At 54.0% G+C, this 48991-nt stretch carries 45 protein-coding genes and 4 pseudogenes; 40 read left to right on the forward strand and 9 right to left on the reverse strand.

Annotation, left to right across the window (positions count from 1 at the left end):
- Positions 1-296 precede the first annotated feature (296 nt).
- The 9 genes and pseudogenes from ACI7RC_RS23930 (at position 297) to xylB (ending at position 8464) form a co-directional block, all read left to right on the forward strand.
- Positions 297-755, forward strand: a complete 459-nt coding sequence (locus ACI7RC_RS23930; RefSeq protein WP_019123052.1) for an RrF2 family transcriptional regulator — start codon at positions 297-299, stop codon at positions 753-755.
- Entirely contained in the window at positions 730-930 is a 201-nt protein-coding gene (locus ACI7RC_RS23935) for a YezD family protein (protein WP_019123051.1), read from the forward strand. Before ACI7RC_RS23930 ends, ACI7RC_RS23935 begins: the two co-directional genes overlap by 26 nt.
- Before the next feature lie 97 nt (positions 931-1027).
- On the forward strand, positions 1028-2092 hold the full coding sequence (locus ACI7RC_RS23940) for a sulfate ABC transporter substrate-binding protein (protein ID WP_408110705.1): 1065 nt from the start codon (positions 1028-1030) through the stop codon (positions 2090-2092).
- Between the two features lie 62 nt (positions 2093-2154).
- Entirely contained in the window at positions 2155-2991 is an 837-nt protein-coding gene (gene cysT / locus ACI7RC_RS23945; protein ID WP_019123049.1) for a sulfate ABC transporter permease subunit CysT, read from the forward strand.
- 18 nt (positions 2992-3009) lie between these two features.
- Positions 3010-3894 carry a sulfate ABC transporter permease subunit CysW gene (gene cysW, locus ACI7RC_RS23950; RefSeq protein ID WP_408110706.1) on the forward strand — a complete coding sequence of 295 codons (885 nt, stop codon included), beginning with the start codon at positions 3010-3012 and terminating at the stop codon, positions 3892-3894.
- A gap of 6 nt (positions 3895-3900) precedes the next feature.
- Entirely contained in the window at positions 3901-4959 is a 1059-nt protein-coding gene (locus ACI7RC_RS23955; RefSeq protein ID WP_408110707.1) for a sulfate/molybdate ABC transporter ATP-binding protein, read from the forward strand.
- A gap of 202 nt (positions 4960-5161) precedes the next feature.
- Positions 5162-5910: pseudogene (locus ACI7RC_RS23960) on the forward strand (SDR family NAD(P)-dependent oxidoreductase).
- The gene (locus ACI7RC_RS23965) at positions 5907-6548 is read left to right on the forward strand and encodes an aspartate/glutamate racemase family protein (RefSeq protein WP_408110708.1); all 642 of its coding nucleotides are present in this window, start codon (positions 5907-5909) and stop codon (positions 6546-6548) included. Before ACI7RC_RS23960 ends, ACI7RC_RS23965 begins: the two are co-directional and overlap by 4 nt.
- 377 nt (positions 6549-6925) lie before the next feature.
- Positions 6926-8464: a xylulokinase gene (xylB, locus tag ACI7RC_RS23970; RefSeq protein WP_408110709.1), complete on the forward strand. Its 1539-nt coding sequence runs from the start codon at positions 6926-6928 to the stop codon at positions 8462-8464.
- A gap of 52 nt (positions 8465-8516) precedes the next feature.
- On the opposite strand, the gene ACI7RC_RS23975 is transcribed toward xylB, so the two are convergent.
- Both ACI7RC_RS23975 and ACI7RC_RS23980 read right to left on the reverse strand, forming a co-directional pair.
- The gene (locus ACI7RC_RS23975) at positions 8517-9683 is read right to left on the reverse strand and encodes a CapA family protein (RefSeq protein ID WP_408110710.1); all 1167 of its coding nucleotides are present in this window, start codon (positions 9681-9683) and stop codon (positions 8517-8519) included.
- 148 nt (positions 9684-9831) lie between these two features.
- Positions 9832-10701, reverse strand: coding sequence for a helix-turn-helix domain-containing protein (locus ACI7RC_RS23980; protein WP_019123042.1), 870 nt, complete (start codon positions 10699-10701; stop codon positions 9832-9834).
- A 154-nt stretch (positions 10702-10855) separates the two neighbouring features.
- Between ACI7RC_RS23980 and def the strand changes: the two genes are divergently transcribed.
- Together def and lhpI are read left to right on the forward strand one after the other, a co-directional pair.
- Positions 10856-11380, forward strand: coding sequence for a peptide deformylase (gene def, locus ACI7RC_RS23985; protein WP_019123041.1), 525 nt, complete (start codon positions 10856-10858; stop codon positions 11378-11380).
- A 97-nt stretch (positions 11381-11477) separates the two neighbouring features.
- The gene (gene lhpI / locus ACI7RC_RS23990) at positions 11478-13211 is read left to right on the forward strand and encodes a cis-3-hydroxy-L-proline dehydratase (RefSeq protein ID WP_408110711.1); all 1734 of its coding nucleotides are present in this window, start codon (positions 11478-11480) and stop codon (positions 13209-13211) included.
- Positions 13212-13282: 71 nt separating this feature from the next.
- Here lhpI and ACI7RC_RS23995 read toward each other — a convergent pair.
- Together ACI7RC_RS23995 and ACI7RC_RS24000 are read right to left on the reverse strand one after the other, a co-directional pair.
- Positions 13283-14044, reverse strand: a pseudogene (locus ACI7RC_RS23995) (arginase family protein).
- A gap of 131 nt (positions 14045-14175) precedes the next feature.
- Positions 14176-15408, reverse strand: a complete 1233-nt coding sequence (locus ACI7RC_RS24000; protein WP_408110712.1) for a hypothetical protein — start codon at positions 15406-15408, stop codon at positions 14176-14178.
- 231 nt (positions 15409-15639) lie between these two features.
- On the opposite strand from ACI7RC_RS24000, the gene ACI7RC_RS24005 reads away from it, so the two are divergent.
- The 6 genes and pseudogenes from ACI7RC_RS24005 (at position 15640) to ACI7RC_RS24030 (ending at position 18940) form a co-directional block, all read left to right on the forward strand.
- Positions 15640-15807, forward strand: a complete 168-nt coding sequence (locus ACI7RC_RS24005) for a helix-turn-helix domain-containing protein (RefSeq protein WP_408110739.1) — start codon at positions 15640-15642, stop codon at positions 15805-15807.
- Positions 15808-16176: pseudogene (locus ACI7RC_RS24010) on the forward strand (M20/M25/M40 family metallo-hydrolase); the annotation flags it as partial.
- Positions 16177-16300: 124 nt separating this feature from the next.
- Complete coding sequence (locus ACI7RC_RS24015) at positions 16301-17554, forward strand: MFS transporter (RefSeq protein ID WP_408110713.1); 1254 nt, start codon at positions 16301-16303, stop codon at positions 17552-17554.
- Between the two features lie 124 nt (positions 17555-17678).
- A complete protein-coding gene (locus tag ACI7RC_RS24020; RefSeq protein ID WP_035287618.1) occupies positions 17679-17963 on the forward strand; it encodes a metal-sensitive transcriptional regulator in 285 nt (94 codons plus the stop codon).
- A 33-nt stretch (positions 17964-17996) separates the two neighbouring features.
- Positions 17997-18383 carry a rhodanese-like domain-containing protein gene (locus tag ACI7RC_RS24025; protein ID WP_408110714.1) on the forward strand — a complete coding sequence of 129 codons (387 nt, stop codon included), beginning with the start codon at positions 17997-17999 and terminating at the stop codon, positions 18381-18383.
- The gene (locus tag ACI7RC_RS24030) at positions 18359-18940 is read left to right on the forward strand and encodes a Uma2 family endonuclease (protein ID WP_408110715.1); all 582 of its coding nucleotides are present in this window, start codon (positions 18359-18361) and stop codon (positions 18938-18940) included. The genes ACI7RC_RS24025 and ACI7RC_RS24030 overlap by 25 nt, the downstream gene beginning before the upstream one ends.
- Positions 18941-19068: 128 nt before the next feature.
- On the opposite strand, the gene ACI7RC_RS24035 is transcribed toward ACI7RC_RS24030, so the two are convergent.
- From ACI7RC_RS24035 to ACI7RC_RS24045, 3 genes are all read right to left on the reverse strand, one after another.
- Positions 19069-19398, reverse strand: a complete 330-nt coding sequence (locus ACI7RC_RS24035; RefSeq protein WP_408110716.1) for a DUF3870 domain-containing protein — start codon at positions 19396-19398, stop codon at positions 19069-19071.
- A gap of 73 nt (positions 19399-19471) precedes the next feature.
- A complete protein-coding gene (locus ACI7RC_RS24040) occupies positions 19472-20665 on the reverse strand; it encodes an acyl-CoA dehydrogenase family protein (RefSeq protein ID WP_026074567.1) in 1194 nt (397 codons plus the stop codon).
- A gap of 18 nt (positions 20666-20683) precedes the next feature.
- The gene (locus ACI7RC_RS24045; protein WP_408110717.1) at positions 20684-21871 is read right to left on the reverse strand and encodes a CaiB/BaiF CoA transferase family protein; all 1188 of its coding nucleotides are present in this window, start codon (positions 21869-21871) and stop codon (positions 20684-20686) included.
- A gap of 418 nt (positions 21872-22289) precedes the next feature.
- On the opposite strand from ACI7RC_RS24045, the gene ACI7RC_RS24050 reads away from it, so the two are divergent.
- From ACI7RC_RS24050 to ACI7RC_RS24145, 20 genes are all read left to right on the forward strand, one after another.
- Entirely contained in the window at positions 22290-22955 is a 666-nt protein-coding gene (locus ACI7RC_RS24050) for a GntR family transcriptional regulator (protein WP_019123029.1), read from the forward strand.
- Positions 22952-23992: a DctP family TRAP transporter solute-binding subunit gene (locus ACI7RC_RS24055; RefSeq protein WP_019123028.1), complete on the forward strand. Its 1041-nt coding sequence runs from the start codon at positions 22952-22954 to the stop codon at positions 23990-23992. The genes ACI7RC_RS24050 and ACI7RC_RS24055 overlap by 4 nt, the downstream gene beginning before the upstream one ends.
- Positions 23993-24087: 95 nt before the next feature.
- Positions 24088-24564, forward strand: coding sequence for a TRAP transporter small permease (locus tag ACI7RC_RS24060; RefSeq protein WP_019123027.1), 477 nt, complete (start codon positions 24088-24090; stop codon positions 24562-24564).
- 28 nt (positions 24565-24592) lie between these two features.
- The gene (locus tag ACI7RC_RS24065; RefSeq protein WP_408110718.1) at positions 24593-25879 is read left to right on the forward strand and encodes a TRAP transporter large permease; all 1287 of its coding nucleotides are present in this window, start codon (positions 24593-24595) and stop codon (positions 25877-25879) included.
- 10 nt (positions 25880-25889) lie between these two features.
- Positions 25890-26837 carry a D-2-hydroxyacid dehydrogenase gene (locus tag ACI7RC_RS24070; RefSeq protein WP_408110719.1) on the forward strand — a complete coding sequence of 316 codons (948 nt, stop codon included), beginning with the start codon at positions 25890-25892 and terminating at the stop codon, positions 26835-26837.
- A gap of 24 nt (positions 26838-26861) precedes the next feature.
- Positions 26862-28541 carry a M20/M25/M40 family metallo-hydrolase gene (locus tag ACI7RC_RS24075; protein ID WP_408110720.1) on the forward strand — a complete coding sequence of 560 codons (1680 nt, stop codon included), beginning with the start codon at positions 26862-26864 and terminating at the stop codon, positions 28539-28541.
- A 28-nt stretch (positions 28542-28569) separates the two neighbouring features.
- On the forward strand, positions 28570-29844 hold the full coding sequence (locus ACI7RC_RS24080) for an aspartate aminotransferase family protein (protein ID WP_408110721.1): 1275 nt from the start codon (positions 28570-28572) through the stop codon (positions 29842-29844).
- Positions 29845-29867: 23 nt separating this feature from the next.
- Positions 29868-31301 carry an NAD-dependent succinate-semialdehyde dehydrogenase gene (locus ACI7RC_RS24085; RefSeq protein ID WP_408110722.1) on the forward strand — a complete coding sequence of 478 codons (1434 nt, stop codon included), beginning with the start codon at positions 29868-29870 and terminating at the stop codon, positions 31299-31301.
- A 21-nt stretch (positions 31302-31322) separates the two neighbouring features.
- Entirely contained in the window at positions 31323-32747 is a 1425-nt protein-coding gene (locus tag ACI7RC_RS24090; protein WP_408110723.1) for an FAD-binding oxidoreductase, read from the forward strand.
- Between the two features lie 6 nt (positions 32748-32753).
- The gene (locus ACI7RC_RS24095) at positions 32754-34043 is read left to right on the forward strand and encodes a (Fe-S)-binding protein (RefSeq protein WP_408110724.1); all 1290 of its coding nucleotides are present in this window, start codon (positions 32754-32756) and stop codon (positions 34041-34043) included.
- Between the two features lie 148 nt (positions 34044-34191).
- Positions 34192-35148: an agmatinase gene (gene speB, locus ACI7RC_RS24100; RefSeq protein WP_408110725.1), complete on the forward strand. Its 957-nt coding sequence runs from the start codon at positions 34192-34194 to the stop codon at positions 35146-35148.
- A gap of 25 nt (positions 35149-35173) precedes the next feature.
- The gene (locus ACI7RC_RS24105; protein ID WP_408110726.1) at positions 35174-36271 is read left to right on the forward strand and encodes an ABC transporter ATP-binding protein; all 1098 of its coding nucleotides are present in this window, start codon (positions 35174-35176) and stop codon (positions 36269-36271) included.
- A gap of 37 nt (positions 36272-36308) precedes the next feature.
- Positions 36309-37406 (forward strand): ABC transporter substrate-binding protein, encoded by a 1098-nt coding sequence (locus tag ACI7RC_RS24110; protein WP_408110727.1) that lies wholly within the window; start codon positions 36309-36311, stop codon positions 37404-37406.
- A 17-nt stretch (positions 37407-37423) separates the two neighbouring features.
- Entirely contained in the window at positions 37424-38326 is a 903-nt protein-coding gene (locus ACI7RC_RS24115; RefSeq protein ID WP_408110728.1) for an ABC transporter permease, read from the forward strand.
- On the forward strand, positions 38323-39105 hold the full coding sequence (locus ACI7RC_RS24120; protein ID WP_408110729.1) for an ABC transporter permease: 783 nt from the start codon (positions 38323-38325) through the stop codon (positions 39103-39105). Before ACI7RC_RS24115 ends, ACI7RC_RS24120 begins: the two co-directional genes overlap by 4 nt.
- A 121-nt stretch (positions 39106-39226) precedes the next feature.
- Complete coding sequence (locus tag ACI7RC_RS24125) at positions 39227-40315, forward strand: iron-containing alcohol dehydrogenase family protein (protein ID WP_408110730.1); 1089 nt, start codon at positions 39227-39229, stop codon at positions 40313-40315.
- A gap of 26 nt (positions 40316-40341) precedes the next feature.
- Positions 40342-41448 carry a histidinol-phosphate transaminase gene (gene hisC, locus ACI7RC_RS24130; RefSeq protein WP_408110731.1) on the forward strand — a complete coding sequence of 369 codons (1107 nt, stop codon included), beginning with the start codon at positions 40342-40344 and terminating at the stop codon, positions 41446-41448.
- A 27-nt stretch (positions 41449-41475) separates the two neighbouring features.
- A complete protein-coding gene (locus tag ACI7RC_RS24135) occupies positions 41476-42489 on the forward strand; it encodes an ABC transporter substrate-binding protein (protein ID WP_408110732.1) in 1014 nt (337 codons plus the stop codon).
- Positions 42490-42566: 77 nt separating this feature from the next.
- A complete protein-coding gene (locus ACI7RC_RS24140; RefSeq protein WP_408110733.1) occupies positions 42567-43364 on the forward strand; it encodes an ABC transporter permease in 798 nt (265 codons plus the stop codon).
- 1 nt (position 43365) lies between these two features.
- A complete protein-coding gene (locus ACI7RC_RS24145) occupies positions 43366-44148 on the forward strand; it encodes an ABC transporter ATP-binding protein (RefSeq protein ID WP_408110734.1) in 783 nt (260 codons plus the stop codon).
- A 117-nt stretch (positions 44149-44265) separates the two neighbouring features.
- On the opposite strand, the gene ACI7RC_RS24150 is transcribed toward ACI7RC_RS24145, so the two are convergent.
- Together ACI7RC_RS24150 and ACI7RC_RS24155 are read right to left on the reverse strand one after the other, a co-directional pair.
- Positions 44266-45156, reverse strand: a complete 891-nt coding sequence (locus tag ACI7RC_RS24150; RefSeq protein WP_408110735.1) for a hypothetical protein — start codon at positions 45154-45156, stop codon at positions 44266-44268.
- Between the two features lie 81 nt (positions 45157-45237).
- Positions 45238-45333: pseudogene (locus tag ACI7RC_RS24155) on the reverse strand (hypothetical protein); the annotation flags it as partial.
- A gap of 190 nt (positions 45334-45523) precedes the next feature.
- Here ACI7RC_RS24155 and ACI7RC_RS24160 point away from each other — a divergent pair.
- The 3 genes from ACI7RC_RS24160 to ACI7RC_RS24170 all read left to right on the forward strand — a co-directional run bounded on the left by ACI7RC_RS24160 (position 45524) and on the right by ACI7RC_RS24170 (position 48521).
- Positions 45524-46975 carry a L,D-transpeptidase family protein gene (locus ACI7RC_RS24160; RefSeq protein WP_408110736.1) on the forward strand — a complete coding sequence of 484 codons (1452 nt, stop codon included), beginning with the start codon at positions 45524-45526 and terminating at the stop codon, positions 46973-46975.
- A 183-nt stretch (positions 46976-47158) separates the two neighbouring features.
- On the forward strand, positions 47159-47797 hold the full coding sequence (locus tag ACI7RC_RS24165) for a TetR/AcrR family transcriptional regulator (protein WP_408110737.1): 639 nt from the start codon (positions 47159-47161) through the stop codon (positions 47795-47797).
- Positions 47798-47816: 19 nt separating this feature from the next.
- Complete coding sequence (locus ACI7RC_RS24170) at positions 47817-48521, forward strand: YqeB family protein (RefSeq protein ID WP_408110738.1); 705 nt, start codon at positions 47817-47819, stop codon at positions 48519-48521.
- Positions 48522-48991 lie beyond the last annotated feature (470 nt).

The following is a 48991-nucleotide window of genomic DNA, read 5'->3' on the forward strand; positions in this document are numbered from 1 at the left end:
AGAGATTGGAAATCCTTGTTAGATAATTGGTCAGTCGTAGTTTTTAAACCGGCAGCAGGGGAAGAAAAGACAGCTCGGCAGCGGGAACAAAATTGGAGTGGTTGAATATCTTGGGGTTAGACCGGAGGGCAAATGCTGATGTTCCCGCAGAAGACACGCAAAGAGGCAAGTTTGGAAAATAGAAATAATTCATACTTGACACGTAGGAATAGTCGGCATTAAACTCATCCTTATAACACCTAACGTGCAAATGTCGACTAATACACTCAACATTATCGAGATTGGGGGGAGCTTGCGTGAAAGTGTCGAGCAGAGGCGAATACGCCTTGCGTGCTCTCTTGGTGTTGGGCCAAAGCGGCAGCAGAATCCTTTCTGTCGGGGAAGTGGCCGAGAAGACGCTCGTGCCGGTCAGTTACCTCGAACAAATCCTGCTCCAGCTCAAAGTACTCGGGTATGTGAAAAGCAAGCGGGGCGTTCAGGGCGGATATGCCCTGCTGCTGCCGCCGGAGCAAATCAACATCGGCGAAGTGATCCGCAAGCTGGAAGGGCCGTTGGCACCGATGAGCTGTGCCAGCGTCACCGCCTATGAACCCTGTCAGCTCGAGGCGGACTGTCTGTTAAAGCCGCTCTGGACGCTGGTGCGGGACACGGTTGCCCACGTGCTTGACCAGACCTCGTTGGCCGATTTGTTGGAGCAAAGAATCCGTTTGAAGGATGGAGGGGATTACTATGTCACAGTCCGATCAAACCCTTGATGAAGAGTCGCTCGGCCGGATTGTCCGCGCCCTTCAGGGACTGGAGTACGGGTCCGTCCAAATTGTCGTACACGACTCGAAAATCACGCAGATCGAGAGAACGGAAAAACATCGCTTTCCGCTGGAAAAAACCAGCTCCGTCTACAGTCACGACAGCAAGCCGAAAAGAAAATAACCAGCCGATCGGTCTACCGAAGGCCCCCCGCAAGTCCTGTCAAAACGAAAGCGGCAGGACAGGGGGCCTTTTATTATTTTCAAAGGAGAGAGGAACCATGTTGGTCAGAACATCTTGGCTGAAGCTTGCCCTGACAGGCGGATTGCTTGTAGGGCTTGCAGGCTGCCAAAACGCAGGGGGCCCGGCTCCGGGCGGCGAGCAGACGGCTTCCGCCCAAGGGGGGAAGGCAGCCGTTGAGATTTTGAACGTATCGTACGACCCGACACGCGAGCTGTATCAGGATGTGAACAACCGTTTTGCCGCTTACTGGGAGCAGAAGACGGGCCAACCTGTCACGGTGAAACAGTCGCACGGCGGGTCGGGCAAACAGGCCCGCTCTGTGATCGACGGGTTGGAGGCGGATGTGGTGACGCTGGCGCTCGCTTACGACATCGACGCCATCGCCGAAAAAGGGCTGCTTCCGCAGGATTGGCAGCAGCGCCTGGAATACAACAGCTCACCGTATACTTCGACGATTGTCTTTCTCGTGCGGAAAGGAAATCCCAAGGGCATCCGGGACTGGGATGACCTGATCAGACCGGGCGTGTCCGTCATCACCCCCAACCCCAAATCCTCCGGCGGGGCAAGGTGGAACTACCTGGCGGCCTGGGGATACGCCCTGGAGAAAAACGGCGGAGACGAGGCAAAGGCGAAAGAATTTGTAACCCAGCTGTACAAGAACGTGCCAGTGCTGGATTCGGGCGCGCGCGGCTCGACTACGACGTTTGTCGAAAGAGGCATCGGCGATGTGCTGATCGCCTGGGAAAACGAAGCGTTCCTGGCGGTAAACGAGCTTGGCCAAGACAAGTTTGAAATCGTCGCCCCGTCGCTCAGCATCCTGGCCGAACCGCCTGTCTCCGTCGTCGATACGTTCGCGGACAAACACGGTACGCGAGAGGTGGCCGAAGCTTATCTGAAGTTCCTGTACACGGAAGAAGGGCAGGAGCTGGCGGCGAAACACTACTACCGGCCGCGGTCGGAGACGGTGGCGAAGAAGTACGAAAGCCAGTTTCCGGCACTGAAGTTGTTTACGATCGACGAAGTGTTCGGTGGGTGGAAAAACGCTCACCAGGTCCACTTTGCCGACGGCGGCGTGTTTGACCAGATCTACCAGCCGCACTAGCCTGCTAGCGCAGTGCGATCCTTCCGGGCCGACTCTTGAAAGATGCGAAAGGAGTGTCCATCATGGCAAAGCGTATCAAGCCGCGCGGCATCCTGCCCGGCTTCGGATTGACGATGGGCTATACGCTTGTCTATCTCTGCTTGATCGTATTCATTCCCCTGTCCCTGCTGTTTCTCAAGGCCGCCAGCCTGAGCCCGGGCCAGTGGTGGGAGATCATCTCGAACCCTCGCGTACTTGCCGCTTTCCGCCTCAGCTTTGCCGCCGCCCTGCTGGCTGGCGTGATCAATACGGTGTTCGGCCTGCTGGTCGGCTGGGTGCTGACGCGTTATTCCTTTCCCGGGAAACGACTGGTAGACGGGTTGGTCGATCTGCCGTTTGCCCTGCCGACAGCGGTCGCCGGCATCGTCCTGACGGCGGTCTATGCACCGGGCGGCTGGATTGGCCGGTATCTTGAGGCGCTTGGGGTTCAGGTCGCGTTTGCCCCGATCGGGGTGGTCGTCGCCTTGACTTTTATCGGCATCCCGTTCGTCGTCAGGACTGTCCAACCGGTGCTGTTGGACCTGGAGAAGCAGGTCGAGGAAGTCTCCGCCACGCTTGGTGCCAACCGCTGGCAGACGTTTCGGCGGGTCATCTTTCCGCAGCTGCTGCCGGCGCTGATCACCGGCTTTGCGCTCGCTTTTGCCCGCGGCCTGGGGGAGTACGGCTCGGTGGTCTTCATCTCCGGAAATATGCCGATGAGCACGGAAATCGTGCCGCTTTTGATCATGACCAAGCTGGAACAGTACGACTACGCCGGGGCGACCGCGATCGCGGCGGTCATGCTGATCGCGTCGTTTCTCATGCTGCTGGTGATCAATTTCTTGCAGTGGCGAAGCAATAAATTACACAGGTTGGGCTAAAAGGAGGTGCCTCTTGTCATGTCGGATGATTACGCTGTCGTCCCGATCAGGCGGACTGCTTCCGCCACCGCCGAGCCTGCCGCGGTCAGATGGCTCCTGATTGGCGCTGCCATCGCGTTTCTCGCCCTGTTTTTATTCGTCCCGCTCATCGCCGTCTTCGCCGAAGCCTTCCAAAAAGGCTGGGCTTCCTACGTATCCGCCCTGCGGGAGCCGGATGCCTGGGCCGCGATCAAGCTGACGCTGCTCACTGCCGGGATCGCCGTTCCGCTGAATACCGCATTCGGAGTGGCCGCGGCCTGGGTCATCGCGAAGTACCGGTTTCGCGGCAAGAATCTGCTGATTACGCTGATCGACCTGCCGTTTGCCGTCTCTCCGGTGATTTCGGGACTTGTCTTCGTGCTGCTGTTTGGCTCCCAGGGGGTGCTCGGACCCTGGCTTGCGCAGTACGATTTCAAAATCATCTTTGCTGTACCGGGGATCGTGCTCGCCACCCTGTTCGTGACCTTTCCGTTTGTTGCCCGCGAGCTCATCCCGGTGATGCAGGCGCTGGGCAGCGAGGAGGAAGAAGCGGCCATGTCGCTGGGTGCAAGGGGCTGGCAGACCTTTTTCCGGGTGACACTGCCGAATGTCAAATGGGGCCTGCTCTACGGGATCATCTTGTGCAACGCCCGGGCGATGGGCGAGTTTGGCGCGGTGTCGGTCGTGTCCGGCCACATTCGCGGGTTGACGAATACGGTGCCGCTGCACGTGGAAATTCTCTACAACGAGTACAATTTTACCGCCGCCTTTGCCGCGGCGTCACTGCTGGCCGTGCTGGCGCTGGTCACCCTGGCCGCGAAAAGCCTGGTGGAGTGGAAAGCAGCCAGAAACGAATCAACTTACAATCCGGCGGGAGGAGAGTAACAGACGATGAGTATTCAGGTTTTCAACATCAGCAAGTCGTTCGCCAAAAACGCCATCCTGCACGACCTCACTTTGGAGATTCCGACCGGTGAGCTGGTCGCCCTGCTCGGGCCGTCCGGTTCCGGCAAAACTACGCTGCTGCGGCTGATCGCCGGCCTGGAAGCGGCGGACGCCGGGCGCATTGTGCTGGACGGCCAGGATGTGACCGGGCTTGGCGTCCGCGAACGGCAGATCGGTTTTGTGTTTCAACACTACGCGTTGTTTCGCCATATGAACGTCTACAACAACATCGCCTTTGGCCTGCAGGTCCGCCCGCGAAGGCAGCGCCTTGGCAAACGGGAAATCGGGCAAAGAGTAGAGGAGCTGCTCAGCCTTGTGCAGTTGGAGGGGCTGGCGGAGCGGTATCCGGCCCAGCTTTCGGGCGGACAGCGCCAGCGGGTCGCATTGGCGAGGGCGCTGGCGATCCAGCCGAAATTTTTGCTGCTGGACGAACCGTTCGGGGCGCTGGATGCCAAAGTCAGACAGGAGCTGCGCCGCTGGTTGAGGCAGCTGCACCACAACCTGGAGATCACCAGTCTGTTCGTAACCCACGACCAGGAGGAGGCGCTGGAGGTGGCAGACCGGATTGTGATCGTCAATGAGGGGCGGATCGAGCAAATCGGCACGCCCCGCGAAGTCTACCATTCTCCCTCCAATTCGTTTGTCTACCGCTTTCTCGGCCGGGCCAACCGCTTCGATGAACCGCTTGGCGGAGCGGGGCTGATCGATCCCGCAGAGCCAGGGGTCAGCTACATCCGGCCCCATGAACTGGAAGTGTCCCGGCAGCGAATCGGGGTGAACTGCCTGCAGGCGACTGTCCAGCACGTGTACGCAGTGGGGCCGATCGTCCGGCTCGACCTGAAAAAAACGGGTACAGATCTGTTTTTTGAAGTGGAATTGACGGACGAACGCTACCGGGAGCTGCAGGTACAGACGAATGAGACTGTATACGTCCGACCGCGGGAGGCGAAGGGATTCCCTGCGGAAAAAGCGCTGGTCAGCGCTGGTTCCCATATATCGGGATAATAGGTTTCGCGGCAGAGCCCTACGACGCAGAACGGAAATCGGGAGGGCGGCCGCAAAACGGATATTAAATTCAGACTATTGTAAATTATCTCTCCAAAATATACACTTTCATTAGGCAAAGGTCACGGTACCTGGCGAGAGCGGGTTGTTGCTGCCGCTTTAGCCATCGGGCTAAGTTGACAGGTGAAAGTGGGGATAGACTATGGAGATTCAAGCTGGGGACATATCTCTTGGGCTGCAAGGCCGCAGAGCTTTAGTCGTGGGGGCTGGGGGGATCGGCGAGGTTTGTGCCCGGGAATTGCTGCGCCAAGGAGCAAAGCTGGCCATCGCAGATATCAATCAAGACAGGTTGGATTCGCTTCCATTCAAGGAAGAAACATTTGCGTTGCAATGCGATATAACTGATCCCGCTAAATGTCGCCATCTGGTGGAAAAGGCGTACCACAAACTTGGAGGTCTCGATATCCTGATCCATCTGGCAGGCGCAAGCCGATCAGTGAATTTAGCGATGCCGAGTGGCAGGACATTATTGACGTCAATTTGTCCAGCGCATTTGCCCTTGGGCAAGCAGCCGGTGCATGGATGGGGAAACAAGGCTATGGCCGAATCGTTTTCTTTTCATCCGTCTCCGGAAATCTGGCCCACAAGCATCATGGACCATACGCAGCAAGCAAGGGGGGAATCAATCAGTTGATGAGAGTCATGGCGCATGAATGGGCCGACAGGGGGATTACCGTCAATGCCATCGCTCCTGGATATATCGAAACTCCTTTGACAAAGGATTACCTGGATCAGGCAAATACCCGCGAGAAGTTAAGTAAACTGGTTCCTTACGGCAGACTCGGGTCAGTTGAAGAGGTAGTCGGGCCTACCTTGTTCCTTTGTTCAGACTTGGCCAAATTTATTACCGGACATGTCCTTTATGTTGACGGAGGGAGAACGCTGGTATGAAAATCGCCTGCATTCACGCGACGACAACGGCGGTTGCGCCGATTGAGAATGCCTTCCGCGAAGCAGCGGCTGACGTCGAACTGCTTCATTTGATGGACACGGGATTGCTTGCTTTGATGGAGGAAAAGGGAGAGCTTACGCCGGATATCATTCGCCGGTTTTCCTTGCTGCTTAACTTGGCTGCAGAGTCGCGGGTGGATTGCATTCAGCTTACTTGTTCAGCTTTCAACAATGTGACGGCTGTCCTGCAACCACTTTACAGCGCGAAAATATTTCGTTCAGACGAGGCGATGCTCGATGAGGCGCTGTCTTATGAACGGATTGGTTTGGTCTCTACTGTGAGAGAAACTCCAATTGCCTTACTCAGCTACTTAAACGAAAAGAAACCTGATGTTCAGGTTGAATCGCTGGTGGAGCCGGGGCTGATTTACCTGCTCTTTCAGGGCAAGAAAGAAGAACATGACGAGCGGGTTCGCAAAATGGTTCATCAATTAGACGGGAAAGTGGATGTCATCGTCCTTTCTCAGTACAGTATGGAGCATCTCGCAGAGCAGCTTCAACCTTCTGTTCCCCTCTTAACGGCACCGAAAGCTTCAGTGAGAAGGTGCATGGCTTACTTGCAGCAACTGTCTAAATGAAATCTTGCATTTTTTAAAGGCAAGAGATATAATAATTTAATTGACTTAGCAAAATCTGTCCTTTTCACATATAAGCAATTCGTTTTTCATAGTTTTTGAGCCCAATTCACACTGGCGCGGTCTTCGGAGCCGCAAGGATGAAAGAGAGGCAGGGCTTTCATTGTTTTCGGTTTTCAAGAGCTTTATCGATTGTTTTAAAAGGCAATTTTGATTTTGTGCTAGATAGGTCATGCCAAAAGCGGGAGGAGCTGATCCTTCTGCTTTTTTAGTTGGTTGAAAAATCCCAATTACGTTCTCCACTTCCGTAGACCCAAGTGATATGATAGATGCATAAATTGCGAAAATTACGAAAACAAACGAGAGAGGTATGCAGACAGATGGGGTACTTATTGGGGATTGACGTCGGAACCTCCGGCGTGAAAACGTGTTTATTTCATCTCGACGGTCTGCTGGCTGCTGCAGCAAGTGCAGATTATCCACTGATGCAGCCGAAGCCGGGATGGGCGGAACAGCATCCGGATGACTGGTGGCAGGCAGTAAAGACTACCATCCAGGAGATCATGGGGAGAACGGGAATCCAGGCGACAGAAATTGCGGGAATCGGCCTCTCTGGTCAAATGCACGGTCTGGTGCTGCTTGATCAAGCGGGAAAAGTGCTGCGCCCTGCCATCATCTGGTGCGATCAGCGGACCCAACCGGAAGCAGAGTGGATGCGAAAAAAGCTGGGGCAAGAAGAGATCATTCGCTTGACAGCAAATCCGCCCCTGCCCAATTTTACGGCAACGAAATTGCTTTGGGTGAGGAAGCATGAGCCCCATCTCTATGAGAAGGTGGCAAAAGTACTGCTGCCCAAGGATTATATCCGCTACAAACTGACCGGAGAATTTGCCACCGAAGTCTCGGACGCTTCGGGAACGCTGTTGTTGGACGTTGCCGCCCGAAGGTGGTCCCGGGAAATGGCTCAATCCTTGGAGATCCGTCTGGAGTGGCTGCCCCGCGTTTACGAGTCGTATGAGATATCGGGCCGTATCAGCGGTATAGCGGCACAGGAGACAGGTTTGGCTGCAGGAATACCGGTTGCCGGCGGGGGCGGAGATCAGGCGGCGGGCGCCGTTGGCAATGGAATTGTCAAGAGCGGTATTGTCTCCGGTTCACTTGGCACATCAGGGGTGGTCTTCGCTTATACGGACGAGATTGTCACTGATGCGCAAGGGAGATTGCACAGTTTCTGCCATGCCGTTCCGGGCAAGTGGCATGTGATGGGGGTAACGCAAGCAGCGGGCGGCTCGCTTCAGTGGTTCCGCAACCAATTTGGCGCTTTGGAAACAAGCGTTGCGCCTTTTCTGCAGAAGGATCCCTACGAGTTCTTCTCCGAAGAGGCAAACCTTGCGCCGGCAGGAAGCGAAGGATTGCTGTTCCTTCCTTATTTAATGGGGGAACGTACGCCGCATTTGGATCCGGCTGCCAAAGGAGCCTTTGTCGGTATTACCGCACGCCATCAAAGGCAGCATTTTATTCGGGCGGTAATGGAAGGCGTAGCCTACAGTTTGCTGGACAGCATGGGATTGATGCGGGAACTCGGCATCGAGATTTCGCATCTGCGGGCGTCCGGGGGCGGTGCGCGCAGCCGGGTATGGCGACAAATTATGGCTGATATCTTTAACTGTGAAGTCCGAACGGTCGAAGCCAATGAAGGCCCCGCGTTCGGAGCGGCTCTGCTCGCAGGGGTCGGAACAGGTGTCTTCAACAGCGTAGAAGAAGCTTGCGCGGCTGCAATCCGCACGGCAGATCAACTGCACCCGGTCCCCGCCCACGTATCGGTCTACCAATACTACTACCCGGTCTACCGCAAGCTGTACGGCGATTTGAAAGAGAGTTTTGGACTTTTGCACGCACTTGTGGGGAAAGGCGAATAAACAAAACAGGGCCGATGCATTCACCGCATCTGCCCTGTTTTTTGCTGGCAGCTTACTGCTTCTCCCGCACGCTTCCGTCCGGCTCGATGCGGACGTTCGTCGATATCGATTCGATGCGCTGCAGCAGCGCGGCCCCATCCTGCTCGTTCATCGGCACCGCCCGGCCGAGCTCAGCGTAGTAGGGCAGCATCTTCAGCTCGCATGCTCCCGCATTCGTGCACTTCGCTTGCAGCACCATCGTCTCCCACGTCTTTGGCACCGTGGCGCGGGTGAAAATAAAATTGCCCAAACTGTACGCAATCCATTTATTCTTGTAAGATTCAAATCCTTGCAGTACATGCGGGTGTCCGCCGACGATGAGATCGGCGCCGGCATCGATATAGGCGCGGGCCAACTCCTTCTGATAATCGACCGGAAAATCGACCCGTTCCTTGCCCCAGTGCGCGATGACGATGACGAGGTCCGCCTGTTCTTTGGCCCCGCGAATCGCTTGTACGGCGCGCGCCGGGTCGTAAGTGGCAGCAACGCCGGGCTTGTTTTTGCCTGCGTACCAGCTGACCTCCGGAACGATGCGGCTGAACCCGAGGAAAGCCAGCTTGATGCCGCCTCGTTCCACGTATACGGGTGCGTACGCCCGGTCGATATCGGCACCGGCGCCGACGTATTCGATCTCGTTCTCTTGAAGCACGGCAAACGTGTCCAGCAAGCCTTCCACACCTTGGTCCATGGAGTGGTTGTTCGCCAGGTTGACGAGATCGACGCCCGCCGCTTTCAGGGCCGGGATCGCTTCCGGCGGCGATTTGTACACGAAATCCTTGTCTTGGGCGGGCACCCCGCGTTTGGTCACAGGTGTTTCCAGGTTGGCGACCGTATAGTCATCCTGCCCGAGCAGCGAGCTCACATGGGTATATGGATAGTCGTAGCCGTTTTCTTTCAGCATCCGTTCTACATGTCCGGAAAAGATCACGTCCCCGACGAAGGTCAAGTTGACTGCAGGATCTTCGCTGTCCGGTTCAGCTGTATGCTTTGCGGGCTGCCCGCTATCGTCCGGCTGAAATAGACGAGCAATGGCGGTAAACGCATCCTGAGCTTGGAGCAAAAAGCCCGCGGTCAAGAGAACCGCACCCAGCAGCATAATTTGCGGCAGCAGGTACGAACTCCGTCTGCGCCGCCTCCGTTTCCGCTCCAGTTTTACCCGTTCCGTTCTGGTCTGATTCATGGCTCTCCCCCATTTTGCTCTTGCTTCCATTTTACCAGAAAAGACGTCTGCCGGTTACCCGTTCATTCGGTTGAGGCGGGTACTATCGTCCGGACACTTGTTCATAAAATGTACGACAGGGCAGATGCCAAACGAGGCACCTGCCCTTTTAAAAGGTCAGCTGGTTGAGAAAAGCCTTTGGCGTGCAGCCGACGATCCGCTTAAAGTGGCGGGAAAAGTGGCTCTGGTCGGCAAACCCTGTCAGGGCCGCGATCTCGCTGAGCGAATGCTTGCCGCGGATTAGGTAATCCTTGGCCCGCTGGACTCTGAGGTGAATCAGATACTGGTGCGGGGAAAAACCCGTTGACCGCTTGAACAAACGAACGAGATGGGGCGGCGATACATTGGCGGCCTGCGCCAGCTCCGAGAGGGAGATATCCCGGTCCAGATGGGCGTTCATGTAGTCGAATACATCGGCAAACTGGAAATGGGTCAGATGCTCCGGCGCCAAAACCTGTTTGGGACTATTCTCCGCATAATGGCGCAGCAAATGAATCGCCAGGATGTTTGCAAGCGAATCTGCGAACTGTGCACCGCCCGGATTTCCGTGAAGTTCGTCTGCCAACCAGGAGCCTATCTGCAGCAGTTTGGGGTCGCGAAACCGGATTTCCTGGGAAAGCTTCTCGGAGCCGGCAGGAAAACTCCCGGATTGAGCGGCTGTCTGTCGCAAAAAATCAGGGGTGAGTTCCAACCACATAAAGGAAAAGGTGTCCTCCGGGCAAAAGGTAAACGCTGTTCCGGCTGGAAGCAGGTAGGTGTCCCCGGACTTGACCCAGCCCGTGCAGCGCTGACTGCCGTCCTGTTCCGTCACTCGCACCGGAGCGGGGCTTTTATGGATCAGAATGCGGTGCTTGCCGGCGGCCGGGCAGCAGAGCTTTTGCGGGGGGACGCCGTTGTATACGGAGAAATCGAGGTGGCTCCAGCCGAGATGTTTGCTGTTCATCACCATTTCTGCCTGACTGACCATCAAATCGCCCATCGTCTCTGCCTCCCTTGCGCTTTTATTTCCCATATCCGGCCAAAAAAGAGGCGCATTTTGTTCAAAAGGAAGCGCCGTTCGTTCAATCGATTGCTCCTCTCTGCATTATATACTCATACATGAAAGTGATGAAATACAAGAGGTGACCTATGCGATGGCAGAACGAACCATCCGTCAGCTGGGAGACCCGGTTCTCCGAAGGGTTTGCAAACCGATTTCCGAAATCACGCCCAACGTGAATAAATTGCTTGACGATCTGGTCGACACGCTGTATGCGGCACCGGATCGGGCCGGATTGGCAGCGCCGCAGGTGGGCATCCCCAAAAGGATAGCGGTGCTGGACGTGGGAGACGGGCTGATCGAGTTGATCAATCCGGTCATTGTGAAGCAGAAAGGCTCCCAAACCGGAGCGGAGGCCTGTCTCTCGATCCCCGGAGCTGCCGGGATCGTCAAAAGGGCAGAGTACGTTGCGGTCAAAACGCTGAACCGGGCAGGCGAGGAAATCATGATCGAAGGAAAAGGGTCTCTTGCCGTATGCCTGCAGCACGAGATCGACCATCTGGACGGGATTTTGTATATTGACCACGTCAAACCAGGAGATCTCTTCCATCAGCAGACAAGGCAGCCGATCGATGTCTTGAAGATGATCCAAATCTCCAGGTCTGGCCGGAATCCCTGACTCTGGCGAAAATCTGCCGTGCGGAAAAGGATTTTCCCGAAATACGTGGAAGTGTGATGCATGACAGAATTTTCAAAAACGGGGAGGGTGTGGAGCCGTGGAGCAGGCAAGCTTTGGCATCGCGGAAGAAACCTGTCGTGCACATCGAATTGTGGTCAGTGGCGAAGGGGAGGGAGCCGTACTGGCGACCACCGTGCCGCTAAGCTTTTGGGGAGGACTTAACCCGCATACAGGCGAGATCGTCGACGGCCACCACCCGCTATGCGGCTCCCATGTGTCCGGACGAGTGCTGGTCATGCCGCTCGGGCGCGGCTCCAGCAGTGCGAGCGGGGTTTTGCTGGAGGCGATTGTCAATGAGCGGGCTCCCAGTGCCATTCTGCTGTCGAAGGTGGATGAAATCATTGCCCTGGGGGCGATCGCAGCCCAAGAGATTTTTGCCAGGCACATCCCGCTGCTGGTCCTCGATGCCGATACCTTCGAAAAAGCTCTAAGGGCCGCGTATGCCAAGGTAAAAGCCGATGGCAGCGTGATCCTGCAGCAGCAATCCCTGTCTTCAGCGGATATGATGGGCGACTTGCAGCTGTCAGAGCGCGATCGAAGCTTGCTGGCCGGAGCTGAAGGCCCGGCGCGGCAAACAGCAATGCGAATCCTCGTCAGAATGGCCGAACTGCAAGGGGCGCCGTGTTTTCTTGACATCCAAAAGGCACATATCGACGGCTGCATCTACACCGGGGAAGCAAGCCTGCACTTTGCGGAATTACTGGCCGATCTTGGGGGGCAGGTATGCGTGCCGACGACGATGAATGCGATTTCCATCGATCAAAGGCGCTGGAGAGAGCTTGGCGTCGACCCGGACTGGGCGGCGATGGCCGATCGGCTGGCCCAGGCGTACGTCCGGATGGGGGCAAAACCGACATTTACCTGCGCTCCCTACCAACTGCCAGGCAGCCCCGTTTTTGGCGAACAGATCGCCTGGGCGGAATCCAATGCCGTGGTATTCGCCAACAGCGTTTTGGGTGCCAGAACCAATCGCTACGGGGATTTGATGGATATCTGCGCGGCACTGACCGGCCGGGTACCGTACGCCGGATACCATTTGGATGAAAATCGCCGGGGAACCGTCCTGGTAGAACTGCCCGACCTCGGCCCGGTCGATTCATCGTTTTATCCTGTACTCGGCTATCTCATCGGGGGCCGGGTCGATACGGGTGTGCCGGTCATCGCCGGGCTGACCGGCAAGCCTACCCCGGACGATCTGAAAATGCTCGGCGCGGCGGCCGCCACATCCGGGGCCGTCGCTCTGTTTCACGTCGTCGGAGTAACGCCAGAGGCTGCTTCGCTGGAAGAGGCGTTTGGCGGAGCTGAGCCGCAAGAGGTGTGGAAGGTCACCCGTGACGAGCTTGCCGATGCTTGGCGGCGATTATCGACCGCCCGCTCCGGGCAGATTGAGCTGGTCGCCCTGGGCAATCCGCATTTTTCCTCGGACGAGTTTCGCCAGTTGGCCGAACTGACGAAAAACAAGCGAAAACACAGCGATGTCGAAGTCCTGATCACGACGAGCCGACACGTCCATGAGGAAGCGATGAGGTCCAGTGCGGCAGAGGAGATTGAGCGCTTTGGCGCACGGGTGATTACCGACACCTGCTTCTGCATGCTTCAAGCGCCGGTCATTCCTGAACAGGCCCGGACGTTGATGACAAACTCCGCCAAATACGCCCATTATGCGCCGGGACTGGTAGGCCGCGATATTTACTTCGCAAGTTTGGCTGATTGCGTCCAGTCAGCCGTCGCCGGACAACCTGTCATCTCGCAGCCTTCCTGGCTGGCCTGAATTGACAAACAGCAAAGCTCCCTGTCGCGGTCGGACAGGGAGCTTTGCCTGCTTTCTGCTCGGCTCGGTTTTTAATAGGATCCCCGGATCTGTTTCTTTTTTCGCCAGTTGTGACCCCAGCACTCCGTCAAAATCTTTCTCGCTGCAAATACGGCGATATGCACGTGATCCAATTTGGGAGCTACTTCGACGACATCAAAGCCGATGACCGGAAGTTCAAACAACCCGTAGAGCAAATCCAGCAATTCCCGGCTGTCCAAGCCGCCAAATTGAGGCGTGCCTGTCCCCGGGGCGTAGGCGGGGTCGAGCGAGTCGATGTCAACCGTAATGTAGATGTGATCAAACTAGTCCATTTTTTCCTTGATGGCAGCCAGGGTTTTGGCGACGCCATTGCGGCGGACGTCCATAGCCCCGATGATGTTCATCTTATGCTGGCGGATAAACTCCAGCTCTTCCAATTCGGCCGAGCGGATGCCGACAAAAAAGATGCTTTCCGTGTCGCTGACGTGTTTGAGTTCCAGCGCCCTTCTTTCGGTAGAGCCGTGGGAGAGAGGATCGCCGCCCATCTCGTTACACAAATCGAAGCGGGCGTCGATGTGGATAATCCCGAACGGTTTTTCGACAGCCCGGTCGATCCCTTTTATATTTTCCCATCTTTCCGTTGTCGGGTGGATGGTATAGGTTATCTGGCGGATGGCCCGCGGTCCCTGCGCGGCTCCGGAGCGAAAGCTTACGCCTCCATCGTTAGGAATTCCGAATACAGCGACATCGGCATCTTCAAGCGCAATGCCGGGACGATTCAGGCCTGCCCAGATCGAACTCTCGCGGATCATATCTTCTACCCGTTTCACGTAAGCATCCCTCAGGTGAATGAATATTTCCTATTTACAGGCAGCTTCTGTCCGTGCTGCGTAAAACCCTTTTTTTGCGGGAGGATATGCATGCTTGCGGGATCCCGTTTTGCTTATTTTATATTTTTAAATACGCTGCGGATCACCTCAAGGGAGTCTTCAGCCCTGGTAAGCCGATAGGCCTTGCGTATCGCTTGATGGGCGGCTTGCAGCGTTTTTTCGCTTTTGCTTTTGCGATATTCCGTCACATAACCCTTGAAGCGCGGATCCTCGATCACATCTTCTTTCCAATTGTAGAGCCGGGGTTTCAGGAGCTCTGTTCTGACTTCACTGATCAGCGACAGTACATTCTTTTGCAAGAAAGCGATCAGTTCTTTTTCGGCCTTGTCTTTCGCCTGCAAAAATGCCTTGTCGCCAGTGTTAATGGAGGGGGAGTTGACCATTTTATAGTAAGGCTGACCGTTGATGCGCAGGAACCAGTTTACATCGGACTGGCTGTAGTCCGGCTTTTCGTGTAAATCAAACTGATAATATTGCCATCCTTCCCCGGTCCAGCGGCTGGGGAAGAAGAGGTAGAGGAAATCGAAGAGACTTGCCCTCTCTAAATCGACGAAGTTTTCGCCATAGGATAATACCCTCCCCTTTTCGTCCAACTGATACCCGGGCAGGCCTACCTCGACAGCCCAGCGCAAAGCGATATCATCCGTATTGGCAACCGCCTTTCGCTTCTGGTAAGGAACCTCGTTTTGAAACATGCGATACAGGACATGAGCGACCAGCGTCTTGGTCAGCTCCGCTTCCGGATCTTCCGCCTCCTCTTTTAAAACAAACCCCTGATCGATGAGTGCCTGGATCCGCGCTTCGGCTTCAATATCGATGCGCTTTCTCATCGCTTCTCTTTTCTTCCCTTCGTCGGCAATCGAAGCGATCTGTTCTTCGAGTCCTTTTGGATCATACCCTTCCGGGTAGTGCGGAGAAAGCACGCCGATAAAGTGGAAGAGTGCCAGGAAAAAGGAGCGTTTCGAGTTTTCGTGATAATAGACGACGGCAGGTCTCGTATAGACGCTTTCCCCATAAATATCTTCCAAATTGTATGTCAGCTGATTTTTTTGGAATTCCTCCGCCGGGATTGCATTTTTTGCTTTGATCGTCGCTTTTGTCGCCTGTGCCAGCCCGTACCATTGCAGGTAAACATACTCCTGGTAATCGTATCTGTCCGGTGCCTTGTAGGAAACTTTGCTGTTTATGCTGGCCGTTTTGGCAGAAGCGGGATATCCTTGCAGGACGGTCAAGGTGATCAGCAGGGACAATGCAAGGAGAACCATTTGGTAACCCGTTTTCTTCACCGCATTCCCTCCTCGTCTTTCTCTTATCATGGTAGACGTAGCCATTCGGAAAACGTTGCGGGTCAAAGTGGCCCCAACGTTTTTTTGTGCAGCCTGACCCCCTTAGGCGAGATTTGTATTGAAAAATAAGAATTGACTGAATATAATATAAATTAACATAAAGAAAGGTACATTGTACCGATTATAGGTACAATCTCGGTCTAGAGGTGATGCTTCCTGATTTTAAAAACTCTGGACAGCGCTCTTGAATTGCTGAAAAGCTTTACACGGGAAAATCCCGTATGGGGCGTTCGCGAACTTTCCAAAGAATTGGGGATGAGCCACTCTGTCGTTTACCGGATCCTTGCCACATTTGAAAAGCAGGGTTTCCTGGTTAAAGATGAGCAAACCAAGAAATAGCAAATCGTCCAAGGTGTGACGGCCGCTCACGGCGCCGGCTACGAGTTCAAGTACCGAAACGGCTATCGTCCCGTCTACAACGACGAAGAAATCACCCGGAAGCTGGAGGAGGTCGCGCGCGAGGAATTTGGCGACGAGGCCGTGGTCCACCTGAAACCAAGCATGGGCGGCGAGGATTTTTCCGCCTTTCTGCAGAAGGCGCCCGGCTCGTTCTTTAATATCGGGGCCGGGAATCGGGAAAAAGGGATCGTGTATCCCCACCACCATCCGCGTTTTGACCTGGATGAGGATTCGTTTGAAATTGCCGTCAGGATGTTCGTGAAATCAGCGTTGAAGCTGCTCGATGTTCGCGTGGACAACAGGCGGTAAACGGCAGGTCATGTGCCCTCTCAGATGTGAGAGGGTGCTTCTCTTTTTTCTGTGGTTCCGATGGGATTGTGCTATAATAAGTCAATCAATTAAGAATATTCAGCTGCAAGGGAGTAGAGAGACCATGAGATCCCGACGTATCGGAAAATGGTATTTTGGCTGGAATATTGTCGTTGTATCCTCGATTATTACGTTGTTGACGGTGGGGACGCGGCTGGGAATCGGGCCGTTTTTGAAGCCGATGGCAGAGGATTTGCAGATCAGCCGCACCATGCTGTCTGCCATTGTGGCTGTCAGCATGCTGGTATACGGGATCGGCATGCCTGTGGCGGGGAGGCTGCTCGAGTACTTCAGCACCCGCTCCGTGCTGCTGATGGGAGTGGGCATGGTGGCTGTATCGATTGTCTGGACCGTGGTGACGAATGATCCCGTCAACTTCCTGCTGGCTTACGGGATCCTGCTTTCACTGGGGCTATCCTTTACCAGCCCGGTCGTGTTGACGCCTGTTACCAGCCGTTGGTTTACGCGCCGGCGCGGCCAGGCGCTGTTCTATCTCGCGACCGGATCGATGGCCGGGATCGCGGTGATGACGCCGCTGTTTACCTTGATGATCCAGATGACAAATTGGCGGCAGACCCTTCTTTGGCTGGCAATCCTGTTCGTCGCGATGATCGTGCCTGCGGCGGTCTTTGTGATCCGCGATCAGCCGCCGGCGGGGACGGATGAAGGGACCGAGCAGGGGGAGCCTGGCCCGAGCCGGCCGCCGATGGCGGAAAGAGCACTTTACACCTGGACGGAAGCGTTAAAAACCCGCCCGTTTTGGCAGATTTGCATCGGGCTGTTTGCCTGCGGGTTCAGCATGAATTTATTGGGATCGCATGGCGTGCCGATGCTGACAGACCACGGTTTTGCGGAGGTTTCGGCCTCGTTTGGCATCGGGTTGATCGGGATCGTCGCCATGTTCAGCACCGTTTTGCTGGGCGTCATCTCCGACCGGATTCCCCGAAAAAACATGCTTTCCTTAATCTATCTGATTCGCGGACTGGGCTTCCTCTCGTTGGTGCTGGTCATGACCAATTGGCAGCTCTTTCTCGTCTCGGCGATTGGCGGATTCGTCTGGGCAGGCAGCACTGCACTCTCATCCGCCATCCTGGGCGATTTATACGGCGTCCGCCATTTGGGGGTATTATACGGCCTGGGGTACTTTGGCCACCAGATCGGCGGAGCGCTGGGCTCTTTTCTGGGCGGGTGGGGGTTTGAAACGTTTGGGACACACCTGTACGCCTTCGGGACGGCCGCGGCTGTACTGGTGCTGGCCAGCGTCGTTTCCTTCCGGCTGCCCCTGCGACTGGAATGGAAGCGGGCTGTCGAAGCCTGACTGACTCATCCGCTGAATAAAAACCGACGACAGGCTGTTGACGTATTCAGTCAACAGCCTGTTGGCTTGCAGCAGCTTGCCTGTTGCTGCCCCGGCGGATAAGGTATAATATACGTATACAGGTATGGTCACACAAGAGAGGTGTTGGGAAGTGTACACGGAGGAAGTCAAAAACCGCCTGAAGCGGCTGGAGGGCCAGGTACGAGGGATTCTCCGCATGATGGAGGAAGAAAAACACTGCAAAGAGGTCGTCAGCCAATTGGCTGCGGTCCGCAATGCGGCAGATCGAGCGATCGCGACGATTGTAGCGGCCAACCTGGAGAAATGCATCGTCGAAGAGCGAGATGCAGGCGGAGATACGAGCAAACTGGTAAAAGAAGCGATCGAGCTTTTGGTAAAAAGCAGATAAATACAGTTTATTGCGCAATGGAGGTGGGAACAGGTGGAACCGACAACGGTTGTCTACATGATCGTCTATGTATTTTTAGCCATCCTGCTGTTTCGGATTTTGGCGCCGATCAAGGGCTTGAAAAAACTGACCCCGGTCGAATTTATCCAGCAGACGAAAGCAAGTCCGAACAAAATGGTGATCGACGTCCGCGAGCCGCACGAGTACAAGAGCGGCCATCTTGAGGGAGCGGTCAATATTCCCGTCTCCAAGCTGAAGTCGCAGCTCGGCGGGGTTCCCAAGGAGACGCGCATTTTCCTGTACTGCCGCAGCGGCATGCGCAGCAGGACGGCGGGCCGCATCTTTCTCAAGAACGGCTTCGCCGAGGTTGCGCACCTGCATGGCGGGATCCTCGGATGGGAAGGCAAGATTGTGAAGTGAAGCGGCAGTATAGTTATCAGGATTATTTGCATTGGTCAAATGAAGAGCGCTTCGAACTCATTGATGGTGTACCGTATAATATGTCACCGTCCCCTTCGAGAAAACACCAGCAAATCTTGGGAGAGTTGGTAACTGAGTTTACCTCTTACCTGCGTGGGAAACCTTGCGGGGCGTATGTTGCGCCGTTTGATGTCAGGCTTTTCGCTGAGGGAAAGACAGACGACGAGATTCTGAATGTCGTACAGCCTGATATCAGTGTGATTTGCGATCCAAATAAACTGGATGACAAAGGATGTAAGGGGAGTCCCGACCTCATTATTGAAATTCTCTCACCATCGACAGGTAAAATAGATCGTTGGGTGAAATATAAGCTGTATGAACGGGCAGGAGTTAAAGAGTACTGGCTTGTTGAACCAACCAACAGTACAATTGAGGTTTTCATCTTGAATCAGGATGGGCATTTTGAATTGAACGGGGTTTTTGGAAAAGAGGACAAAGTAACAGTTGGCCTTTTTGATCACCTCATCATTGATTTGGAAATCATCTTCAAGGAATAAAAATGTTCGAATGAACCTTTTCATGCGCTTGGGAAGGTTTAGCAGGACTTTTTCGGATAAGATTCAAGTTTCCATAAGCAGCGTTAAAACAGGTGGGGCTAAAATCCCCACCTGTTTTCCTTAAACACTCATTTCGCTTTCGCCACATGAAGCTGTTCGTACTGCTGGTGCAAATCCTTCAGCGCCGCGGCCAGGGCGTTCGCCGCCTTTCCGCGGTAATGCACCTGCAGATGTCCAATCAGTTCATCCACCCCGTCTTGCAGGCAGAACCCCTTCAGGATCCTTCCGACGAAATCCCGGCCGTGTTCCGTCGCCAACGTGCATGAAGCATCGACAATAACGCCGTATTTCTTGTCAACTTCAACCGTGATCGTCAGGGAGTCAAAGATGCTTTTCGCCGCCATTCCCTGAGGAAGCCTGGCGTGGCCGGCGATGAAATACGTATTGAGAGACGCCATCGCGCTATCCCCCCTGCCATGGTTTGTTGACAAGAATATATCGAAGAACGGCTGATACGTCAATTCAAAATGTTCACTCTTCAAACGGCCAGGCGGGCAGCATCTTGCGCAGCGGTTTATCCACCCGGTAGCCGAGAGCGTATTCTCCTTGCATGATCGTGTGGATCTCCCGGGTGCCCTCGTAGATGACCGGCGCCTTGGCGTTGCGCAGGAAGCGTTCGACCGGGTACTCGTTGGAGTAGCCGTACGCGCCGTGGATTTGGACGGCGTCATTGGCCGCTTCGAAGGCGGCATCACAGGCGTACCACTTCGCCAGAGAGGTTTCCCTGGTGTTGCGCTTGCCCTGATTTTTCAGCCATCCGGCCCGGTAGACCAGCAGTCGGGAGATCTCCAGATTGGCCGTCATTTTGGCGATCATCTGCTGAACCAATTGGTGTTTGCCGATCTCCTTGCCAAACGTCTTCCGCTCGTGGCAGTACTTCAGGCTCGCCTCCAGGCTGGCGTTGATCAGGCCGCAAGCGCCCGCGCCGACGGTGAATCGGCCGTTGTCCAGCGCCGACATGGCGATTTTAAAACCTTCGCCCTCTTCGCCCAGCCGATTTTCTGCCGGTACACGGACGTCTTCGAGAAAGACCTCGCCGGTGTTTCCGGCGCGGATCCCCAGCTTGCCCTTGATCGCTTTGGTCGTAACGCCGGGGAAAGTGCGCTCCACGATAAAGCAGCTAATGCCGTGATGCCCCTTCTCTTTGTCTGTTTTGGCAAAGATCAGGAAGTTGTCGGCCACGTCGCACAGGGAGATCCAGGTCTTGGAGCCGTTCAGAATGTATTCGCTGCCTTCGCGCCTGGCTGTTGTCTGCATGGCGGCCACATCGGAACCGGCGTTCGGCTCGGTCAAGCCAAAAGCGGCCACTTTTTGCCCGCGCGCCTGGGGAACCAGGTACTTTTCCTTTTGAAATTCGTCTCCCCACTGCAGGATCGTCATGCTGTTCAATCCGGTATGAACGGACACCGCTGTGCGAAACGCCGTATCGCCCCTCTCCAGCTCTTCGCAGACGATGGCCAGCGTATTGTAGTCCATGCCGGAGCCGCCGTACTTTTCCGGAATGCATACGCCCATCAGGTCCAGCTCGGCCAGCCGTTTTAAAATCGACGTTTCAAAGTGGCCTTTGGCGTCCCACTCTTGAATATGCGGGTTGATTTCCCGGTCTACGAAGGTGCGGACCATCTTCCGGACGGCTTCTTGTTCTTCCGTCAGAGCAAAATTCATCATTGGAACATTCCTCCCTTATATCGCTTTTTCTTGTTTCATCGCTTCGATTTCTTGCCTGGAGTAACCCATCTCAGACAAAATCTCCTCGGTGTGCTCTCCGTAGAGCGGCGGATGCCGCCTCATGTCCACCGGGGTTCTGGACAGCTTGAGCGGGCTTCCGACCAACCTGATCGTGCCGGCGGTAGGATGGGCCATTTCGCGCACCATCTCGCGGGCGTGCACCTGCGGGTCGGCAAATACGGCTTCGAGGTCGTTGATCGGCCCGTTGGGGATGCCGGCCTCTTTGAACCGCTGCTGCCATTCGCTTGCCGGTCTGGTCCGCATCGCCTGGCAGATGATCTCCAGAAGCTCTTCCTTGTGTGTCAGGCGGCTCGGGTTGGTGGCGAATTTTTCGTCTGCGGCCAGTTCGGGCAATCCCAGCGCTGCTGCGAATTTTTCAAACTGCTTGTCGTTTCCGACGGCCACCACCATCTCCCGGTCCAGCGTGGGGAAGACTTGATAGGGCACGATGTTGGGATGCTGGTTGCCCAACCGCTGCGGGATGCTGCCGGAGACGAGGTAATTGCTGGCGACGTTGACCAGCGCGGAAATCTGGGAGTCAAACAAGGAGATGTCGATTTGCTGCCCCTCGCCGGAGCGGTCGCGTTCGTGCAGGGCGGCCAAAATTCCGATTGCCGTGTACAGACCGGTCAGGACGTCGGCGATGGCCACCCCGACTTTCAGCGGGCCGGACTGCTGATCGCCGGTGATGCTCATGAGCCCGCTCATCGCCTGGACGATGTAGTCGTATCCCGGTTCGTCCTTGTAAGGGCCGCTCAAGCCAAAGCCCGTGATCGAGGCGAGGATGATCCGGGGATTGCGTTCACGGAGCACATCATATCCCAGCCCCAGCTTATCCAGAGTGCCCGTCTTGAAGTTCTGCACGACGACGTCGGCACCGGCGGCCAGTTTTTTAAAAACCTCTTTTCCCTTGCCCGACTTCAGATTGAGCGTGATGGCCCGTTTGTTCCGGTTTGCGCAGAGGTAGTAGGCACTTTCGCCTCCTGCAAACGGAGGCCCCCATGCGCGGGTGTCATCCTTTGCCGCAGTGCTTTCCACTTTGATGACTTCCGCCCCCAGATCAGCCAAAATCATCGTGCAGAAAGGCCCAGCCAGCACCCTCGATACATCCAGGATCGTGATGCCCTGCAAAGCACCGGTCACAATATTCTCCCTCCTTTTTTGCCCGTGAACATAAAGAAGCCAGCCAAACCACAAAAAATCATTGCAGTTCAACTGGCTTTCGTTCGTGGAATGTCTTCCGGTAAGAAGATCAGACGAAGTGAAGGCAGTATCAGTATCAAGCTGTCGAGCAAAACCGGTTCAGAGTGGCAGAGAGGTTTTGTGCGGCTCTCTGTCCGTGAACCACCTATATTATTTCATTATTCAAAAAAGGTTGTCAATAGGGAGTGAAGGCTGTTTCTCAAGGACGCTTTTCGCCAAAGAAGAACATTTCGATAAAACTATTTTTAGTGAAAAAACAAGCTGTTTTTTTTCTTTACATTTATCTGACTGTTTCTTATACTATAGTAGTATACAGTACCTAGTATCCTGTATACAGGAAAAAGAGAGGGGGGATATGATGCTTAAAAAGCTGGCCCAGCCTGAGACATTGGCAGACCGAGCGTATAAAGAGATAAAAAAGGCGATCCTGCAGAGTCAGTTCTTGCCTGGGGACTTGCTGCCGGAAGAATCTATCGCTTCCATGCTCGGCATTAGTCGAACGCCGCTGCGCAAAGCGGTTACTCGACTGGCCTATGAGGGATTGGTAGAACTTGAGACCGGGAAGATCGCCAGAGTAGCGAGTTTTACATCCCAAGATATGGAGAATTTTCTCAGGCTGCGAGAACTGCTTGAAGGTTTCTCAGCAGAGCAAGCCGTGCCTTTTGTCACCGCTGAATTTATCGATGCGCTGAAACAGAATGCAGAGGCACAAAAGGTGGCGATTGAAAGCAAGGACTTTTACGCCTATATCGAACTGGATGCCCAGTTTCACGTCATGATCGCCGAAATGACGCAAAACGCAAAATTGAAGGACTTTATTGAGCAGATCAACAACCATCTTCACCGGTACCTCATCCTGTCCGGCACTCTGGAAAACAGTGCTGACAAGGCGCTGCTAGAACACCACGAGATCGTCAAGGCCCTTCAAGACCGCGACGTCAGCTTGGCAGGTGCAGCAATGAGAAAACACATAAGGAACGTCGAAATCAGAACAAAACAAGGTTCAGGGGGGAGTCATCCATGAAAAAGTTGTTAGCGATCTTGTGCGCTGCCACGATGATGCTGGTCACCGCCTGCGGCGGCAAGGGCGGCACGGAGGCAGGGGCATCCTCGGGTGCAGATGCAGGCAAATCAGACGGAAAAGAGTACACGCTGCGGATTGCCTATCTCGTTCCGGAAGAGCAATCCACACATATTGCAGCGGTAAAGTTTAAAGAGACGGTCGAAGAAAAATCCCAAGGAAGAATCAAGGTCCAGCTGTATCCGAACGGTTCGCTGTTCCCTTCCGACCGCGAGGCGATTGAGGCTGTCCAGCTCGGAAACGTCGAGATGACCATTCCTGCGGTCGCTCCGCTCGCCGGCTTCAACAAGCAGTTCATGGTGCTGGATTTGCCGTTTTTGTTCAAGACAAAAGAAGCCGCGTACAAAGCGCTTGACGGCGACGTAGGAAAGCAGCTCCTGACAGGTTTGGAGAAAAACGGTTTCAAAGGACTGGTCTTTGCCGAAAACGGCTTCCGCCACATGTCCAACAACAAAGGGCCGATCAACTCCCCAGCCGATCTGAAAGGGCAAAAATTCAGAACGCTGGAAAGCCCGGTTCACACCGCTGCCTTTAACGCATTTGGCGCAAACGCATCGCCATTCGCTTTTGGCGAGCTCTACACTGCTCTCCAGCAAAAGGTGTATGACGCCATGGAGTGCCCGATCTCGCTCTACTACACCAACAAGTTCTACGAGGTGCAAAAGTATCTGACCTTGAGCGGACACGTTTACCAGGCAACGGCTCTGCTGGCAAACCTCGACTGGTACAATTCGCTTCCGGACGATCTGAAAAAGGTCATCGACGACGCGAGCGTGGAGTACCGCGATTACCAAAGACAATTGGCCACCCAGCAAGACGATGAGTTCCTTGGCAAGCTGAAAGAAGCAGGCATGCAGGTCAACGAACTGACGTCAGAGCAGAAGGATGCGTTCATTGAAGCGTCCAAGAGCGTATACGATCAATTTGCCGGCGATATTGGCCAAGACTTGATCGACGCTGCCAGAAAAGCGAACGAATAGTAGCATAATTACAGCCATTCCTTATGTTCTGCCAGATTGATGGGCAGGACATAAGGAATCGATTTTCTACTGACTGGGAAAAGGAAGTGAAACGCGTGTCACTCAAAAAGCTGCTGGACGAAAGGCTGGAAGAAGTTTTTCTCGTTTTGACGATGGTCGCCATGGTCGTGCTGATTTTTGCGCAGGTCCTCTGTCGTTATGTCTTCGAATCCTCTTTATCCTGGTCAGAAGAATTGGCGAGGTACATTCACATTTGGCAGATCTGGATCGGAGCCAGTTTTGCCGTTCGCAAGCGCGAACACATCAAGGTAGAAGCGTTTAAAAATCTGTTTAACGAAACAGGTAGAAAATGTATCGATTTTATTGCCATTATCCTCTGGTTTTGTCTTGCTGTTTTCCTGGCGGTTGCCGGTACAAGCCTGGTGACGACGATCTTGTCAAAAGGTCAGAGTTCCCCCGCAATGCAGCTTCCGATGTGGTTGGTCTATTCTGCCATTCCGCTAGGCGGATTGCTGATGTCGATCAGGCTGATACAACAATTGTATTTCTTGTTTAAACCAGAAAAACAATAGCGTTTGATGGGAAAGGGGGAACCAAAACGTGACCGTTCTTACATTATTCGGAAGTCTGTTCCTGTTCATTATCTTGAATATTCCGGTTGCCATCGCCCTTGGGCTGGCCGCGCTGATAACGATTTTCTTTACGACTGACCTGCCTTTGGGCATAATCACGCAAAAAGCGTTCACCTCGCTTGACTCTTTTCCGCTCATGGCCATCCCGTTCTTCATGCTGGCCGGCATCCTGATGGGAAAAGGCGGCGTCTCCAAACGCCTGCTTGATCTCGCCACGGTGCTCGTCGGATGGATGGTCGGCGGGCTGGCGATGGTGACGGTCGTCTCCTGCATGTTCTTTGCAGCCATCTCCGGTTCGGGTCCGGCTACAGTAGCTGCGATTGGGTCGTTTATGATCCCGGAAATGCGTGGGAAGAACTACGGCTCCGGATTTGCGGCGGCATTGACGGCCGCGGCCGGTTCGATTGGCGTCATCATTCCGCCGAGCATTCCGTTCGTCCTCTACGGGGTCGTCGCCGGTGTATCCGTCGGCAGCATGTTCCTCGCAGGGGTCATCCCGGGGATCGTCATCGGGATCGGCCTGATGATCGTCTCCTATGCGATCGCCAAGAAGCGCAACTACGTAGCGGCTTCCACGGAAAAGGTTACATTTATGCGCGTTCTCAGAGCCATTTACGACTCCAAATGGGCGCTGATGATCCCCGTGATCATTCTCGGGGGGATCTACGGCGGGATTTTCTCCCCGACCGAAGCGGCGGTCGTCGCTGTTGTCTACGCGATTATCATCGGGGTGTTTGTGCACCGCGAGCTGACCTGGAAAGACATCTACGATAGCATCGTCGAATCCGTAGTGATCAACGCCTCCACGATGATCATCATCGGGCTGTCGATATCGTTTGCCTACATCATGACACTGGAGCAGATTCCGCAAGCGATCGCCGATTTCATCACTTCGCTGTCCGACAGCAAATACGTCATCCTGCTGGTAATCAACATCTTCCTGTTGATCGTCGGGATGTTTATCGATACGATCTCGGCCCTGGTCGTACTGGCCCCGATCCTGCTGCCGATCGTGACCAAAGTAGGGGTCGACCCGGTGCACTTTGGCGTCATTTTGGTGGCAAACCTGGCGATCGGCTTCATTACTCCGCCGCTTGGCGTCAACTTGTTTGTTGCCTCCAGTGTGAGCAGAACGCAGCTGGAAAAAATTGTTATGGCGATTATGCCGTTTCTGTTCATGATGATTTTCACCCTGTTGGTGATCACATACATCCCGGCAATGTCCACCTGGCTGCCTTCAATCCTGCAAAAATAGGGGGATAGCAATGATCGTCTCGACTACAGATGAACTTTTGCCAAGACACGTACAACTGATTGTCGAAAAGACCGGAGAAGAGCCAGCAGTCTTTGCAAGCATCGAAGAGATACCCGAAGAAATAGCGAAACATACAGAAATTTTGTTAACTTATGGAAACGACCTGACGCGCGACAATATTCGGCTGTTTCAAAACGTACAGTGGATTCAACTGTTTAGCGCCGGTCTCGAGGATCTGCCGCTTCAAGATCTGCATGAACGGAGGATTCGCCTGTCGAATGCAGCAGGAATCCACATCAGGCCGATGAGTGAGTACGTGATTATGTGCATGCTCCACTTTGAGAAAGACATGGATCGCTACAACACGCTAAAACGGCAAAAAGTATACGACCGGACAAAGCTGGTAGGCGAACTGCTGGGACGCGAGGTGCTGATTTACGGAACAGGCGTCATCGGCCAAGCAGTCGCCAATCTGCTCAGCGTGTTCGGGACGATGGTGTTCGGCGTCAATACGAGCGGCAGGCCGGTCGAGCCGTTTCTTCAGACCTTCCGCATCGGCGAAGAGCTGGACAAGCTGCAAAAGGCGGATTACGTCATCTCGATTTTGCCGTCTACCCCGCAGACCAGCGGCCTTTTTTCGCCGGAACGCCTGGAATTGCTCAAACCGGATGCCGTGTTTATCAGCATCGGACGCGGAGACGTCGTCGATGAACATTACGTGGCGAAAATGCTAGCCGCGGGCAGGTTGAAAGGGGCGGCCTTTGACGTGTTTCAGCAGGAGCCGCTCCCCGAATCCAGCCCGCTTTGGGAATGCGCCAATCTGATCCTGACGCCGCATATGTCGGCAAAGTCGATCTATTACGTCGATCGCTGTGTCGATATCTTTATCGAAAATTTGCTCTCGTACCGCAAAGATAGACCGATGAAGAACCTGGTAGAGGCGCTGAGAGGATACTAGAAATTACAGTCAGGAGGCAATACAGTGTATCTCGAAATAAAGGACTGCTCATTGTTTGAACAGGTGGAGAAGCTGACGACTGCTCTGGTTCAGACACTGAGTATCAACGGCACGAGCGGTGAAGTAGAGATCGCCGATAAAGTCGAAGCCATTTTGCGAACCTTTCCTTACTTTCAAAAGCATCCGGATCGGGTCTGGACGCAGTTCCTGCCGGACGACCAGCTGGGCCGGAAAAACGTGTTTGCCCGGGTAAAAGGCAGGGGAAATGCCAAGAAAACCGTTATTTTCCACAGCCATATCGATACGGTAGGGATCGAAGATTACGGTCAGCAGGAGAGCATCGCGAATCATCCCGAGGAGCTGCTGCATTTTTTTAAACAGTGGGATGGGAATAAAGAAGTCCGGGAGCACGCATTATCCGGCGACTGGATGTTTGGCCGCGGAGCCGTCGACATGAAGAGCGGGGTCGCCGTCCATCTGGTCAATGTCCTGTACTTCAGCGAACATCGCGATGAATGGGACGGCGAGATCATCTTTATGGCCAACCCGGTTGAGGAAAATCAGCATACAGGCGTGATTGCCTCTGTGGACGAGCTCTTGCGTCTGCGGCAGGAAGAGCAGCTGGAGTACGTCGTGGCCATCAACAATGACTACATTTCTCCGCTCTACCCGGGAGATCCCAGGAAGTACATCTATACCGGGGCTGGCGGCAAGCTGCTGCCGTGTTTTTACGTCTACGGCAGAGAAACGCACGTGGGACAGACGCTGTTCGGGCTGGATCCGACACTCGTCACCTCTGAGCTCAACAGGCTGATCAACAACAACATGGAGCTTACAGAGCAGGTGGAGGGAGAGATGATGACGCCCCCGTCCGCCTTGTACCAGCGGGATACCAAGGCGTTCTACAACGTGCAGACAGCGGTGACAAGCCATCTTTACTTTAACCTGATGGTCTTGGAGGCGTCGCCGAAAGAGGTCATGAGCAAGCTGAAAAAGGTGGCGGCCGCTGCAGCGGAAAATATCAGAAACTACTACGAGGCACAGTACCGCACCTTTGCCCGGGTCAACGCCTTTCCGGAGGAGGGGCCGGACTGGGAGCTGGAGGTGTACACCTACGAGGAGTATTGCCGGATGCTGGGCGAACAGGGCGTTGACGTCAGAGCCGTTACGGCCCGGGTCGCAGCCGAGCATCAGGGGATGGAGCTTCGCGAGCTCTGCTTCGAGATTGTCGATACGCTGCGGAAGCTGGATCGCAGCGGCAAACCGTCCATCGTGATATTCTTTGCCCCGCCGTACTGCCCTCACAACTACCTGAAAGGGGACAGCGCCAGAGACGAGGAAGTGCTTCACGTCATTTCCGATGTCATCGCCCGGTGGGAAGGCAAGACCGGAGAGAGCTTTGCGGTCAAACGCTTCTTCCCGTACCTGACGGACAGCAGCTACCTGTCTTTGCACGATACGGACGAAGAAGTAGCTTCGCTCATCGACAACTTCCCGGAGTGGGACAAAATCTATCCGGTGCCGGTGAAGAAAATCAGGGATCTGAATGTGCCGGCCATCAATGTCGGGGTATTCGGACTGGATGCCCACCGCTGGACCGAGCGGGTCTACAAACCGTATTCGTTTGAGACGGTGCCGCGGATGATCCGGGACATGGCGGGCAGCTGGCTGAAGCCGCAGACCGCCGGCAGCATACACACATAGATCAAAATGTTCAAGGGAGAGGGAGACCATGACAACACAAACCAAATCTTTATTCGAACGGGCCAACGCCGTAATGCCTCCGGTAGCGTCGAGAGCGACCACGCTTGGCGTCGTCAAGGGAGAAGGCTCCTATCTGTGGGGCGAAGACGGCAAGAAATACCTGGACTTTGCCAGCGGCGTAGCGGTGACGAACGTCGGACACAATCATCCGCTGGTCGTGGAGCGGGCCAAGGCGCAGATAGACACGCTGATCCACGGCGGGCACAACGTAGTCTACTACCCGGTCTACGTCGAGCTGGCCGAAAAGCTGAACGAGCTGAACGGCGGCAACTGCAAGGTGTACTTTTCCAACAGCGGCGCAGAGGTAAATGAAGGGGCCATCAAAATGGCGAAAAAAGTGACCAAGCGTCCCGGCATTATCTCGTTCAAGCGCAGCTTCCACGGGCGTACGCTGGCCACCACGACGCTGACGGCTTCCAATTCGCAGTACCGCAAAGATTACGAAGGGCTTTTGCCAAGTGTCTACTACGCGGAATACCCCTATGCCCTGCGCACGGGCCTGTCGGAGGAAGAAGAGGTCAAGCGCTGCCTGCACTCTCTGGAGGAAATCTTCCGCTTCCTGATCGCTCCTGACCAGGTCGCCGCGATCATCTTGGAACCGGTCCAGGGCGAAGGCGGCTACATCGTGCCGCCAAAAGCGTTCGTCGAAGAACTTCGCCGCATCTGCGACCAGCACGGCATCCTGTTGATCTTCGATGAGATTCAAACCGGATTCGGCCGCACCGGAAAAATGTTTGCCTGGCAGCACTTTGACGTGAAGCCGGACATCCTGACGCTGGCAAAAGGGATCGCCAACGGCTTCCCGCTGAGTGCATTGGTGGCTCGCGCCGACCTGATGGACCAGTGGACTGCCGGTACGCACGGAGGCACCTACGGCGGCAATCCGGTTGCCTGTGCGGCTTCGCTGGCCGTGATCGAACTGCTTGAAGGCGGTCTGCTTGAAAATGCCGTCAAAATGGGTGCGTACTTCATGGAGGAATTACGGAAGCTTCAGGCGAATGTTCCCACTATTAAGGATATCCGCGGTCTGGGACTGATGATCGGAGTGGAATTCATCACGGCAGACGGCAAACCGGATGCAGCTGCCGTCAGCGCTCTGCAGAAGAAAGCGCTGGAAAAAGGGCTGATACTGCTCACCTGCGGTACAGATAAAAACGTCATCCGGTTTATCCCGCCGACGACCGTCACGAAAGCGGAAATCGATGAAGCCATGGCCATCATCAAGTCGTCGCTCGCGGAATGAGCCTAAAAAAGGAGGAGACAAGCATGTTGTACATCAATGGAGAGTGGTGCCAGGCCCAGTCCGGCAAGACGTTTGACGTGACCAATCCGGCGACGGGAGAGACGGTCGCGACAGTCGCCAAAGGAGGAGCGGCTGATACCCAGGCCGCTATCGACGCCGCCCAGGCTGCATTTCCCGCCTGGGCACGTCTGACCGCCAAGGAGCGCTATACGTACCTGAAAAACACAGCAGACATCCTGCGCGGCAGAGTGGACGAGATCGCTGCTCTGATCACCCGCGAGATGGGCAAACCGCTGGCCGAGTCCAAAGGCGAGATCGGCCTGGCCATCGACTATCTCGATTGGTATGCCGAGGAAGGAAAGCGCATCTACGGCGACACGATTCCCGCCTCCTCGCCGAGCAAGCGGATTATCGTCACCCGCCAGCCCGTAGGGGTCGTCGGGGCGATTACGCCGTGGAACTTCCCGATCGCGATGATCACCCGCAAACTGGCGCCGGCGCTGGCAGCTGGCTGCACGATCATCCTGAAGGCCGCTTCGGCCACGCCGCTTGCCGCCATCGAAGTGTTCAAGGCGCTGCACGAGGCTGGTCTGCCCAAAGGCGTGGCCAACCTGGTGAACGGCTCCGCGTCTGAAGTGGTCGGTGCGATGATGGCAAGCTCAGTCGTACGGAAAATTACTTTTACCGGCTCTACCGAGGTGGGCAAGGAACTGGTTCGCCAATCGGCCGATACGATGAAAAAAGTATCGATGGAGCTGGGCGGCCACGCTCCGTTTATCATCTTCGAAGACGCCGACCTGGAGAAGGCGGCAGAGGGCGCGATCGCCAGCAAGTTCCGCAACGCGGGGCAAACCTGCATCTGCACCAACCGCATCTATGTGCAAAAATCGGTAGCGGAGAAATTCGCTGCGATCATGGCGGAAAAAGTAAGCCGGCTGGTCGTGGGCAACGGCTTGGAGGAGGGCGTCAACATCGGACCGATGATTGACCGCCAGGCTGTCGAGAAAGCCCAGGAGCACATCGACGACGCTGTCAGCAAGGGAGCGAAGGTCGTCTGCGGCGGAAGCAAGCTGGAGCAGGGCGCGTATGCTGCTGGATGTTTCTTCCAGCCGACTGTGCTCTTGAACGCTACCCATGAGATGAAAATATCCTATGAAGAGACCTTTGGTCCGGTCGCGCCGATTTTTACATTTGATACAGAGGAAGAAGCGATCCGCCGCGCCAACGATACGGTGTACGGCCTTGCCTCTTACGTCTTCACCAAAGACGGCTCCCGCATGTTCCGCGTCGCCGAAGCGCTGGACTACGGCATCGTCGGCATCAATGATCCGGTCCCGACAGTCGCGCAGGCGCCGTTTGGCGGTGTCAAGGAGTCGGGCGTAGGGCGCGAGGGCGGAAAGTACGGCATTGAGGATTATCTGGATTACAAATTCATGTCCTTTCAGTTAGAGATGTAAAGTTGAACGAGGGTGAATGCGGTGAAGTACAGACAGGTTGATGCAGAGATTCTCGGCAAGATCAGGGAGATCGTCCCCGACGCCAAGCGGGTCCTGACGGAGCGGACAGACCTTGCCAGCTACTCCTTTGACGCTTCCTTCGGGACGCACCTTCCAGAACTGGTGGTGCAGCCCAAAACCACGGCAGAGGTGGCTGCCATCGTCAAATTGGCTTACGAGCAGACGATACCGATCTATCCGCGGGGGCGTTCTACTTCGCTGTCGGGCGGTCCCCTCCCCGTTGAGGGGGGGATTGCGCTCGACATGTCCCACATGAACCAGCGGCTGGAGATCATCGCGGACGACCTGATCGCGATCGTGTCGCCCGGCGTGCTCACGGCCAATATCCACCAGGCGGCTGAGCAAGTAGGCCTGATGTATCCGCCTGACCCGAGCAGTTCGGCGGTGGCGACGATCGGCGGCAACCTGGCGGAAAACGCCGGCGGCCCCAGAGGGCTGAAGTACGGGGTGACCAAGGATTACGTACTCGGCCTGGAGGTGGTTACGCCCCAGGGGGAGGTCATCCGCACCGGGGGACGGACGATAAAAAACGTGACCGGCTACGATCTGACCAAGCTGATCGTCGGTTCGGAGGGGACGCTCGGGATCATCACCGAGGCGATCCTGCAGCTCATCCCCAAGCCGCCGGCCACGGCCACCCTGATGGCAATTTTCGACGACATCGTCACCTCAGGTGAAGCGATTTCGCGCGTGCTGACGTCGGGGATTCTGCCGGCCAAGATGGAGATCATGGATCAAGCCTGCATCAAGGCGGTAGAAGCCTACCAGCCGTGCGGACTCCCGGTGGAGGCAGAGGCGATCATCCTGATCGAGGTGGACGGCCATCCTCGTGCCGTAGAAGAAGAGATCAAGGAAGCGGCGCGGATCTGCGAACGCATCGGTGCGAGCCGGGTGGAGATTGCCAATACGGAAGCAGAGCGGGAGGCCTTGTGGAAGGCGCGGAAAATGGTCTCTCCGGCGATCGTGCGGATGAAGCCGACGAAAATCTCCGAGGATGCGACGGTTCCGCGGAGCAAGATTCCGGAGATGTTCGCCCGGTTGAAGCAAATCCGCGACAAGTACCAGGTGAATCTCGTCGTCTTTGGCCATGCCGGAGACGGCAATCTGCATCCCAATATCATCGCCGACAAACGTGATCAAGAAGAAATGAAGCGTGTCGAGAAGGCTGTAGCGGAAATCTTTGAGGCAGCGATCGCGCTGGGCGGCACCCTTTCCGGGGAACATGGCATCGGCAACATGAAAGCGCCGTTTATGGAGATGGAGCTCGGCGCTGCCGGATTGGACGTGATGAAGCGGATCAAGGAGAGCCTGGATCCGAAAAACATTATGAATCCCGGCAAGATTTTTCCCAAGCCCGGCCAACGGCTCGTTTTGACGGAAGGATAGAGCGCCATGAAAAAACTGCCTTACGATGAAACGATCCAATGCGTTCAGTGCGGGTACTGCCTGCCCGCCTGTCCGACCTACATGACGATGGGCAAGGAGACGCACTCCCCGCGGGGGAGGATCAACCTGGTGAAAATGGCGGCAGAGGGGCAGATATCGCTCGATGAACTGCAGGAGCCGCTCGATCTCTGCCTGGGCTGCCGCGCCTGTGAGCCTGCCTGTCCGTCAGGAGTGCAGTACGGGAAGATTTTGGAGGAAGCGAGAGAAGTGCTGCACGAGCACAAGGGACAAAGCACCTCCAAACCGGTGAAATGGATGCAGGACGTGATGTTTCAAAAGGTCTTTCCGGATCCCAAAAAGCTGCGCACGACTGCCGATCTGATCTGGCTGTACCAGTCCTCAGGCTTGCAGAAGGCAGCGCAGAAAGGCAAGCTGACCAAAATCCTGCCGGAAAATCTCTCCGCGTTTGAAGAGGTGCTGCCGGAAGTGAGTTCGCCCTCCGCCCGGCGGAAGCGGCCTGCTGCTTTTCAGCCGCCTGCCGGCACGGCTGCGCGGTTTAAAGTTGCCTTTTTCACCGGCTGCATCATGGATGCGATGTTTGAAAAAATCAACCGCTTGTCCATGGAGCTTTTGGCCATGGCAGGCTGCGAGGTGCACGTCGTCGGCGGGCAAACCTGCTGCGGCGCGCTGCACGCCCACGCCGGGCGGCGAGACGACACGGTGATGCTGGCCAAACAAAATATTGAGGCGTTTGAGCAGCTCGATGCCGATTTTATCGTCAATAACGCCGGGGGCTGCGGCGCCCTGCTGGTCGAGTACCATCACCTGTTCCACGGCGATCCCGTGTGGGAGGAGCGTGCGCGCAAGTTCGTAGCGAAAACCCGCGATATCAGCCAGGTGCTGGCACAGTGCGAGCTGCCCTTGCAGCATCCGATCGACGAGGTGGTAACCTACCAGCGCTCCTGCCACATGTCCAATGTGCAAAAGGTCGTCCGCGAGCCGCTGGAGCTGATCAAGCGGATTCCGGGAATTACGTTCAGGGAGATGGCCAATCCGGGCCAGTGCTGCGGGTCGGCGGGGATCTACAACGTAGTCAATTACGAAGAGTCGATGGAAATCCTCGACGTGAAGATGGAAACGATGAAAGCGACGAAGGCGACCATCATCGTGACGACCAATCCGGGCTGTCTGCTGCAGATGAAGCTGGGGGTGCAGCGGGAAGGGCTGTCCCGAGAGGTCAGGACGCTCCATCTCATCGAGCTGTTGGCAGAGTCTGCAGGCTTGTCTGTACCATAAAGGCTTTTTTCACGCCCGCTCCTTGTTGAGCGGGTTCATTTTTTCTCTTTTCCCTGCTTGTGTCAGACGGCTGTAATTGATAGAATTATTTGAAATAACAGAACATTATTTTGCTGGCGGTTAAATTTTGACGAAGGTGGAGAGGATTATGCCCAAATATCAACCGAAAGATTCGTTTCAATCGCCGCGGTTTTGCGGCCCGCGCACCTTCATGCGGCTTCCTTTTGAAGAGAAGCTGGATGAAAATATGGACTTTGTCGTTACCGGGATTCCCTTTGATACAGGGCAGTCATTTCGGACCGGGGCACGGTTCGGCCCTGAATCGATCCGGGACTTCTCCAGCCTGCTAAGACCGTATCATCCTGAGCAAAACATCAATCTGTTCGATTATGTTTCTGGTGTAGACTATGGAGATATTCCGGTGATTCCAGGGTATATAGGGGAAACGTACGATAAAATCGTCGAGGGGTTATCACCTATAGTCGAGCGCGGGATCATCCCAATCGTGTTAGGCGGAGATCATTCGATTACCCTGGGTGAACTTCGCGCCGTGGCAAAGACGTACGGCCCTGTCGGTCTGGTCCACTTTGATGCCCACTCCGATACATGGGACAGTTATTTTGGCCAGAAGTACAACCATGGAACGCCATTTCGCCGTGCGGTGGAAGAAGGGCTGCTGGATGTGTCGCGCTCCATACAAGTAGGGATGCGCGGAAGCTTGTACGGCCCCGAAGATTTGGAAGCTGCCCGCGAGCTTGGCTTTGAGCTGTGGACGACCAATCAATACAAGCAGGCCGGGGTCGATGAGATGCTGCGCGTGATCCGTAAAAGAGTCGGCGAGGGACCAGCCTTTTTATCTTTTGATATTGACTTTCTCGATCCGGCTTATGCCCCGGGTACCGGGACGCCCGAAGTAGCGGGGGCGAGCATAGACGATGCCCTGGCTTTGGTCAGGGGCTTGACGGACATCCACTTTGTCGCCTTTGACCTGGTGGAAGTTCTTCCTGCCTATGATCACGGCCAAATCACAGCAGCAGCTGCCGCTAACATCGTGCATGAATTCATAACCTTGATTGCGCTGCAAAAACGACTTCAAGCCGGATAAGAGACAACAAAGGGGGAGTCTGCCAGTGGCTATTGGAGATAGTTTGTCGGTTGTACATGCGACAAAATACTATAAAAAGTTCAGAGCAGTTGACGATGTAAGCCTGACTGTTCACCATGGCGAGTTTTTGACGATTCTGGGACCAAGCGGCTCGGGAAAAACGACTTTGCTCAAACTAATCGCCGGCTTCGAACAGGTAAGCAGCGGATCGATTTTATTAAACGATCAAGATATAACCGTGAAGAAGGCCTACGAACGGGAAGTGGGGATGCTCTTTCAAAACTATGCGCTGTTTCCTCATATGACTGTGTTTGACAACATTGCCTATCCCCTTCGTCTTCGTAAGATAGCCAAGGCTGATATAAACCATATGGTTCTGAATATTTTGAAATTGGTTCACCTCGAGCAATATGATGCGAGATACCCCAAGCAGCTTAGCGGCGGACAACAACAGCGTGTCGCGTTGGCCAGAGCGATCGTCTTTAATCCTCCCCTGCTTTTGTTGGATGAGCCGCTTGGCGCACTGGACAAAAACCTGCGCCAACAGATGCAATTGGAGATCAAGCAGATCCAGCAGAAAGTGGGGATTACCACGATTAGCGTCACGCATGATCAGGAGGAAGCTTTGACGATGTCGGACAGAATCTGCGTGATGAATCACGGGCGGATCGAACAGATTGATACACCCGAAAACCTCTACAAGAGGCCGGAAAATCGGTTTGTAGCCGAATTTATCGGTGAAATCAACCTGATTCATGGCGAGCTTCGCGGCGTCGATAAAGGTTGTGCCAAAGTCAGGATTCTGGGCGATCTGATTGCTGAGGTAGAAGCAGGGGAGGAGGTCAGGGAGAAAAAGAATCAATCGTGGCTGATGGCGGTCCGTCCGGAAAACCTGCAAATCGCCAAGGAGCCATCGCAATTTCAAAATACCGTCTCCGTCGAGGTGTCGGAAACCATTTACGTCGGCGAAGCAATCAAAGCCAAAGTGAAAACAAAGGCGGGGCAGGAAATTCTCGTCAAGATACCTGCGTATATGTCTGATTCCATTTCCTGCGGCAAAGAGGTTCTTCTCGGATGGAACAGCAAGGATGCCACCTTGCTCGCAGACGAGGTAATAGCATAAAAAGCGACAGAAAAAAACGAAAACAGGGGGAATCCACATGTTGAAAAAAACGGTAGGGGGTTTTGCAAGCCTGCTATTATCTCTGAGCCTGGTCGCCTGCGGAGGCGGCGGGGGACAACCGGCGGCACAGTCAGGTTCCGGGGAGGCATCCGGAAGCCAGGGCACTGGCAATGGCGCAAAAGAGTTGGTGGTCGTCGACTGGGGGGGAGCTTTTACTGACGCCCATAAAAAATCTACGTTTGACCCGTTCGAGCAGAAATACGGGGTCAAGATTACCGTTGTATCCCCGCCGGACTACGGCAAATTAAAAGCGATGGTGGAGAGCGGCAACGTTGAAGTGGATGTAGCCAATGTAGATTTTGACTTTTCGATCCGCGGCGGGCAGCAAGGCCTGCTCGAAAAGCTGGATTTCGATGTCATTAAAACCGACGGAATTGACCCAAAGCTGATCAATGATTACGGTGTTGGCGCCGAGCTGTTTTCCGCTGTGATTGCCTACAATACGGACACCTTTTCTGCCGAAAACCATCCGAAAAGTTGGGCTGATTTTTGGGACACCAAGAAGTTCCCGGGTCCTCGTTCCATGTGGAAGTACCCTACCGGTACGCTGGAAGCAGCGCTTCTCGCCGACGGCGTGAAACCGGAAGAGTTGTATCCGCTGGATGTTGACCGGGCGCTGAAAAGTCTGGACAAGATTAAGAAGGATGTGAAAGTGTGGTGGACCACAGGGGCACAGGTTCCGCAGCTTTTGGCTAACGGCGAAGTAGTCTTGGCCGAAGCGTGGAACGGCCGGATCACGACTGCCAAAGGGCAAGGCGCTCCGGAAGATGTGGATTTTAGCCAGGGACTGATTCTGAGCAATGTCTGGATTGTTCCGAAGGGGACCAAAAATAAGGAACTGGCGATGAAATTTATCGCGTTTGCGGCCGATCCCCAGCAGCAAGCTGCCTTCTCCTCCATTATCGACTACGCCCCGACTACTTCGAAGGCGATCGACCTGCTGCCAGAGGAGGTCAGAAAACGTTTGGGCCAATCTGCCGAAAACGCCCAAAGTCAAATATATGTTGACTATAAATGGTGGGTAGAAAACTTTGACGCAGTAAATGAACGATTTGAGCAATGGCTCCTGCAATAAGCGAGGAGGATGAAGGTATGCTTGAGGTAAAACGAGAATCGCCCATACAGCTCAAAAAAGAATCCCGCTATCACAAGCTGATGGGTATTCCCGGGCTGCAATGGCTGTTGCTTTTGATTCCGCTTGCTTATGTGCTGTTCTTTATGGTTTTTTCCATGATTGGACTCTTTAAACTGAGCGTCTATGACGAAAGCGGTTTTACGCTGCGGTACCTCGCTCATTTTTTCTTGCAAAAGGTATATATGCAGGTGATTTGGCTGACGTTCAAGATCGCTTTTCTGGTTACGTTCTTCACTCTGATTCTTTCCTATCCTGTCGCTTACCTGCTAGTGAAAATAGAATCGCCGAGGTGGAAAAAGCTGATTTTTGGGGCGATCTTGATTCCTTTCTGGATCAGCCTTTTGGTTCGTACATTCACCTGGACCATCTTGCTGCAGGATCAGGGTGTGATCAATAAGTTCCTGATGACCATCGGGTTGATTGATCAGCCACTGCCGCTGCTGTTCAACACGACCGGGGTTGTAATCGGCATGGTGCACGTGCTGCTGCCCTATATGGTGTTAAATCTGTTTGCGGTGATGCAGGGAATTGACGAGCGCCTGCCGCAAGCCGCGCAAGGTCTCGGAGCACGGCCATGGCAAGCCTTTTTGCAGGTGTTTTTTCCTTTGTCGCTGCCGGGCGTTTTTTCCGGCAGTTTGCTCGTGTTTGTTTTAAGTCTTGGTTACTTTATTACCCCTGCTTTGCTGGGCGGTCCCAAAAATATCATGGTCTCGATGTTAATTCAAGATAATGTAAGTACGACATTAAACTGGCATCTGGCTTCCACGATTGCCTTGGTACTCTTTGTGGTTACGCTGCTGCTTCTGTTTGCTTCTTTCCTGATCACGCGGAATAACCCTGTATGGAAGGAGTTGACGTGAAGGTGTGGCTGAAAATCATTGTGGGCCTGATTCTCTTTGCCTTAATTGCCCCGATTCTCGTAGTAATTCCGTTGTCATTTACCTCTGTCAGCTTCTTTCAGTTCCCGCCTCCGGGTTACTCGCTGAAGTGGTACGTCAGCTTTCTTGACAATAGAGAGTGGGTTGAGGGATTGTTGCGCAGCCTGGAGGTAGCGTTTTTCACCGGAATTCTAGCAACCGTATTGGGGACGATGACAGCCGTTGCCGTGACGAAATTGTCTTTTTGGGGGAAAAAGGCATTTATGGCCTTGATGGTTGCTCCGATGATCATCCCGGTGATTATCGTCGGCATTGCCTTGTATCATTCATTTGCTCCGCTCAAACTGACGAACAGCCTGACGGGATTGGTCCTGGGCCATACATTGTTGGCTATTCCCATCGTGTTTGTAACGGTTACGGCCAGTCTGAAAGGGGTAGACCGCAATCTGGAATTGGCGGCGATGGGCTTGGGTTCCACACCCGTAGGCGCCTTCTTTAAAGTGACACTGCCGCTGATCCGCCCGGCTATCCTCTCAGGAGCGCTATTCGCCTTTATCACTTCACTCGATGAGGTGGTTGTCTCTATCTTTTTGTCAGGGGCCAAAACAAAAACGCTCCCGATCGTCATGTGGGAATACATGCGTACCCAGGTCAACCCGACGATCGCCGCTGTTTCAACCATACTTATCGCCGGGACAGTCATCATTTTTGGGCTGCAAGGATGGTTTTCGGCGCGTTCGGCTCGCGTAAAGAAGATGTGAGCGGCCAACGCCAGACGTGAAATTGAATGTTGACATTGTTTCTTATTCTCTATAAAATTGAGTGATGTTGAATATGGTATACGGTTTTTTGCATAATTTTGCAGAGAAAATGGTGATAAGCATGGAAGCAGTTGTAGGACCGGGGAAATACATCAGAAGAGCTGAAATCTTATCGGAAGTTGGACAGTATGGCAAACAATTCGGGACGAAAGCCCTCCTGATCGGGGGACATACCGCCTTGTCTGTCACTGCCGAAAAAGTCGTCGCCAGCTTGGCAGAACAAGGAATCGAGGCAGGCGCCCCCTTTTGGTACGGCGGAGAATCGTCCTGGACGAATATCGATCGCCTGGCGGCAGAGGTCGAACAGCGCAAGCCTGATATGTTGATCGCAATCGGCGGAGGGAAAGTTATGGATACGGTGAAGGCTGCGGCGTATCGGGTCGGCCTGCCGGTCATCGCGATCCCAACAATCGCGGCTACGTGCGCTGCGACCACCTCCATTGCCATTATATACGACGATCACGGCACCTTTACGGAGATCAGCCGCCGGTCGAAAGCCCCGGAATTGGTGCTGGTCGATACGGCGGTCATCAGCAAAGCGCCCGTCCGCTTTTTGATTGCGGGCATTGGCGATACGCTGGCCAAGTGGTTTGAATCTCGCGCCACTTCACAGAAAGCGGTGCCGAGCGCCAGAGTCAAAAGTGCCGTGGGATTGGCCAAGGTCGTCTACGAGCTCTTGCTGGAGTCGGGAAAAGAAGCGGTGTCAGCTTTGGAGCAGGGCCAGGTCACCCCGGTGCTCGAAGATGTGATCGACGCGATTATTCTGCTCAGCGGCAGTGTCAGCGGCTATGGCGGGGATGACTGCCGGACGGCTGCGGCTCACGCCATCTACTCCGGATTGACGATTTTTCCGGAAATCCATGAAACCTACCACGGCGAAATTGTCGCCTTTGGCATCCTCGCGCAACTGGCGCTGGAAGGCAGAAAGGAGCAGGAGATTCGCGAGCTTATCTCTTACTACCGCCAGGTCAGGCTGCCTGCCAGCTTGCCGGAGATGGGGGTTCGCCCGCTTACTGCTGAGGACTGGCAGCGGCTGGGCGAAGTGACCGTGACGATCGAGGATATGGCCAACATGCCGTTTGCTGTATCGCCCCAGATGGTCATCGACGCGGTGCAGAAGGCAGACGAACTGGGCAGAGCGCAACAATAACTCCAAGAAACGTGAGGAAGGATACGATGAGACTAGAGCAGATGGTGCGTCGGGTATACCCCAATTTGACTCCTTACACCTGCGGCCTTCCCGATCTTCCGGTAGAAGAAATCAAGAAGGCTTTAGGCAAGGAAACCGTCATGAAGCTTTCTTTTAACGAAAATCCGCTGGGTCCGTCTCCAAAAGCGCTGGAAGCGATGCGTCAGGAAGTGGAAAAGCTGCAATTGTACCCGTACTCGCACGGGGAACCGCTGCTGGCGCGGATTGCAGAGATCGAAGGGATCTCGCCTGAACAGGTGATTCTCTCCAACGGCGGGGATGAAGCCATTCAGATGATTGCGCAGACGTTCCTGGAGCCCGGAGACGAAGCTATCATCCCGAAAGTTACATTTTCTTCCTATCTCGGCGCAACGCATCTGATGGGAGCGACACCTGTCATCACGCCGATGAAGCAGGACTTTTCGATTGATCTTGCGGCCATTTTGGCCAGCGTAACCGAAAAGACCAAGATCATTTTCCTGTGCAATCCCAACAACCCGACGGGAAAAGTCACCCCGCGAGATGAGATTGCAGCCTTTCTGGAACAGGTGCCAAGCCAAGTGCTCGTGGTGATCGATGAGGCGTATCACGACTACGCGGTCTCCCCCGAGTATCGCACCGCTGTGGAGTTTATCGCAGATGACAAGCCTGTATTGGTCGTCCGCACGTTCTCCAAGATACACTCACTGGCATCGGCCCGAATCGGCTACGCCATGGGTTCGGCCAAGCTCATCGAGGCGCTCAGGCACGTCCGCCTTCCCTTCAACGTAAATGGCATCGCCCAGGCCGGGGCCTTGGCCAGCCTTGACGACGAAGAGCACGCCATACGTTCCAAACAAATCAACGAAGCGGGCAAACAGCTTATGTACGAAGCTTTCCAGGAGCTAGGACTCGCCTACATCGAAACCAACGGAAACTTTGTCTTCTTAGACACCGGCAGAGACAACCAGGAGATGTTCGACCGGCTGGCGACAGGATACGGCATTATCGTTCGCCCCTTGACCGGCTACGGACTGACCACCTCGCTGAGAATCTCGGTCGGCAAAGAAGACGAAGTCCAGGCGTTTGTACAAGCGTTAAAGGACATTTTGTAGGCGAACACACAACACGGAGGAATGAAGATGAAAAAGGTACTGGCAATCATATGTTCATTGGCATTATCACTCAGCCTGGCCGCTTGCGGCAACGGCGCAGGGAACCAGCAGACGGCGGCCGATCAGTCCAAGGGAGCCGGAAATGCAGAACCGCTGCGGGTCACACTGCCCACCTGGACCGGGTATGGACCGTTGTTCCTGGCCCAAGAGAAGGGCTTTTTCGAGAAACACGGCGTCAAGGTAGAGCTGTCGATCATCGAAGGACTGGCTGAGCGCAAACAGGCGATCGCCGGCGGCAAAGTGGACGGCATGGCTACTGCTTTGGACGTACTGGCTACATTAGCTGCATCCGAAGTGCCGAACCAGGTAGTCTGGGTGCTGGATGACTCTTACGGCGGCGACGGCATTCTCGCGAAAAAAGAGATTCAATCCCCTGCAGACTTAAAAGGAAAAAAAGTGGCGTTTGAAATTGGTACGACCAGCCACCTGCTGGTGCTCACGGCGTTGAAGCAAGCCGGATTGACAGAGAAGGACATCGAAGCGATCAATATGACGGCCGGGGATGCCGGAGCCGCGTTCACGGCTGGGAAGGTAGATGCTGCAGTTACTTGGGAACCGTGGCTGTCGAAGGGTTCCGCTGCAGACGGCAAAGTGCTTCTGTCGACAAAAGACCTGCCGGGAATTATCGTCGACGCGGTCGGTTTCCGGAAGGATGTCGTAGACAAGCGTCCGGACGATGTCAAAGCATTCGTCGCAGCGATGGCGGAAGCGATGGACTACTGGAAAGAGCATGAGGACGAGTCCCACGAGATTATGGCCAAAGGCCTGAAAATTGATGTTAATGAGTTTGTCGACACGGCCAAAGGCTTGAAATTCCTGGGGAAAGAGGAGAACAAACAGACGCTGGGAACCAGCAGCAGCCCCGGGCCGCTCTATCAATCAGCCAAAGACGCCATAGACTTCTACCTCGAACAAAAAGTGATTGATAAGACTCCTGCTCCGGAAGAGATGATTAACCCGTCTTTTGTAGAAGGATTGTAAGATAGCTTCTAGTCAAAACACGGTTAGAGGGAGTGCCCGAAGGGGCCTCCCTTATTTGTGAATAGGGAGGAAAAATCGTGAGGAATCATTTGTTTGCTCCTAAAAAAGAGATCCCCCGGAAAGTGTACGTTCTAGCCGGCGTAGTCGTTTTCCTCGTCTTTTTGGCGCTCTGGTCTGCGCTGACGTACGGAGGGGTGGTCAATCCGCTGTTCCTGCCGCCTCCTGACAAGATCGTCAGAACGGCCATCGCGCTGTTCAGCGACGGGGAGATCTTCGCCGATATCGGCATCAGCTTCACCCGCGTGTTCCTCGGCTTCGTCGCCGCTGCTGTGATCGCCGTCCCGCTCGGCACCCTGATGGGCACGCTGCGGATTGCCGAAGGCGCCTTTGAACCGTTTATCGGCTTTATCCGCTACATGCCGGCTTCCGCTTTTATCCCGCTGTTTATCCTGTGGCTGGGTCTGGATGAAACGGAAAAAATGGCTGTTATCTTCTTCGGAACGTTTTTCCAGATGACCCTGATGGTCATGGACGTGACGAAAAACGTGCAGAACGACTTGATTGAGGTCTCTTATACGCTGGGCGCGAGCCGTTCGCAGATTTTTTACAAGGTAATCCTGCCGGCCTCCCTGCCCGGGATTGTCGATACGCTGCGAATTACATTCGGATGGGCCTGGACCTACCTGGTCGTCGCCGAGATCGTCGGAGCGGCTAACGGGCTCGGTTACATGATCATGCAGTCTTCCCGCTTTCTCAAGCCGGACAAGATCATCGTCGGGATCCTGATCATCGGCCTCTTGGGGCTGATCACAGACATCATCTTCAAAGCGATTTACCGGGCGTCGTTCAGATGGATGAGAAGGGAAGGTGCCTAAGATGGAAACGGCAAAACTCGTCATCGATCAGGTCGGAAAAGTATTCTCCACCAAGTCAGGGGAGACGGTAGCACTGGACAAGACCTCCTTTGAGATCAAGGAGGGCGAATTTATCACCATCCTCGGCCCGTCAGGCTGCGGCAAGTCCACCCTGCTGCGAATCGTCGCCGGTCTGGAAGAGCCTTCTTCCGGCAGCGTCCGCCTGGATGGCAGGGAAATCCACGGACCCGGCCCGGACCGGGGGATGGTATTCCAGTCCTACACGCTGTACCCGTGGCTGACTGTCGAGGACAACATCGCATTTGGTCTGCAGTTGAAAGGCGTCTCGAAAGCAGAACGGCTTGACGTGGCCAGGCATTACCTGGAGCTGATCGGCCTGTCCGGCTTTGAGAAGCACTACCCGATACAACTGTCCGGGGGCATGAAGCAGCGCGTTGCGATCGCGCGGGCGCTGGCCAACGACCCGGAGATTCTCCTGATGGATGAGCCGTTCGGAGCGCTCGATGCCCAGACGAGGGCGATCATGCAGGAGATCCTGCTGAAGGTCTGGGAAGAGTCCAAGAAGACGATCCTCTTTATCACGCACGACGTCGAGGAAGCGGTCTTTTTGGGCGATACGGTTTACGTAATGACCGCCCGTCCGGGGCGTTTAAAGAAAAGCATCCCGGTCACCCTGCCGCGGCCTCGGGAATACAGCGTCAAAAACAGCTCTGACTTCTTTGAGTTGAAGATGGAGCTGCTGGAGTTGATCAGGGAAGAGAGCTTGAAGGTAGTAAAGCCGTAATTGTATAAAGCGTGCATTTGAGGGAGCCCGATAGATCTTTGCGATCATCGGGCTTTTGATGTTTATATTGGGATAAAACGATGGGAAACCCAAATATTCAGGTTTCACAAACCTTGTTTAAAGAATCCGCTGGAACGATCGAAAATCGGTTGGTCTGCGGCCCGACATTCGGCAAAGTCGCAGATAACTGTACGCATATTTATAATAATGGCCATGCCTGCTTTCAGCTAATGCTTGTTCCCAATAGGAAGGTTCCAATGGATTCAACTCGGTTTCCGTAATCGCCATATCGGATTCAACCCAATTTTCCTCGAGTGTATTTGCATAAGTCAAGATGTTAATTCTTGCGTAAAAGGCCGGGTCGAGGTTGTCGTGTATGTAATTGCGATAAGCTTGTTTCATTTCTACAATAGCGTGACCATGCGTAAGAATATGCCCCAACTGCATATCGCCTTTCTCCATTTGCAGCGGTCTCTGAAAGTTATCGAGTAAATCAAGCACAGCCTCCGGAGTCAGGTTTAATTTTGAACCTGTATTCGGTATGCCGTCAGGATCAATGACGATATTCTCCCCATTCACTGTAACAAAACCGGGACCTGATGCTGCGAAACCTCTAACAATTTTCTCCATGGCATCAAACAATTCGACAGTTGCCGGAATATCGGAACGAGAGAGCGTACTCAGCAAATAGAAAGTGTAAATCACGTCATGACCAAGAGCATGGCATGTATGGTGATTTTGGACAAGCAGCTTCATCAGTTGAGCAGGAAAGCCCTCGTATTCTTTGTTTATCCGGTACTGCTGTTCGTTTGCATGTTCATCCACAGTTTTGACAAGATTTTTACGAATCAGATCTTCCAACGAGACAGGTACAAGTTTTTCTTCCAAGAGTTTAGTCAAAGCTATAACCGCACACGTCCAATGTCCTTCCCATATATTGCTTTGCGAAGATTCGATCATTTTTTGGCAAGCCCATTTCCTATAGAAATCGATATCCAAATCAATCATCCCCTCTCATTCTGATAATGATAAGTTTGGAGTCATACATCTCCTCTTGGTAAATCATTCCGCTACTGCACATGTGTCAACTTATCCGGGTTTGCAGCAAACATCCATTGCCCCTCCCTTGATTATTGCATGCGAGCCAAGATCGAAGATAGCCCCGTTTTTCTTGACAGATATCGCCCGACCGCCAAGCTGGCTGGACTTCTCGAAAAGGACAACGGACTTGCCGCCTGGGCCAGCTCAATCGCCGCCACCAAACCCGCAATGCCTCCGCCAACGATTGCCGCATCAATCAAGGATACCTGCAGTCCCTATGATCTAACACCTTTCCCTAAATTTTCCGATAAACAACAGTAGGGAGGAATTGCAGGTGAACAAAGCCCAATTTCTGCAGGAAAAAGCTACCTTTTTGCTAACCTATCCCGATCAGGATGATCTGGTTTTTCATCTGTCTTTCGTGAAACAGCATCCCGAAGAGACGGTAGGCTGGCTGTTTCTTGGCCGTGAATGGGAAAAGCGGGGAAAAGAACAAGAAGCACTCGAAGCCTATCGCAGAGCGCTGCATACCAAACCGAGCGAATTTAGCGAGGAAGCGCGGGAAGCATACCATAACCTGCTGCGCAAACAGAAAAAACGCATGACGCCTGGTCTGTTTCGCTCGATTGGCGGATTAGTAGCCCTTTTTGCTCTGATTCTTTGTTTTCCGATTTCCGTTGGAGAGCACCCTGGGCAGCTGCCGCAAAATGAAAAGACGGCAGAGAAGCGGACGCCTGCGACAGAAAAACCTTCGGAAAGCAAACACGTTGAAGTAATAGCCGTCCCCGATCAAATGCCCGCGGCGCAGGTAACAGAGCAGGTGCTGCAGTATTTGCGCTCCCGCCATCCGGCTTTGCACAAACCGTATTCGGTGATTCTTGTACCGGAAACGGAGGGTGTATCGCTCTTTACTCCTTTGTTGTTTTATCAACCGACACGGATCAAGGGTATTATCGAGTACAACCCGGAAAATCACACCATACTGAAGCAGGCTTGGTATCCGCAGAACTGTCCGACCTGCGATAAAGAGCCGCTCGTCCAGACGGCAAAAAAGTCGCTCGCCATGGAACAGCGTACGTTGGAACAAGCGCTTACGCTGCGAAATGCGCTATATCGCACCTACCAGCGTAAAGGCAGCCTGCCGCGCCAGCTGCAGGACCTGGCAGCCGGATACCCGGACAATATCTTGTCAGGCATCCCTCAGCCATCCATCGCTTTGCAAAAAGGAAACGGCAGCAGTCCGGCTTGGACCTATCGGCCTGAAGCGTTTCGGCCTGAGCAGGCGTGGGCCAGCATGAGCGAGGTTTTGCCGCTGCTCTCTTATCCCGAACCGGCTGTGCCGCTTCAGCCGCTGCAAATATACATTCACCAAGGCTCGTACAGTTTGTCGCTCGTGAGCGGCTCCCATCCGGTGCGGCGATATGCGATCGGCATCGGCAAAGAGAATGCCACACCGGAGGGTTATTTTGCCATCCTGGAAAAAATCAGCCGGCCCCGCGGACACGATCATATCTATGGCTCGCGCGGACTCGTTTTTGACGATGAGGGGTATGCCATACACGGAACCAACAATCCCAAAAGCATCGGGCAATCCGTCTCCCTCGGATGCATCCGCCTGTCCAACGCGGATATTGAGGAGTTGTACTCTTTTGTCTCGCCGGGCACCGAAGTGATCATTTCCGATCAATCCGTCCCGATCCGTTCATGGTCCAATCCTAACCGTTTTCTGCTGCCGGCCAGTTCTAAGGAAGAAACGCCAAATGTAGAGTATCATTGGCTTCACTAGGAGGAACAGAGCGTCACCAGTGCCATAAGTCGGTCCGCTCTGTCCCTCCTGACATGATCTTGGCACCACCTTCGGCAACAGCCGGTTTTCACCGTTGCAGCGGCTGTTTTTTTATGGTATTATTTGATTGGTTAATCAAACAAAAAAATGAACAGTCAATTAAAATATTGAAGGATGAGTGTTATGAAGGAAGCCAACCATGAAAAAGGAAAACAGTCGTTTATCGCTGAGGCAAGACGTGAACAAATTATAGAAGCTGCGATTAAAACACTTGATGATATTGGCTACGTAAAAGCAAGCCTTGCTCAGATTGCGAAAAATGCGGGAATCAGCACAGGACTGATTTCTTATCACTTTTCGGATAAAAGCGATTTGATGAATCATTTACTAACCAGCCTTGTAGAAAGATCTACTGCGTACATATTGGAGAGAGTAGGCAGAGAAGATACTCCCCAGAAAAAACTGCATGCATTTATACAAGCAAGTCTGGCTTATCAAGGTACCCATCATGAACGTAATACAGCCCTGTTGGAAATTATTTTTAATGCTAGAACACCCGAGAATATTCCCTACTACAAGTTAAGTGATGACCAAGAAGATCCCGTCATGAATGAACTTCAACAAATCCTGCATGATGGCCAAGAACAAGGAGTCTTTGGAGACTTTCATGTAGATGTTATGTCCAATTTGATTCAAGGTGCGATTGGAGAGTATATGCTTAACGCTTCCATAACAAAGAAGGTAGATCTAGAAACATATTGCAGCGAGCTCACAAGCATTATTGAGAAAGCCGTCATCAGCACGAAGGAAAAGAAATCTTAAACAATGGAAGGTGAACGAAATGACGGGGTCTATATCACCAAACAATAAAAAAACGGTTGTAGGCTTTTCAGCAACAACGGGAATCATTCTGTATGGAGGGTTTGGTGCAGCAGGACTTGTACTGGGCTATTTCCTGCCGCAATTGGCAGCCTGGGCGGTAAAACTTCCGTGGGTGCCATTTGAGGGACCTTTGAAACTGGTCAACTCCTTTAGCGGCATTTGGGCGAATTTGATTATAGCGCTTCTGGGTTTCATCGCAGGCCTGGTAGTTGCCTCTATCGCGGTGAAGGAGACACTTGTTGTAACCATTACGGATGAAGCAGTTCAACTCGATAAAGATGGACACAAGCAAACCATCGGACGAAAGGAGATCGACACGGTTTTCTTAGATGGGAAACAACTGGTGATCCTCGGGAAATCGGGATATGAACTTGCACGGGAGAAAATGGATGAATCCCCAAAAACGGTCGTTGATGGCTTCAAGAAACATGGTTATTCCTGGTCGTCAGAGGGGGATCCATTTAGATATGAGTATAGACGATGGGTGCCGGATACGCCTGAACTATCGACAACTGCTAATGCTTTCATGAGGGCGAGAGAAATGGCCTTGCAAAAGAAAGACGTTAAAGATATAAAAGAGCTTCGAAATGAACTGATAAAACTTGGGTATATCGTACGTGAAGAAGAAACTCGTCAATACTGGCGAAAAGTACAAAAGACATAAGGTAATTCCAAAAAGGCGCGCCTTTCTTGAAAGGGGATTGCCCATCCGCATTCTGTATTGGCTGTGAACGGAGGAATCATGATAAATAAGAACAAGAGAGACCCATTAGTACCCAAAACTGGGGAGAAACGACTTTTACCGGCTGTTTTGCTGTTCTTTCTCGCGCCGATATTTGGTGAATACTTGCTCGGCAACCTCACATTATCTCAAATTATATTGGTTCCTTTTATCGCACCTCTTTATGGCGGTGGCGCCCTGCTTATACGTGAGATTACACGTAGATCTGGACTTGGTCCGGCGACTATGCTTATCCTTGGCATCGCTTACGGATTGATAGAGGAAGGTTTAGTTGATCAGATGTTATTTAACAACTTGCGTCAGAAGTCTCCTTCCTCAGCAAAGTAGGTGGGAGATGAATGACGCCATTCCCGAACCTCTTCGCTGGACATAGGCAGGGAAGCATGTATTTG

Origin of the sequence: Brevibacillus sp. B_LB10_24, from assembly GCF_046036945.1 — a bacterium.
GTDB lineage: Bacteria > Bacillota > Bacilli > Brevibacillales > Brevibacillaceae > Brevibacillus_C.

What these genes read in the sequence shown, in the direction of transcription:
- ACI7RC_RS24095 (WP_408110724.1), top strand. Translation starts at nt 32,754, where the DNA reads ATGAAAAAACTGCCTTACGATGAAACGATCCAATGCGTTCAGTGCGGG.
- hisC (WP_408110731.1), top strand. Translation starts at nt 40,342, where the DNA reads ATGAGACTAGAGCAGATGGTGCGTCGGGTATACCCCAATTTGACTCCT.
- ACI7RC_RS24055 (WP_019123028.1), top strand. Translation starts at nt 22,952, where the DNA reads ATGAAAAAGTTGTTAGCGATCTTGTGCGCTGCCACGATGATGCTGGTC.
- ACI7RC_RS23965 (WP_408110708.1), top strand. Translation starts at nt 5,907, where the DNA reads ATGAAAATCGCCTGCATTCACGCGACGACAACGGCGGTTGCGCCGATT.
- ACI7RC_RS24035 (WP_408110716.1), bottom strand. Translation starts at nt 19,398, where the DNA reads ATGGCGTCTCTCAATACGTATTTCATCGCCGGCCACGCCAGGCTTCCT.
- ACI7RC_RS24030 (WP_408110715.1), top strand. Translation starts at nt 18,359, where the DNA reads ATGGGAAGGCAAGATTGTGAAGTGAAGCGGCAGTATAGTTATCAGGAT.
- cysT (WP_019123049.1), top strand. Translation starts at nt 2,155, where the DNA reads ATGGCAAAGCGTATCAAGCCGCGCGGCATCCTGCCCGGCTTCGGATTG.
- ACI7RC_RS23980 (WP_019123042.1), bottom strand. Translation starts at nt 10,701, where the DNA reads ATGGGCGATTTGATGGTCAGTCAGGCAGAAATGGTGATGAACAGCAAA.
- ACI7RC_RS24170 (WP_408110738.1), top strand. Translation starts at nt 47,817, where the DNA reads ATGACGGGGTCTATATCACCAAACAATAAAAAAACGGTTGTAGGCTTT.
- ACI7RC_RS23935 (WP_019123051.1), top strand. Translation starts at nt 730, where the DNA reads ATGTCACAGTCCGATCAAACCCTTGATGAAGAGTCGCTCGGCCGGATT.
- ACI7RC_RS24050 (WP_019123029.1), top strand. Translation starts at nt 22,290, where the DNA reads ATGCTTAAAAAGCTGGCCCAGCCTGAGACATTGGCAGACCGAGCGTAT.
- ACI7RC_RS24125 (WP_408110730.1), top strand. Translation starts at nt 39,227, where the DNA reads ATGGAAGCAGTTGTAGGACCGGGGAAATACATCAGAAGAGCTGAAATC.
- speB (WP_408110725.1), top strand. Translation starts at nt 34,192, where the DNA reads ATGCCCAAATATCAACCGAAAGATTCGTTTCAATCGCCGCGGTTTTGC.
- cysW (WP_408110706.1), top strand. Translation starts at nt 3,010, where the DNA reads ATGTCGGATGATTACGCTGTCGTCCCGATCAGGCGGACTGCTTCCGCC.
- ACI7RC_RS23975 (WP_408110710.1), bottom strand. Translation starts at nt 9,683, where the DNA reads ATGAATCAGACCAGAACGGAACGGGTAAAACTGGAGCGGAAACGGAGG.
- ACI7RC_RS24070 (WP_408110719.1), top strand. Translation starts at nt 25,890, where the DNA reads ATGATCGTCTCGACTACAGATGAACTTTTGCCAAGACACGTACAACTG.
- ACI7RC_RS24165 (WP_408110737.1), top strand. Translation starts at nt 47,159, where the DNA reads ATGAAGGAAGCCAACCATGAAAAAGGAAAACAGTCGTTTATCGCTGAG.
- def (WP_019123041.1), top strand. Translation starts at nt 10,856, where the DNA reads ATGGCAGAACGAACCATCCGTCAGCTGGGAGACCCGGTTCTCCGAAGG.
- ACI7RC_RS24115 (WP_408110728.1), top strand. Translation starts at nt 37,424, where the DNA reads ATGCTTGAGGTAAAACGAGAATCGCCCATACAGCTCAAAAAAGAATCC.
- ACI7RC_RS24150 (WP_408110735.1), bottom strand. Translation starts at nt 45,156, where the DNA reads ATGATTGATTTGGATATCGATTTCTATAGGAAATGGGCTTGCCAAAAA.
- ACI7RC_RS23955 (WP_408110707.1), top strand. Translation starts at nt 3,901, where the DNA reads ATGAGTATTCAGGTTTTCAACATCAGCAAGTCGTTCGCCAAAAACGCC.
- ACI7RC_RS24020 (WP_035287618.1), top strand. Translation starts at nt 17,679, where the DNA reads ATGGTCACACAAGAGAGGTGTTGGGAAGTGTACACGGAGGAAGTCAAA.
- ACI7RC_RS23940 (WP_408110705.1), top strand. Translation starts at nt 1,028, where the DNA reads ATGTTGGTCAGAACATCTTGGCTGAAGCTTGCCCTGACAGGCGGATTG.
- ACI7RC_RS24080 (WP_408110721.1), top strand. Translation starts at nt 28,570, where the DNA reads ATGACAACACAAACCAAATCTTTATTCGAACGGGCCAACGCCGTAATG.
- ACI7RC_RS24015 (WP_408110713.1), top strand. Translation starts at nt 16,301, where the DNA reads ATGAGATCCCGACGTATCGGAAAATGGTATTTTGGCTGGAATATTGTC.
- xylB (WP_408110709.1), top strand. Translation starts at nt 6,926, where the DNA reads ATGGGGTACTTATTGGGGATTGACGTCGGAACCTCCGGCGTGAAAACG.
- ACI7RC_RS24085 (WP_408110722.1), top strand. Translation starts at nt 29,868, where the DNA reads ATGTTGTACATCAATGGAGAGTGGTGCCAGGCCCAGTCCGGCAAGACG.
- ACI7RC_RS24135 (WP_408110732.1), top strand. Translation starts at nt 41,476, where the DNA reads ATGAAAAAGGTACTGGCAATCATATGTTCATTGGCATTATCACTCAGC.
- ACI7RC_RS24040 (WP_026074567.1), bottom strand. Translation starts at nt 20,665, where the DNA reads ATGAATTTTGCTCTGACGGAAGAACAAGAAGCCGTCCGGAAGATGGTC.
- ACI7RC_RS24110 (WP_408110727.1), top strand. Translation starts at nt 36,309, where the DNA reads ATGTTGAAAAAAACGGTAGGGGGTTTTGCAAGCCTGCTATTATCTCTG.
- ACI7RC_RS24145 (WP_408110734.1), top strand. Translation starts at nt 43,366, where the DNA reads ATGGAAACGGCAAAACTCGTCATCGATCAGGTCGGAAAAGTATTCTCC.